Here is a 55548-nt window from a genome sequence, read left to right as displayed (position 1 = left end):
GGTACGACACCGGGTCGCCGGCCTCGATCTCGTAGCCGTCGCGCCGCCATTCGAAGCCGGTGGCGAAGAACACGCCCTTGGCGACCGGGCCTTTCAGGTCGGCGTTGAACGTGGTCTGGTTGAATTTCAGCGTGCCGGTATCCGCTTCCAGCGGCGACTCCGCGTAGATGCCGCCGTTATCGGGGCGCGGTTCATACCAGTAGCTGACGTTGATCGTGTTCTTTTCGTGGAACGCCAGCTCGCTGCGGCCATGGTTGACGGAGACGTCCGCCTTCCACTCGTTCGGCAGGTCGAGCCGGTAGCCCACGGCCAGCGACGCATCCTTGACGGTGGTACGGATGTTCGGCAGGTAGCCGTCCGGATAAACGGCCGACACCGTGCGGTCGTCGCCCGCGGCGCGGAAGAAGCCGGACGAATCGCCCTTGCGTTTCGACGCGCCGCCGAAGGCGTAGAACTCGCCGCCGGGGCCGGCCGGCAGGGCCGCATTGACCCACAGGTAGGCATCCTTCGCGTCGCTGTCGCCGATGCGCTGCGTGACGCGCGGCGGATCCGTGCGCGCGGTATCGAGGCCGGCGCGGTTGGTCTCGTTGCGGCGGCGGCCTTCGACGGAAACGTTGATGTAGCCGCCGTCACTGCCCAGTGCCCAGCCGCGGTTCACGCTGCCGGAAACCATGTCGCCGTCGCCCTCGGAAGTGGTGCCGAACTGGCCGGAAACCTGGGTTTCGTCCACGTTCGATTTCAGCACGATGTTGATCACGCCGGCGATCGCGTCGGAGCCGTATTGCGCGGCGGCGCCGTCGCGCAGCACCTCGATGTGGTGGATGGCGGACAGCGGGATCGCATTGATGTCGGTGCCGGCCGAACCGCGCCCCACCGATTGCTGCACGTTCACCAGCGCCTGCTGGTGGCGGCGCTTGCCGTTGACCAGCACCAGCAGCTGGTCGGGGCCGAGCGAACGCAGCGTGGCGGGGCGGATGATGTCGGTACCGTCGCTGATGAACGTCGACGAGAAGTTGAACGACGGATCCAGCGACTGCAGCAGCTTGCCCAGTTCCAGCGGGCCGGCGGTCTGCATGTCCTTCACGTTGATCAGGCCCACCGGCGCGGCGGTGTCGAGAGCCGTGCGGGCGGCGGAGCGCGAGCCCAGCACGACCACGGTTTGCTGTTCGGCTTGTTGTCCGGCTGGTTGTTGGCCAGCGGTGTCGCTCTGCGCGGCGGCATGTGCGGCCAGCAGCAGTGCAGCGGTAGCAAGCACGGTGCGGCGGAAAGTATTCTGCGTCATGTGTCGTCGATCGTCTCTTGGTTGGATGGGTGCCATGCGTGGGGGTAGCCCGCACTGAGTCTAACCGCGCTCGTAACAAAGTAGTAACGGGCTGTTGCGCCGAATGGACGTACAGAAAATATTGCTCGATTTGTATTGGAGTTTGCCGTACTCTGATGCCCCCTCGCCGGGGAAGCAGGCCATTTCGCGAGCGGCGCGAGGCATTTTTACGACAGGCGTGTCCAGCGGGCGCATTGCACGCCCGCTTCGCGGCGGGTCATTGCTGATCCAGCATCCATTCCTTGAGGCCGTCGACCCATTTCTTTGCCGGCAAGTTGCAGGTTTTCCGGATCATCGCGGCGCGCTCGTACAGCACCGAGAAGTCCAGCACCGGGGCGTTCTTGAAGGCGATCGCGACGATGTTCGCATCGTGCACTTCCGGCAGCCACACGACCGCGTCGAACGCCAGTTCCATGTGCTGCAGGTTCCGGTCATAGTTGTCGAAATCGCCGAACACATTGACCGTCATGATGCCGTGTTCGGTCAGGCAGTCGCTGCATGCCTGGTAGAACGCCGGCGAGTCCAGCACGGGGCCCCGCGCTTCTTCGTCATACAGGTCCACCTGCAGCACGTCGATGGCGCCGCGGTTGGCCGGGTCGTTGACGAAGTCGAGCGCATCCATCCGCCGCACATCCAGCCGGGTATCGTTGGGCGGCAGGCCGAACATCGCCTCGCATATCGCGATCACGTTGGGGTTGAGTTCCGCCGCTGAAACACGCGCGCCTGGAAAGCGCTGGTAACAAAACTTCGTCAGGGCAGCGCTGCCGAGGCCAAGTTGAGCGATATGGCGGGGATTGTGCAGGAACAGCATCCATATCATCATCATCTGCACGTATTCGAGCTCGATGGCATCTGGCTTGGACAGGCGCATCGCGCCCTGCACCCATGAGGTGCCGAGGTGGAGCGAACGTACGCCTTCGAATTCGGTGATGGTGGCGGGAGGGTGGCCGGGCTGGTCGAAACGGGTTTTTTGCATCCTGGAAGTTTACCAGTGCACCTGTCTTCGTGCGGGACGAATGCGGAATGTACAACCGTTGCACCATGAGAAAAGGCGCCGAAGCGCCTTTTCCCGTGGTGCAGTACTGCTAGACCAGATTACTGCTTGCGGCGACGTGCAGCGAAGGCCAGAACGGCCAGGCCGCCAGCCAGCATGCCGTAGGTTGCAGGTTCCGGAACAGCCGTCACGCTGAAGTTGCCGCCGTAGCTGGCAACCTGGCCGTCCACGGTGCCGCTGACAACCAGGGTCAGCGGGCCGTCAACGGCTTGACCCAGGATTGCAGCGATCGACAGGGGACCAACGTCGCCGTAGGCCGGAACGGTCACGCCGTTCAGCGTTACTTCGGTGAACGTCAGGTCGCTCCAGGCGCTGGCGTTGTTGATCAGGCCAGCGAAGACCGTACCAGCACCGTCGAAACCGCTGAAGGTGAAGGTGTCGGTGAAGTCACCAGCGGTGTGCGTTGCGCCGATGTGCGAAGAATACACATTCGGGCCGCCGATCAGGTTAACGTTGAAGTCGTCAGCAAATGCGGAGCCGAAGGCTGGCAGCAGCGCGGCTGCTACGGCGATGGATTTCAATTTCATGCTTACCTCGTCGAAGAGTTATTAACTATAGGAGACGACAAGTTAAGCCAGCTTTAAGTTGTTGTCAATATTTTATTGTGTGCGTTACAATTGGCTACAAAAAAAGGCGCCAAGGCGCCTTTTTTCGCTACTCATCAGTACATATACGTTCTTTTAGGCACTTTTAAGTGCAAATAGGAACTTTCTTCGACTCGTCCACGCGAGCATGCCCAAACCGCCCAGCAACATTCCATAAGTCTCCGGCTCCGGGATCGGGCTGATGTTGATCGTACCCGCGAAACTGGCCGATGCGCCGCTTCCCATGCCCGCCACAGTACCATGAACCGTCAGCACGAGCGGACCCAGAATGGGCTCGTTGATCATCCAGCCATATTCGAACATGCCATTCGGCGACAGTGCCATGGCATGGCCGTTGATTTCGGCCGAATGGAAATCGATGTCGGAACTCGGCTGGAAACCGATCTGTACGAGGCTCGAGTCGACGAACCATGAACCGCTGGTGGGCGAAAAATTGAAGGTATCGACAAAGTGACCCGTTTCGAGATGCGTGACGCCGAAGGACGCGGACAGGGTGCCGTTGCCGTTGCCGCCCAGGTTGACGTTGGTGACCGTGTCGTCGGCCTGGGCGGCCCCTGCGACGGCCAACACCGCGGCTAGCGCGGCAGTGGGCAGGAATGATGAAAATTTCATGATGGAATCCCCGAAAGATGCGGCCCCGCGGGCCGCGCAAGGATTACATTAGAACTGTCGGGCTGGGTTGCAAAAGCGATATGGTTGACTTGTGATGTGTTTCAACTCGTTAAAAATACCGACACTACGCGTCAGTCATCGCGACCGGCGGCATCGGCGGGAAGGCTGGCCGGCAACAGCAGCGTGACGGCCAGGCCGCCGCCATCACGGTTTGCCAGCGTGATGCGGCCGCCGTGGGCTTCGGCGATTTCACGCGCCAGCGCCAGGCCCAGGCCGGTGCCGCTGCGTTTGGTGGAATAAAAGGGCACCAGCGCGTTTGCCAGGACCGTGTCGCTCATGCCAGGGCCGCGGTCGCGCACTTCGATGCGCACGGTGTCGTGCAGGCGGCGGATGTCCAGCGTGACCTCATGCGGCGGCGAACCCGACTCATGCGCGTTCTTCAGCAGGTTCAGCAGCGCCTGCTCCAGTTGTGCGGCGTCGAACGCCGCCGTCTCTGCAGGCAGCGCATCGGCCACTTCGAACGACACCTGTCCGGCAAGGCGGGTCACGAAGGCGGGCCACGCGTGCGGCTGCCTGCGCGGTGCCGGCAGCTTGGCGAAACGCGCATATCCCAGGATGAAACCTTCCAGGTGGCGGGTGCGTTCCTCGATCGTGGCCAGGATCTGCGGCAACCGTTCGGTCTGGCCGCGCCGCACCAGCTCGGCACCTGAATGGGCGAGCGATGCCAGCGGCGCGAGCGAATTGTTCAGTTCATGGCTGATCACGCGGATGACCTTTTTCCACGTCTGCACTTCCTGGCGCCGCAGTTCCAGCGTGAGCTGGCGCAGCAGCAGCAGTTCGTGACGCCGGCCGTTCAGGCTGAAGCGGCGGCGCGCCAGGTGGAATACTTCCTCGTCTTCGCCTTCGCCGATCGTGAACAGGCCATCGCCGCCGCGGATGACCGCTTCGCGCAGCGGCGCCTTCGATCGCCCGAGCAGTTCGTCCAGCCGGTGGCCTTCGAGCTTGCGGCCCCCATTGAGCAGGTGCCGGGCCGCCACGTTGGCATACACGATGGGCCCGGCGTCGGCGACCAGCAGCATGGCCACGGGCGTGTTCTGCACCATCGTATCGAGCAGCAGTTCGCGCTGCACGAGATCGAGCCGCTGCTCGCGCAGCACTTCGCCCAGCGCATTGTGGGCAGCCACGAGTTCGCGCAGCTCGTCATCCTGGGGCCAGTGCAGGCTGAACGAAAAATCCCCGTCGCGGTAGCTGGTCACGGTGCCGGCCAGCGCGCGGTACAGCGACAGCATCGGCTTCAATTGCGCGCGGATCGTGATGACCGACAGCGGCACCACGCACAGCAGGCAAACTCCCAGCACGACGAGCGGCCGGTCGGGAAAATAATGGTCGAGCGCCAGCGCGATCATGATGCCGACGGCCAGCAGCGTGCCGACCAGCGCCGACCAGCGGGTCAGCAGGGAAAGACGGAAGGGCGGCCGTCCGGCTGGCGGCCGCGAGCGGACATTCCCGGCTTCGCCGTCCCCGCTGGCCATCAGGGCCGCGCGATGCCGAGCCGCTCCATGCGGCGGTACAGCGCCTGGCGCGACAGGCCCAGGTCCGCGGCGGCCTGCGCCACGATGCCGTTGGTACGGGCCAGCGCCGCGCCGATCGCATCGCGGTCCGGTTCCAGGTCCGGCGCCATGCCGGGAGTGGACGCGGGCGGGGTAGCGGGCAGGCCCAGGTCGGTGGCGCCGATGTCCGGCCCGAAGGACAGCAGCCGGGCACGCGCCATCACGTTCTTCAGTTCGCGCACATTGCCCGGCCACGGGTGGGCCAGCAGTGCCGCTTCCGCATCCGCTCGCAGCGACTTGCCTGCGCCGAGGAAATGACGCGCCAGCGGCAGGATGTCGCCCGGGCGGGCGGCCAGTGCCGGCAGCTTCAGTTCGATCACGTTGAGGCGGTAGTACAGGTCTTCGCGGAATGTGCCGGCACGGATCATCGCCGGCAGGTCGGCATTCGTGGCGCTGACGATGCGCACCTGTACTTGCCGCTCGCGATTCGAGCCGAGGCGTTCGAAGCGGCCGGTTTCCAGCACCCGCAGCAATTTCATCTGGCCGGCCAGCGGCAGGTTGCCGATCTCGTCGAGGAACAGCGTGCCGCCGTCGGCTGCCTCGAACTTGCCCTCGCGCGCCTTCGAGGCGCCGGTATAGGCGCCGGCATCGGCGCCGAACAGTTCAGCCTCGATCAGTTCCGCCGGGAGTGCACCGCAATTGAGCACGACGAACGGACCGTCGGCCACGTGCGAGTTGGCCTGGATGATCTCGGCGATGCGTTCCTTGCCCGTGCCGTTCGGACCGCTGACCAGCACGGGCACGTCGGCACGCGCCACCTGGCAGGCCAGGTGAAGCACGCGCTCGGTGGCCGGATCCTGCCACACGATGCCGCGCAGGTCGTGCCGTTCCAGCTCGCGCCGCTGGCGCAGCTCGCCCTGCAGCCGCTGGCGCAGCGCACGATTGGCCTGGCCCAGCTCCAGCAGGTTCTTGACGGTGGCGACCAGTCGCCCGTCGTTCCATGGCTTGGCGAGATAATCTGCGGCGCCGGCCTTGATCAGGTCCACGGCCGCATCGAGGTGCGTCCACGCGGTGAGCAGGATCACGGGCAAGTCGGGATGGCGCCGGCGGATCGCACGGAACAGCGCCACGCCTTCCTCGCCGGAGGTGGTGTCGGCGGTGAAATTCATGTCCTGGATGACCAGGTCGATCGAGGCGGCGTTCCGCTCCAGTACGGCCAGCCCCTCCTCGGGCGAAGCCGCGCGCAGGGCGGCAATGTCGTGCAGCGAAAACAGCACTTCCAGCGCCATCGTGATGGCGGCGTTGTCGTCGATGATCAGTACGGTCGGCATGGTGGTGTCAGCATAACCTATACGACACCGCGGGTGGCCGTGGCCGGGGAAATGCCGGCCGCGCGCCATGCCGGGCCGTACACCGCGGCGATGCCCAGGCCAAGGAAGATGGCGGCACCGGCCACCAGGTAAGTACCCGGCAGCCGCGCCAGTTCCAGGTTCGACACGAGCAGGTGGTTCAGGCCCAGCGCGCCGAGCAGGCCGGCGGCCACGCCGGCACTGGTGATCATCACGTTCTCGGTGATGAAGTAGCGCAGGATGTCGACCCGGCGCGCGCCCAGTGCGCGCCGCACGCCGATCTGCTTGCGGCGCTGCGTGACCCACAGGCTGGCCATGCCGACGATGCCGCTGGCGGTGACCAGCATCAGCAGCACGCTGACGGTAATGAGCATCCACGCCAGCCCGCGGTCGGCACGGTAGCGGTCAGCGCGGTCGCCTTCCAGTGTTTTCGCCCGCACGATGAGCTGGTTGCCGGCCGCCTTGCGCAGTGCCTCCTCGGTTTCCTTCATCAAGCGGTCGCGCTGGCCCGGCTCGGCGCGCAGCGTGAACATCGCCCGGGGGACGCTGATGCGGCGGATCGGCTGGATGATCGACATCTCGCCCCGTTCACCCACTTCGGCACCGGTCGACTGCAGCCGCTCGACGACGCCGACGACGCGCGCAGCCGTCGCATCCTTGCCGGTGCCGAAGTATGCGTTCTTGCCCACGTAGCTGGTGGCATCCGGCCACAACTTCTTCGCCAGCGCCTGGGTCAGGATGACGACATTCGTCTCGTAGACATCCTTGTTCGTGTCATAGTTGACGATCTCGGTCGGCAGGAAGTCGCGGCCCTCGACGAGTTCCAGGCCCCATGTCCTGACCAGTGAATCGGGCGAGATGTAGAACGCGGTACTGCTGCTGACCTTCAGTTGCGTGGGGCTGGCCGCCATGCCCGTGTTGTTGCCGGAACGGGACAGCGGCACCTGGTTCGTCTGTGCGACGGACAGCACGCCGGGCACGGCGCGCAGCACGTCGCGCTGTCGCTGCTGCGTGGCCAGCATCTCGTTGAACGTGCTTTCCGACTTCAGTTCGCTCACCTGCAGGTGGAAGATGTCCTGCTCCTGCACGACTCCGGAAAGGCGGCTCGAAACGGCTTGCCGCTGGCTGACGATGTGCAGCGCATTGGCCAGGATCGCGAGGCTCAGCGCGACCTGCACGGCGACGAGGATCGGGCCGGTCTTGTTGCGCATCAGCGCGGACAGGATGGGGCGGAATTCCATGGCTGGCCTCTCATTGGGATTTCAGTTGAAGGGCGGGCGTGACCTGGCAGGCACGCCACGTCGGCAGCAGGCCCGCCAGCAGTGCGGCGGCGACGGCCATGGCGAACGTCGCCAGCAGCATCGCCCAGTCCATTCTGGCGACGATGGCCAGTTCCTTCGATTGCAGCGAGATCAGGAACAGCGCGCCGACCGCCAGGAGCAGTCCCAGGACACCCCCGGCCAGGCCGATGACGCCTGTTTCGACCAGGAACTGGCGGAAGATGTCGCCGCGCGAAGCGCCCAGCGCGCGGCGCACGCCGACTTCCGGCGCCCGCACGGAGAACTTCGCCAGCAGCAGCCCGATCGTGTTCACGAGGCACAGGACCAGGAAGCCGAACGCCAGCCAGGCGGACAGCTTGTTGTCATTGCCGACGACCTTCAGGTGCTCCAGCCACTCGGTCAGGTTGTACAGCGCGTTCGGCGCCTTGCGCTGCATGCGGCCCAGCTTGCGCTGCTCGGCCGCATAGCCGTCGATCCAGTCCTGCAACGCCTCCCGGTCGGAGGCGGAGCGCAGCTCGAACCAGAATTGCAGCCAGGTGCATTCCGAATCGAGGAAAGACTGGTAGCCGGCCGGTACGGTGCTGGTGCAGTTCGTGCTGCCCCAGTTGGTCCATTCATGGCGGACGGCCAGGGACAGCGGAATGAAGAACTCGTCGTTCTGGTCGAAGGGTCCCATGCCGACGATGCGGTGGAAGCGGGGCACCGGGTCCCATGTGTCGATGACGCCCGTCACGAGAAGGTCGAAGCCGTTGTAGCGCAGCCGCTTGCCGACCGGGTTCGCGCTCCCGTACAGCTTTTCGGACAGAGCGCGGGTCAGCACGATGACGTCGGCACCGGCCTTGTCGTCCGCCTCGCTCCACGCCTGGCCATACACGAACGGGATGTCGAACATCGCAAAGAAATCCCGCGTCGGGCCGCCTCCCGTGACATTGAAGGGCGCCAGGTCTTTCCGGTCGGGCTGCAGCGCGCCGCCCACGCCCATCATCGCCGTGCGGCGATCGCCCTGGCCGCCGGCCAGCAGGTTCATCGCGTCGCGGTAGCTGACCTGCTCGTCGTTCGGTTCGTCGCCAGGCGAAAAGCCTTCAAGCGGACCGTTGTTGAACACGACCGAGACCAGCCGCTCGCTCTTGTGCGGCATCGGGTTGCCGGACATGACATGCAGGATCGTCAGCGTCGACACGCTGGCCGCCACGCCGATGGCCAGCGTGAGCACCATCAGCGCCGTCAGGGCCGGATTGCGGCGCAGGTTGCGCAGGCCCAGTTTCAGGTAATAGCCGAACATGGTTCCTCCTCAGGCGGCCAGCGTGGGCGACTTGCGCACCAGGTCCGACACCTGGCCGTCGATGATGTGCACGTTGCGCTGCGAGCGCGTGGCCAGTTCAGGGTCGTGCGTGACCATCAGGATCGTGGTGCCCTGGGTATTGATCTCTTCCAGCAGTTCCATCACGCCGCGCGCCATCTGCGTATCCAGGTTGCCGGTCGGCTCGTCCGCCAGCAGCAGCTTCGGCGTGCCGGCCAGCGCGCGCGCGATGGCCACGCGCTGCTGCTGGCCGCCCGAGAGTTCGGCCGGATAATGCTGCATCCGCGATGCCAGGCCCACCTTGGCCAGCGCATCCTCGATGCGCTCCTTGCGTTCGGCCGCATTGAAGCCGCGGTAGCGCAGCGGCACGTCCACGTTGTCGAACAGCGACAGGTCGGGGATCAAATTGAACCCCTGGAAGATGAAGCCCAGCTTCTCGTTGCGCAGCCTGGAGCGGGCATTGTCGTCCAGCCCCTTCACGTTGACGCCATCGAGGATGTATTCGCCGGCCGTGAATTCCTCCAGCAGGCCGGCGATGTTCAGGAAGCTCGTCTTGCCCGAGCCGGAGGGGCCTGTGACGGTAACGAATTCGCCCTGTTTCACATGGATCTCGAAGCCGCGCAGCGCGTGCGTTTCGATCATGTGGGTGCGATAGACTTTGCTCAGGTTTTGCATGCGCAGCATGGCGGCCTCGTTTTTCAATGGGGTTAGCGGTTGATGGCGACGCGCTTGGCGTTCCCGAAGGTGTCGGTACCGGCGACAACGACCTGGTCGCCCTGTTTCAGGCCGGAGAGGATCTCCACGGCATTGATGCTGGTGGCGCCCAGGCGGATCGGCGTGCGCACGGCCACGCCATCTCGCACCAGGTAGGCATGGCGGCCGCCTTCCGATTCCACGAAGGGCCCGCGCGGCAGCAGCAGCGCATCCGGCTTCTCATCGATCAGCAGGCGTGCCTGCACGCGCTGGCTCTGGCGCAGGCCTTGCGGCTGCGTGCCCTCGAAGCGCACGCGCGCCAGCACCTGGTTCTTCACCACTTCGGGAGACAGGGCCGACAGCTTGCCGGTGGCGGTGGCGCCGTTGACGGTGATCTCGGCGCGCATGCCCAGGCCCAGGTCGTTGACATAGGTCTCCGGCACTTCGAGTTCCACTTCCAGCGCGGACAGGTCCACCAGCGTCATCAGCGGCGTGTTCGCCTGCACCACGCTGCGGTTGGCCACGCTCAGCGTGCCGATGAAGCCGGCGACGGGCGCACGCACGGTCAGCTCGTCCACGCGGCGCCGGGCATTGGCCAGCACGAGCTCCTGCCGTTCCAGTTGCGCGGTCTTGGTGCGCAGGGCCAGGTCGACGTCGTCCTTTTCCAGCGCCGAGGCCTGGGTCGCGTGCCTGGCGCGGATCTCGGCGGCACGCAGCGCATCCTTGGCTTTCTGGTAGTCGATCTTCGCGACGACACCTTCGTTGGCCACGCTGTCGTAGCGCTCCAGCGTCCGCTGCGCGGACAGGCGGTCGATCTCGGCGGTATCGGCATCGCGCTGCGCCAGCAGCTTCTGCTTGCGCGCCAGGATCTGCTGGCGCGCCACCTCGGCCGCCAGTTCCTGGTAGCTCGACTGTTCCTTTTTCAGTTCATCGGTCAGGTCGGGCGATTCCAGCACGGCCAGCACGTCGCCCTGCTTCACGGTATCGCCGGCACGCACCTTCAGCGTGACGGTGGAAGAGGGTGCCGTCGAATACAGCGTGGGGCTGACGGCGGCCACGATGCGGCCATTGACGGCCGCGTCGCGGACCAGCGTGCCGCGCGTGACCTCGGCGATGCGCAGCCGCGCCGCGCTGACCGAATGTTCGCTGGCCGACCAGTTGCCGAAGGCCACGGCGAACGCGGCAACGATCGCCGCGCCGCCGGCGGCAAGCAGCGCGCGGCGTTTCCACGGCCGGCCGGGCGGCGTGGCGATGACGGTGTCCTGGTCGGAAGTGTCGCGGATCATGGCATTGGCGGTCGGTGGTTGTCGCGCATTGCCACGCAGGAAACGTGCCAATCGCTAAGTGCTTGAATTTGCGGGTGGAGGCCGGTGTTGTCCGGTGTCCGCGGCTGTCCGCGGGCGTCCGTGCGGGCGCCATGTGTATCGCCGTGTATCCGCCCGCGTACACGATACGCGGTCTTACGCCTGGCCGGGATGTGGACATATCCGCCATACATGGGCGCGGTCTAATGACTCCATCGCAACCAACCACGAGGAGTTCATGATGAAAACGACGAACACGACGAACACGACGAACACGACGAACATGCTTGCCGCAGTGCTGCTGGCCGTTGCCGGCATCGCTTCCGGCGCCGCCGCCGCCGAAGGCCTGACCCGCGACCAGGTGCGCGCCGAGGTGCTGGCGGCACGCGCCGCCGGCACGCTGTCCAGCGGCGGCGAAGGCTACCAGGCTATCGACCATGCCATCCTTTCCACGCGCAGCCGGGCCGACGTGAAGGCCGACCTCGTCGCCGCCCATGCCGCCGGCACGCTGTACGCGGGCGAGGCCTATCCGGGGCCGTTCCCCGAAGCGAAGCCGGTTGCCCGTGCGGCGGTGCGCGCGGAACTGGCGGCGGCACGCGCAGCCGGCACGCTGGTCGACGGCGATACGTATCCGGCGCCGGCGATGTATTGATGGGCGCCCTGGCGATGGAGCCGCCGCGGCAGGGCGATGCGCGGGCGGCCGGCGGCGAAGCGCCGCTGGCCGCTAATGATTCGCCGGCTTTTTCGGTTTCTTCGCGATGACTTCACGGCAATCGCCCCTCAGCGTGGCATTGTCGTAGTCCGTCCAGCCATAGCTGTCGACCCAGCGCGTGTGGCGCTGGAAGGCGGGGGACAGGAAGCTCCATTCGAGGCGGTCGCCGGGGTAGCGGATGTCGGCCATGTCCAGCAGCGTGTGGAACATGTTTTCGGTGGCCAGTTTCGCCTTGCGGTGGCGGTGCAGTTCGCGCACCTTGGCCGGGTAGCGGTCGCCGTATTGATCGGAATACCACATGAAGGCGGGCACGCGGAACTCGTGTTGCGTGTTGTGGCCGTGGAAGGCCAGGCGGCAGGTGCCGTCGTACAGCGTCTGGCCATGGTCGGCCACGTACAGCAGCGCGCTGGGATGCGCCGCCCCTTTCAGGCGGCCGAGCACCTGCGCGAGGAACCAGTCCGTGTACAGGATCGTATTGTCATAACTGTTGTTCAGCCGTTCCTTGATCGCGATATCGGTATAGACGGGCTTGTCGATGCCGAACAGCGACGGCTGCCAGCGGTCGAACGGCTGCGGGTGGCGCTGGCTGTAGTTCCAGTGGCTGCCCAGCGTGTGCAGCACGATCAGCTTCTTCGGCGCGGGATCGGCCATGGCCACGCGCAGCGGCTCGAACAGCACTTCGTCGAGGTTCGACTTGTCGGAAAAGCCGCCCAGGTTGGTGAACTGCACCACGTCCGCCTCGCGGGCGAACACCGAAACGGGCGTGTCGAACTTGCCGAACGAGATCTGGTTCGACAGCCACCACGTGCGGAAACCCGCTTCCTTGTAGGCGGTGATGAACGATTTTTCGTTGAAGCCATCTTTCAGGCTCTGCCTTGCCGGCTTCCTGGAAATGATGACCGGCACGGACAGCCGCGTGGCCGAGACCGCCGTGATCACATCCGGCAGTGCGACCAGGTTGGCTTCCTGCGCCAGCAGCGGATTGGTATCGCGCCCGTAGCCGAACAGGCGCCAGCGGTCCTGGCGCGACGATTCGCCGATCACGAGCACGATCGTTTCCGGCACGTCGTCCGGCGCGGGCTGGTCGGCGCCGAACTTGAAATGGCGGCTCGTTTCGTTCAGCTGGGCCAGGTAGCGCCGCTCGCGGTAGAAATCGATGCCGCGCGCGGCCAGCCCGAATGGCCAGGAATCGATGAACGCGCCGAAATGCACGGGCGGGCTGGCCCACGCCGGCAGCGGTGCCAGCGGCCAGCCGGTGACCTGGGCGCCACGGGCGGCACCATTCGACGAGGACGATGACGAGGATGCGGAGGCGGACGCGGCCTGTGGCTTGCCCGCGCCGAATTCCCATGCATACGCAGCCACCAGCACGAAGCTGCCCAGCAGACCCAGCGCTACCCAGCGCGACGGCCCCTGCCAGTCCAGGCCGCGCGTCAGCCGGGCCGCGCGGAACGTCATCACCCACCAGGCCGCCACGAACACCATCACGGCCAGCATCGTCCAGACCTTGTTGCCCAAGAACTCGAGCGCCTCGACGGGGCTGGTCTCGGCCAGGATGCCCAGGTGATGTGTCGAGATTCCCTGGCCATAGAAAACCAGCAGGTAGATTTCGGTCGGCAGCGCCATGAAGGCGGGGATCAGCAGCCAGTGAAAATAGGCAGGGCGCTTGAATACCGCCCATACGGCCGTCCATGCCGCAATCTCGATGCCCAGGATCTGCCAGCCGCCGGCCACGGGATTGTCGAGCAGTACGCGAATCCATGGCACCAGCGACAGCGCCAGGTAACTGAACAGGATGAACAGGTGGGCCGGGCGCGGGGAGCGGAAATTCAGTGACGGCGGAAGCATGCGGCGATATCGGAGGAGCGGGCGCCTGGCGGGCAGGCGCGTAAGGGAGCAGGTCCATTCAGGATGGGCGCGCTATTATGCGGGCTTTTCCCGCCGCCGGGCAGGTATTGCCCTGCTTAATTCGTTTGCAAAGTGGTTGACTGGACTTTGCGCTCCGTCTATACTCGCGAGTTCTCGATTTAGTCTGCACCTCGTATACGCTTTTTTCAGGCCGCCTTCGCAGAGGGTGGCTGTTTGCGTCTTTTGCGAGCGCGGCTCTGGAGACTGGTTTTAGCCCCCGGGAACATGTTCAGCTGCCCGGGTTGTCAATAGCAGTAATTTTGTTGGATTTAGAACGATGCCAACCATCAATCAATTGATTCGCAACCCACGTACCGCACTGGTCGTGAAGAGCAAATCGCCGGCACTTGAAAACTGCCCGCAAAAGCGTGGCGTGTGCACCCGCGTGTACACCACCACTCCGAAGAAGCCTAACTCGGCACTGCGTAAAGTTGCCAAGGTACGCCTGACCAACGGTTTCGAAGTCATTTCGTACATCGGCGGTGAAGGCCACAACCTGCAGGAACACAGTGTCGTGCTGCTGCGCGGCGGCCGTGTGAAAGACTTGCCGGGTGTGCGTTACCACATGGTTCGCGGCTCGCTGGATACCCAGGGCGTCAAGGATCGTAAGCAGGCTCGCTCGAAGTACGGTACGAAGCGTGCCAAGGCTGCCAAGAAGTAATTTTCTTGCACTAAGTTAATCCTTAGTTGCATACACAATGAGTTGAGGCGGTCGCGAGACCGAGTAAGTGTGAGGCCATGATGGTCCACGCGAGTGCCAGCGAGGCACTCAACTGAAGACAGGAAGGAATAGACATGCCACGTCGTCGTGAAGTACCCAAGCGCGAAATTCTGCCGGATCCAAAGTTCGGCAACACCGAAGTCGCCAAATTCGTTAACGTTCTGATGCTGTCCGGCAAGAAGTCGGTTGCAGAAAACATCATTTACGGTGCATTCGACCATATCCAGCAAAAATCCGGCAAGGATCCGCTGGAAGTGTTCACCGCAGCGATCAACAACGCCAAGCCGATGGTTGAAGTGAAGTCCCGCCGTGTCGGCGGCGCCAACTACCAGGTGCCGGTTGAAGTGCGCCCAGTGCGCCGCCTGGCCCTGTCCATGCGCTGGCTGCGTGAAGCTGCAAACAAGCGCAGCGAAAAATCCATGCCGCAACGCCTCGGTGGCGAGCTGCTGGAAGCTGCGGAAGGCCGCGGCGGCGCGATGAAGCGTCGTGACGAGGTGCACCGTATGGCTGAAGCGAACAAGGCGTTCTCGCACTTCCGCTTCTAAACACTCCGGCCGGCACGACCGGCCTTTGTTCAAGCCGGGCGCATTTTTGATTCAAGAATGCTGCTCGGTTTTGTCCATTCAAAGATTTAGGATCTCATTATGGCCCGCAAGACCCCCATCGAGCGCTACCGCAACATCGGTATTTCCGCTCACATCGACGCCGGCAAGACGACCACGACCGAGCGCGTGCTGTTCTACACTGGCGTGAACCACAAGATTGGTGAAGTGCACGACGGCGCAGCAACCATGGACTGGATGGAGCAGGAACAAGAGCGCGGCATCACGATCACGTCCGCGGCCACGACCTGCTTCTGGAAAGGCATGGCCGGCAACTTCCAGCCGCACCACATCAACATCATCGATACCCCGGGCCACGTCGACTTCACGATCGAAGTGGAACGTTCGATGCGCGTGCTGGACGGCGCCTGCATGGTCTACTGTGCAGTGGGCGGCGTGCAGCCGCAGTCGGAAACCGTGTGGCGCCAGGCTAACAAGTACAAAGTGCCGCGCCTGGCCTTCGTCAACAAGATGGACCGTACCGGTGCCAACTTCTTCAAGGTCTACGAGCAGATGCGCGCTCGCCTGAAGGCCAACCCGGTGCCGATCCAGATCCCTATCGGCGCGGAAGATTCGTTCGCCGGCGTGGTCGACCTGGTCAAGATGAAGGCGATCATCTGGGATGAAGCATCCCAGGGCATGAAGTTCGACTACAAGGACATCCCTGCAGAACTGCAGGCGCAGGCAGCCGAGTGGCGCGAGAAGATGGTGGAAGCCGCCGCCGAGTCCAGCGAAGAGCTGATGAACAAGTACCTGGAAGAAGGCGACCTGACCGAAGCCGAGATCAAGCAGGCGCTGCGCACCCGCACGATCGCTTCGGAAATCGTGCCGATGATGTGCGGCACCGCGTTCAAGAACAAGGGCGTGCAGGCCATGCTGGACGCCGTCATCGAATACCTGCCGTCGCCAGTGGACATTCCGCCGGTCGGAGGCACCGACGACGACGAGCAGCCTGTCACCCGTGCCGCTTCGGACGACGAGAAGTTCTCGGCCCTGGCATTCAAGATCATGACCGACCCGTTCGTCGGCCAGCTGGCGTTCTTCCGCGTGTACTCCGGTGCCGTGAACTCCGGCGACACCGTGCTGAACTCGGTGAAGAACCGCAAGGAACGCCTGGGCCGCATCCTGCAGATGCACGCCAACCAGCGTGAAGAAATCAAGGAAGTGCGCGCCGGCGACATCGCCGCCGCCGTGGGCCTGAAAGACGTGACGACCGGCGAAACGCTGTGCGATCCGACCGCGATGATCGTGCTGGAACGCATGGTCTTCCCTGAGCCGGTGATCCAGCAGGCCGTCGAGCCGAAGACCAAGACCGACCAGGAAAAAATGGGCCTGGCGCTGAACCGCCTGGCACAGGAAGATCCGTCGTTCCGCGTGAAGACCGACGAAGAGTCCGGCCAGACCATCATCGGCGGCATGGGCGAGCTGCACCTGGAAATTATCGTCGACCGCATGAAGCGTGAATTCGGCGTGGAAGCCACCGTCGGCAAACCGCAGGTTGCATACCGCGAAACGATCCGCAAGGCCGTTACCGACGTGGAAGGCAAGTTCGTCAAGCAGTCCGGTGGTCGCGGCCAGTACGGCCACGCCGTGCTGACGATCGAACCGCAAGAGCCGGGCAAGGGCTTCGAGTTCGTCGACGCCATCAAGGGCGGTGTGATTCCTCGCGAATACATCCCTGCGGTGGAAAAGGGCGTGCGCGAAACGCTGAACAGCGGCGTGCTGGCCGGCTACCCGGTCGTCGACGTGAAAGTAACCGTGACCTTCGGTTCCTACCACGACGTGGACTCGAACGAAAACGCGTTCCGCATGGCCGGTTCGATGGCGTTCAAGGACGGCTGCCGCAAGGCATCGCCGGTCATCCTCGAGCCGATGATGGCCGTGGAAGTGGAAACGCCGGAAGACTACGCCGGTAACGTGATGGGCGATCTGTCGTCCCGTCGCGGCATGGTGCAGGGCATGGACGAAATCCCGGGCGGCGGCGGCAAGATCATCAAGGCCGAAGTTCCGCTGTCCGAAATGTTCGGTTACTCGACCTCGCTGCGTTCCGCAACGCAAGGCCGTGCAACGTACACGATGGAATTCAAGCACTACTCCGAAGCGCCGAAGCACGTTATCGACGCAATCGTGACCGCGAAAGCGAAATAAATCAGAATAGCGTTTATCGGCCGGGGCAAAACCCCGGTCGGACAACCTTAAATCATAGTTCTAAGGAAGAAATAAAATGGCAAAAGGTAAGTTTGAGCGGACTAAACCGCACGTCAACGTCGGCACCATCGGTCACGTCGACCACGGCAAGACCACGCTGACGGCTGCAATCGCAACGGTGCTGTCGAAGAAATTCGGCGGCGAAGCCAAAGCCTACGACCAGATCGACGCTGCTCCGGAAGAAAAAGCACGCGGCATCACGATCAACACCGCGCACGTCGAGTACGAAACCGCTGCCCGTCACTACGCGCACGTTGACTGCCCAGGCCACGCCGACTACATCAAGAACATGATCACCGGCGCAGCGCAGATGGACGGCGCGATCCTGGTGTGCTCCGCAGCCGACGGCCCGATGCCGCAGACCCGCGAACACATCCTGCTGGCCCGTCAGGTTGGCGTGCCTTACATCATCGTGTTCCTGAACAAGTGCGACCTGGTCGACGACGCGGAGCTGCTGGAACTGGTGGAAATGGAAGTGCGCGAGCTGCTGTCCAAGTACGAGTTCCCTGGCGACGACCTGCCGATCATCAAAGGTTCGGCACGTATGGCCCTGGAAGGTGCAGCTGGCGAGATGGGCGAAGAGTGCATCATCCGCCTGGCCGACGCACTGGACACCTACATCCCGACGCCTGAGCGCGCTGTGGACGGCGCCTTCCTGATGCCTGTGGAAGACGTGTTCTCGATCTCCGGCCGCGGTACCGTGGTGACCGGCCGTGTCGAACGCGGCATCATCAAGGTCGGCGAAGAAATCGAAATCGTCGGCATCATCGACACCGTGAAGACGACCTGCACCGGCGTGGAAATGTTCCGCAAGCTGCTGGACCAGGGTCAAGCTGGCGACAACGTCGGCCTGCTGCTGCGCGGCACCAAGCGTGAAGACGTGCAGCGTGGCCAGGTTCTGGCCAAGCCGGGCTCGATCAAGCCGCACAACCACTTCACCGGCGAGATCTACGTGCTGTCGAAGGATGAGGGCGGCCGTCACACCCCGTTCTTCAACAACTACCGCCCTCAGTTCTACTTCCGTACGACGGACGTGACCGGCTCGATCGAGCTGCCAGCGGACAAAGAGATGGTCATGCCGGGCGACAACGTGTCGATCACCGTCAAGCTGATCTCCCCGATCGCCATGGAAGAAGGCCTGCGCTTTGCAATCCGTGAAGGCGGTCGTACCGTCGGCGCGGGTGTTGTAGCCAAGATCCTGGGCTAAGCTTTGCGTTGAGTAGCGGGACCCGGCGTGATATCATGCCGGTCCCGCTGCTTTCATGTTTGAGCAGTCGTTGTAGTGTTGTAAAGAGTTGCATATTTCCATATTGCCGGAGAAGTGTTTGTACACTGCGCCGGTTCGTTCTTTTTAAGGAATCAGCATGTCCACCCCGAATCAAAAGATCCGCATCCGCCTGAAGGCTTTCGACTACAAACTGATCGACCAGTCCGCACTGGAAATCGTTGACACCGCCAAGCGAACCGGCGCCGTGGTCAAAGGTCCGGTTCCCCTGCCGACCCGCATCCAGCGTTTCGACGTGCTGCGTTCCCCGCACGTGAACAAGACCTCGCGCGACCAGTTCGAAATCCGTACCCACCAGCGCCTGATGGACATCGTGGATCCGACCGACAAGACCGTTGACGCCCTGATGAAGCTGGACCTGCCAGCTGGCGTGGACGTCGAGATCAAGCTGCAGTAATCGACTTATCCAGATTCGTTGCATCGGGTGGCGTCACTGACGTGACGGCCGCCGGATGAGAAAACGGGCACTTCGCATTGGCGAAGTGCCCGTTTTGTTTTTTGCCCTGCTTCAGCCGCGTCTGGACATTTGGACCGCCAGCATGGCTGGTTCAGCTATCTTTCAGTGAGGCAGGGCACGGATCGTCAAGTTTTCGAAATAGTCGATATTCTGGGCTCTTGGGTGCCCGGCGCTGTCGGTTCGTCCCTCGTCGACAACATCATTTCCCTTGAATACCCGGTAAGCGAAATTAGCGGCTGGTTTTCCGCTATGCGGGTCGATCAATCGTGCACGGTACACGGTCATGCTTTCTTCCGTTGCGGGCTGCGCAATAAGCTGCTGACCAGCAGCCGATGGCGCAGGCTGGATCTGAAAGATCGATGGACGAGGCTTGGGGCCTCTGCCAAATACCTCATCAAGAACACCTTCTCCTTGCGCCGTGTCGGCCCATACGTGCAGCACGATTGCGAGATTGGATGGGTCATCCGCAGCCGCCGGACGATGCCATTCCACGATTTTTCGCGTTCTCGCGCTCGATCGAAGCCGTATAACGCTTGCTGTGCCGGTCGTCGCTCCGAGCGTGGCCGAGTAATCCTCCAGGAATGTCGTCGATACTTCGTTCTCATCCGACTTGCCAACTATCTCGGGCAGGAAAGACTGCGCCTCCGCCAATGCCGGAGCGTTTTTTTCCGTCGATTTCAAACGCATGGCTTTCAGGCGGAACCGCAACGGCACCCCTTTCCAGTCGAAGCTTCCCTCGACCAACGAGCTCTCAAACCAGTTCGAATCCGGAACTCCGGGGATCGATCCAAATGGCAGGCAAAAGCCACCTGCGCCCGTGGCGCCGAGGGCTGAGCCACCACCGCGGACGCCGCTGAGTATTGCAGTCATCCGTTGCTGTGCAAGTTCGGAAAGCCTTTGCACGGAGCGCTTCCTGAACTCGAACGATGTTCCATTCTCGTAGGCATAACCCAGTATCACCACGGCACTCGGATCAATCGGCGGCCTTTCCTCTTCATTGAGGACCAGCATAACGCCGTGATTGCGCGGCAATGAGATACGGCTGCGTACATACCTCTGCCCGGCAGCACTGGAAGGCTTCATCGCTTGCTGCACCCTGGCCTGGTACGCGGATTGACCTTCGCGGTAAGTTTGTACGTCTGCCCAATAGAACGTGCTCGTGTTGGTGAAGACCTGAAGCTTCCCAGGTACCGAAAATATCACTCGGCCCGCGCAATACGGATTGGAAACCACTGCGCGCCCGTAAGTCGATGAGCGTATGGCTGCACTGGACGAAGGTTCGCACCCTTGCAATGCCAGAACAATGAGTAAAGCCAGGAGCCGATACCGGCCTTTTTTCAACAAGTTATGCATGGTCGCTTCCACTAATGCCGACAGTTCAACCAGGGTGACGCTCGACGCCCAGGCGCTTTGCTTTGGCAAGGCTTCCCGGGCGGGCTTCGTCGACGCGCACGTTGGCCGCCGCGACTGAGCAGGGCGCAAGTGCGATGGCAATCGCTGTGTAATGGCTGATCGAAATGATGATGTTCAAGGAACCTCCCTGTGTAATCGGGAGGGCCATGCTAAAGGCGGACTGCAGGGGGGCGTTTGATCCAATCGGGCGGAGCGACGGAAAGCGGCGCCAGCTTTAGCACGCATCATGCCGGTTTGCTCAGCATCGGCCAGAAATAGACGGCCAGGACACTGAAGGCAGAGCCCGGGCATAAAGGCGAGCGTGCCGCTACAAATAAAATTCGAACTTAGACTAGAAGTACGATATGTTCCACGTAGCATTAGCGCGCATACAACACAATGGCGACTTGCAACCCGAGATTCGCAGAATATTTTTGTAGTTTGTCATCACGTGTGAGAAATTGCTAAGAATCGTTACGAGATGTAACGAGGATTTCATACATAAGATTCGGGAGCGATACGCATGCAGTTAATTTTGAAACGGAGTGTGGTGGCAGTGGCAGCAACCCTGGTTGTCCCGGCGGTGCTGGCACAACAGGCGCCGACCCCTCAACCTAGCCAGACTGTCTATATCACCGGTTCCAACCTCAAGCGCGCCGACAAGGAAGGCACTTCCCCGGTCCAGGTCGTTACTGCCCAGGACATCAAGGACACGGGCGCCCAGACCGTGCAGGAATTGATGCGCTTCGTGCCGGCGATCGGTTCGGACAGCAACTACGACAGTACCGATGGCGGATTCTCCCGTGGCGTCGCGACGGCGTCGCTGCGCGGCCTGTCGTCCACTTCCACGCTGATCCTGCTGAACGGCCGGCGCATGTCACCGTCCGCCTACGCCGACCCGAACGATGGCAACTCGACGCTGTATGACCTGAACAGCATTCCCGTCAGCGCGCTCGACCGCGTGGAAATCCTGAAGGATGGCGCATCCGCCGTGTACGGTTCCGACGCCATCGGCGGGGTCATCAACTTCATCACGAAGAGCAATTACCAGGGCCTCGAATTTGGCGCCCGCGCCAGCGCCAACGACGATGGCGAATTTGCCCGCCGCGGCTTCACCGCCGCCTGGGGCAAGGGCGACCTGGACACCGATGGCTACAACGTGTTCTTCACGGCCGACGTGTCGAAGCGCGACCGCACCGCGTTGCGCGATGCCACCGATATCGCGTTCGCACAGTACCAGCAGCTGAACGGCCGCTTCGCCACCCCGTACGGCAGCCAGGTCTCCCAGCACCCCACGTTCTATCGCGAAAGCTCGCCGGGTTCGCGCAATTTCGGCGTCACGCGCGCCACCGCCGCCGACCGGCTGCGCACCACGATCGGCTGCGATCCTTCCGAGCAGCTGGTGGGCAGCACGCAGATGGGCTTCCCGGCGACCAGCGTGTGGGTCGGCCGCACGTTCTGCAACTTCGATGCGACCCGCTTCCTGGAAGCACAGAGCGAAGGCAAGGACGCCGTCGTGATGAGCCGCGGCGTGCTGAAGATCGGCAACAACGCCCGTGCCTTCGCCGAGGTGGCGTATGCCCGCTCCGAGCGCACGTACACGAGCACGCCGATCACGATCGGCCAGTCCTCGGTCAACAATTTCACGGCGACGGGCGTCGCCGATCCGTTCCAGGCCATCCTGGAAATTGGCCATCCGGACAATCCGTTCCCGAACGCGCGTGCGTCGGTCGGCTACCGTTTCGCCAACCTGAAGGGCGGCAACGATGTCATCAACGAAAGCACCCGCGTGCTGGTGGGCGCGGAGGGCGAATTCCGTGGCTGGACCTGGGATACCGGCCTGCTGTGGAACCGCTCCGAAAAAGACGACACCTACTACGATCGCCTGTACCTGCCGACGCTGCGCAAGCTGAACACGGGCACTTCGCTGGCCGAGCTGGCCGCCGACCCGACCATCGCGCAGGACGTGGCCAACCTGGGCCGTGCATCCATCCTGCAATGGGATGCCAAGGCCAGCACGCAGTTCGGCCAGCTGCCGGGCGGCGCCATGGGCCTGGCGCTGGGTGTCGAGGTGCGCCGCGAGAAAATCGAGCTCGATCCGACGCCGGCACTGGCCTCCGGCCAGATCTACGGGCTGGTCAACTCGATCATCGACGGCGAGCGCGACGTCAAGTCGGCGTTCGTGGAGCTGCGCACCCCGATCCTGAAGAACCTGGAACTGGACTTTGCCGGTCGCGCGGACAAGTACCCGGGCATCAAGACGAACTACGTGCCGAAAGTGGGCGCCAAGTGGACGGCGGCCGACGGCCTGGCCTTCCGCGGTACCTATGCCAAGGGCTTCCGTGCGCCGGCACTGGTGCAGGTGACGCCGGGCGGCTCGCAGGTCTTCCTGCGCGACATCTTCGACCGCCGCCGCTGCGAGGCCGACGAACGCACGCCGAAGCCGGGTGCGACCGAGGTCGATTGCGCGAAGTCCGCCGCCGGTACCGGCGGCGCCAACCCGGACCTGGTGCCGGAAAAATCGCGCAGCTACTCGCTGGGCCTGATCTATTCGCCCACCAGCAGCCTGGACTTCGTGGTCGACTACTTCCGTATCCGCAAGGAAGGCGAAGTGGTGCAGGGCTCCGCGTTCGAAGCGATCAAGAACGAAGACCGCTTCCCGCAGAACGTGGTGCGCGACACGAATCCCGCCAACTTCGTCACCGACGCCAATGGCAATCCGATCCAGAATACGGGGCCGCTGCTGATGGTCAAGCTGCCATGGGAAAACCAGGGCGCGACCGAAGTGCGGGGCATCGACTTCGAAGTGCGCCACCGAGCGCGGCTGGGCGACTGGGGCGGCCTCAGCACCAAGCTGAACGGTAGTTACATGACGCACTATTCGCTGTCGCAGCATGCCGGCGACATCGAGCACAACCTGGTGGGCGGCAATGCCGGCATCTACGACTGGAACCTGTCCAGCGGCATGAACCTGCCGCGGCTGAAGTTCAACGTGGCCAGCACGTGGACGCGCGGCGACCACGCGGTGAACGCTTCGGTCAACTACGTGGGCACGGTGTCGATGAAGCGCTACGTCAACGCCGACACGGTCTACGACCAGCCGTTCTGCCACTACGGCACGGCGAAGCCGGACGATGCCGAGCCGAACCGCGACGGCACGGTGCCGCTGTACGAGGATTACTATCCGGACTGCAAGATCGCCCGCTGGGTCACCGTCGGCCTGGGCTACACGTACACGGGCTTCAAGAACCTGACGCTGAACGTGAACGTGCAGAACCTGTTCGACAAGCGCGCGCCGTACTATCCGTCCCAGGGCATTTCGACGAGCTTCCTGCCGCTGGCCGGCTACAGCCAGGGCCTGCACAACAACTACGGGCGTTATTTCACCGTCAGCGCACGCTACACGTTCTGATCACCCGTCCAGTCGAGACAAATAAAAACCGGTCCGCAAGGACCGGTTTTTTTATCGGGAAGCGCCTTGCGATGCGGCCTGTTCAAGCCACCGGCTTGACGGCCGGCGGCGGCGGCGCGCCGACCTTCTTGCGGCAGCCGGCGCGGGTGTTCCATTCATCTTTGGCGAGCTGTTCATTGCTTGGCGGTGCGGCGCCGTTCATCGCCGCCACGGCCCGGTCGGTCCAGGGAATCGCCACGCAATCGCAGTACGGCGCCAGTTTCGCGTGCCCCTTCAGGTCGCTCTCGCCGCCAAATTGCGCGGGAATCGCCACTGCTTGCTTGCACATGTCCGCATAGCCCTTGCGCATCTGTGCCAGTTCGGCAGCCTGCCCATGGGCTGCGCCGGCGGCGCCGAGCCAGGCGGCGATCAGGGTCATGAAGGAAGAGGCGAGGGCGGTACGGCGGTGGCGCATGGAAGCTCCTGACGGTCGAAAAGCAACCATCATGCCTCATTTCGATATCGAAAATGCATCGCCTCGAACGCCGGTGAATATGTGTGCAAACCTTGCGCAACAGACATCGACATACCTCGTACTTACTTGTTGCGTCAAGAGGCAAATCAAAGTACACTAGCCGGCTTCGGTATGGAAATGTCCTTTTTCGTCCTTACCATTTTTAGTAGTTCAACATAGCCCTGCCCAATCGTAGGTGGGAATGGAGAAAAAATGAGCCTTGGCCTCCTCGGTCGCAAGGTTGGCATGATGCGCATCTTCACGGACGAAGGGGATTCGATCCCTGTGACCGTGCTGGACGTGTCGAACAACCGCATTGCGCAAATCAAAACTCCTGAAACGGATGGTTACTCCGCTGTTCAGGTCGTATTCGGTCAACGTCGCGCTTCCCGCGTGACCAAAGCCGCTGCGGGTCACTACGCCAAAGCTGGCGTCGAAGCCGGTACCCTGCTGAAGGAATTCCGTGTCGACGCCGCCAAAGCTGCCGAACTGAAAGCTGGCGAAGTCGTCGCCGCTTCGCTGTTCGAAGTCGGTCAGAAGATCGACGTGCAGGGCACCTCGATCGGTAAAGGCTACGCCGGTACCATCAAGCGTCACAACTTCGCATCGGGTCGTCAGACTCACGGTAACTCGCGTTCGCACAACGTACCAGGCTCCATCGGTATGGCGCAGGACCCGGGCCGCGTGTTCCCTGGCAAGCGCATGACCGGTCACATGGGCGACGTCACCGTCACGACCCAGAACCTGGAAATCGCTCGTATCGACGCTGAACGCCAGCTGCTGCTGGTCAAGGGCGCGGTACCAGGCGCGAAAAACGGCCAGGTGGTTGTTTCGCCAGCCGTTAAAGTCAAAGCTAAGAAGGGAGCTTAATTCATGGAACTCAAGCTCTTGAACGCTGAAGGTCAAGCCGCGTCCAACGTTGCTGCCGCTGACACCGTCTTCGGTCGTGATTACAACGAAGCCCTGATCCACCAGATCGTGGTTGCTTATGCAGCGAACGCCCGTAGCGGCAACCGCGCGCAGAAGGACCGTGAACAGGTTCACCACACGACCAAGAAGCCTTGGCGCCAGAAAGGCACCGGCCGCGCCCGTGCTGGTATGTCGTCGTCGCCGCTGTGGCGTGGCGGTGGTCGCATCTTCCCGAACTCGCCTGACGAGAACTTCACCCACAAAGTGAACAAGAAGATGTACCGCGCAGGTCTGTGCTCGATCCTCTCCCAGCTGGCTCGTGAAGAGCGCCTGGTCGTGATCGAAGAACTGTCGATCGAAGCCCCGAAAACCAAGCTGCTGTCGCAAAAGCTGACCGGCCTGGGTCTGGACTCGGTCCTGATCATCACCGACAACATCGAAGAAAACCTGCTGCTGGCTTCCCGCAACCTGCCGAACGTGCTGGTCGTGGAACCGCGTCATGCAGATCCAATGTCGCTGGTCTTCTACAAGAAGATCCTGGTTACCAAAGCGGCACTGGCCAAGATTGAGGAGTTGCTGGCATGAGCGCCGTCAAATTTAGCGAAGAGCGCCTGTTGAAGGTGCTGGTGGCGCCGGTCATTTCCGAAAAGGCCACCATGGTCGCGGAAAAGAACGAGCAGATCGTGTTCCGTGTTGCTCCGGACGCGACCAAGCCAGAAATCAAGGCCGCCGTTGAACTGCTGTTCAAGGTCGAAGTGGAATCGGTGCAGACCGTTAACCGCGAAGGTAAAGTCAAGCGTTCGGGTCGTTTCATCGGCCGTCGCAATGCTACCAAGCGTGCTTTCGTGTGCCTGAAGCCTGGCCAGGAAATCAATTTCACCGAGGAGGCTAACTAATGGCACTCGTTAAGATGAAGCCAACCTCCCCAGGCCGTCGCGGCATGGTGAAGGTGGTGAACGCCGACCTGTACAAAGGCCGTCCGCTCGCCGCCCTGGTTGAGAAAAAATCGAAGACCGCCGGCCGTAACAACAACGGCCACATCACCACCCGTCACATCGGTGGTGGTCACAAGCAGCATTACCGTATCGTTGACTTCAAGCGCAACAAGGACGGTATTCCTGCGAAAGTGGAACGCATCGAATACGATCCGAACCGCACGGCGCACATCGCCCTGCTGTGCTACGCCGATGGCGAGCGCAAGTACGTGATCGCTTCGAAAGGCCTGTCCGTCGGCGATACGCTGATGAACGGTTCGGAAGCGCCGATCAAGGCCGGCAATACCCTGCCGATCCGCAACATCCCGGTTGGTACCGTGATCCACTGCGTCGAAATGCTGCCAGGTAAAGGTGCCCAGATGGCACGTACCGCCGGTGCCGCAGTCGTGCTGATGGCCCGCGAAGGTACTTACGCCCAGGTGCGTCTGCGCTCCGGCGAAGTGCGCCGCGTGCACATCGAGTGCCGCGCAACCGTGGGTGAAGTCGGCAATTCCGAACACAGCCTGCGCAAGATCGGTAAGGCCGGTGCGATGCGTTGGCGCGGTGTCCGCCCGACCGTCCGTGGTGTCGTCATGAATCCGGTCGACCACCCGCACGGTGGTGGTGAGGGCAAGACGGCAGCTGGTCGTCACCCAGTGTCGCCATGGGGCCAGCAGACCAAGGGCAAGAAGACGCGTTCGAACAAGCGCACTTCTTCGATGATCGTCTCGCGCCGCGGCAAGAAATAAGGATAAATCATGACCCGTTCATTGAAAAAAGGGCCGTTTTGCGACGCCCACCTGGTGAAGAAAGTCGAAGCCGCGCAAGCGACGAAAGACAAGAAGCCAATCAAAACCTGGTCCCGCCGTTCGACGATCATGCCTGACTTCATCGGCCTGACGATTGCCGTGCACAACGGCAAGGTCCACGTGCCTGTGTACGTGTCCGAGAACATGGTTGGTCACAAGCTCGGCGAGTTCGCGCTGACCCGTACGTTCAAGGGCCACGCTGCTGACAAAAAGGCGAAGAAATAATGGAAACCAAAGCAATCCTCAAAGGCGTGCGCCTGTCGGATCAAAAGGGTCGCCTGGTGGCTGACCTGATCCGCGGCAAGAAGGTTGACGCCGCGCTGAACATCCTGCAGTTCAGCCCGAAAAAAGGCGCGACCATCATCAAGAAGGTGCTGGAGTCCGCCATTGCGAACGCCGAGCACAACGATGGTGCCGACATCGACGAACTGTACGTGAAAACGATCTACGTCGAAAAGGGCCCGATCCTGAAGCGCTTCACCGCGCGTGCAAAGGGCCGTGGCGACCGTATCTCGAAGCAGTCCTGCCACGTCTACCTGACGGTCGGAAACTAAGGAGCCAAGATGGGACAGAAAATTCATCCAACCGGCTTCCGTCTGGCCGTTACCCGTAACTGGGCTTCCCGCTGGTACGCGACCAACGGTAACTTCGCTTCGATGCTGAACGAAGACCTGAAGGCGCGCGCTTACCTGAAGAAGAAGCTGAAGAACGCCTCCGTCGGCCGCATCGTCATCGAGCGCCCGGCGAAGAACGCCCGTTTCACCGTGTACAGCTCCCGTCCGGGCGTTGTGATCGGTAAAAAAGGCGAAGACATCGAAGTGCTGAAGTCGGAACTGACCAAGATCATGGGCGTGCCGGTGCACGTCAATATCGAGGAAATCCGCAAGCCGGAAATCGACTCGCAGCTGATCGCCGATTCGATCGCCCAGCAGCTGGAAAAGCGGATCATGTTCCGCCGTGCCATGAAGCGCGCAATGCAGAATGCAATGCGCCTGGGTGCCGTCGGCATCAAGATCATGTCGTCCGGCCGTCTGAACGGCATCGAGATCGCCCGTACCGAATGGTATCGCGAAGGCCGCGTGCCTCTGCATACCCTGAAGGCGGACATCGACTACGGCACGTCCGAAGCATCGACCACCTACGGCATCATCGGTGTCAAGGTGTGGGTGTACAAGGGTGACCGCTCCGCCACCGGCGAAGCACCAGTCATCGACACTCCGGCTGACGAGAAGAAGCCACGCGGCCCGCGCCGCGATGATGGCAAGCCGGGTGGTCGCCCACGTCCAGGTCCGGGCGCTAAACCAGGCGCCCCAGCCGCTCGCCGCGCTGCGAAGCCGGCTGCAGCTGAATAAGCAGGAGAATAAGCATGCTGCAACCATCTCGCAGGAAGTATCGTAAAGAGCAGAAGGGCCGTAACACCGGTATTTCGCATACGCGCGGCACCGCTGTGTCGTTCGGCGAATTCGGTCTGAAAGCCGTCGCGCGTGGCCGTATCACGGCACGCCAGATCGAAGCTGCCCGTCGTGCCATGACCCGTCACATCAAGCGTGGCGGCCGTATCTGGATCCGTATCTTCCCGGACAAGCCGATTTCGAACAAGCCGGCTGAAGTCCGTATGGGTAACGGTAAGGGTAACCCGGAGTACTACGTGGCTGAAATCCAGCCAGGTAAAGTGCTGTACGAAATGGACGGCGTTGGCGAAGAGCTGGCACGCGAAGCGTTCCGCCTGGCTGCTGCCAAACTGCCGCTGGCTACCACCTTCGTGGTGCGCCAGGTTGGCCAATAATTGGAGTGAAATATGAAAGCATCTGAACTCCGCGGCAAAGACCAGGCTGCTCTGCAGAAAGAACTGAACGACCTGCTGAAGGCACAGTTCGGCCTGCGTATGCAAAGCGCCACGCAACAGCTGAGCAACAACTCGCAGCTGAAGAAGGTCCGCCGCGACATCGCACGCGTCAAAACGGTAATGAACACGAAGGAAGCCAAATGAACGAACCAGTGAAACAGTCGCTCAAGCGCACGCTGATCGGTAAAGTGGTGTCCGACAAGATGGACAAGACCGTTACCGTGCTGATCGAGCGTCACGTCAAGCACCCTCTGTACGGCAAGATCATCGTGCGTTCGGCGAAATACCACGCACATGACGAAACCAACCAGGTCAAGGCCGGTGACACGGTCGAGATCGCGGAAGGTCGTCCGATCTCCAAGACGAAGGCGTGGACGGTGACGCGTGTAGTGCAAGCTGCACAAATCGTCTAAAAAGAAAGCTGGACCGGCGCGTTGCGCTCCGGTCCGTTTTCCAATTAGTTCTTGCAGGCCCGCAGGTTGTATGTAATACTTGCGGGCTTCGTTCATGTATCGCCGCTAAGTGTCTATCCACAGACGCGGTTTCGCGGTCAGTACTGTATGAAGGTCAAGCACCCAAACAGCCATGCAGCAGCACGGTTGGCGGGACCAAGACTGACCGAGAGGTCCGCATTGTGTGGATTCTTCGGCTTAAGTTGGGAAAGAGAATACTATGATTCAAACTGAAAGCCGGCTCGAGGTAGCCGACAACACCGGTGCGAAAGAAGTTATGTGCATCAAGGTGTTGGGCGGTTCCAAGCGCCGTTACGCTGGCATCGGCGACGTGATCAAGGTCACGGTTAAACAGGCACAGCCTCGCGGCCGTGTCAAAAAAGGTGAAATTTATAACGCCGTGGTTGTGCGCACCGCTAAGGGTGTGCGTCGCCAGGACGGTTCCCTGGTCAAGTTCGATGGCAACGCCGCCGTCCTGCTGAACTCCAAGCTGGAACCGATCGGTACCCGTATCTTTGGCCCGGTGACGCGCGAACTGCGCACCGAGAAGTTCATGAAGATCGTGTCCCTGGCACCGGAAGTCCTGTAAGGAGTCGCAATGGATAAGATTCGCAAAAACGACGAAGTCGTCGTCCTGACCGGTAAGGACAAGGGCAAGCGCGGTGTCGTGACCCAGCGTGTAGACGCTGAGCATGTCGTGGTGGATGGCGTGAACGTGGCCAAGAAGGCCGTCAAGCCGAACCCGATGACGGGCGTAACTGGTGGCATCGTCGACAAGACCATGCCGATTCACGTGTCCAACGTTGCTCTGTTCAACGCTGCGACCGGCAAGGCCGATCGCGTGGGCTTCAAGGAAGTGGATGGTAAAAAAGTCCGCGTCTTCAAGTCCTCCGGCGAAGTAGTGAAGGGGTAATTGAAAATGGCCCGTCTGCAACAAGTATACAAAGAGAAGGTCGTTTCCGAGCTGACCGAGAAATTCGGCTACAAATCGGTAATGGAAGTGCCGCGCCTGACGAAAATCACCCTGAACATGGGTGTGGGCGAAGCGATCGCTGACAAGAAGGTCCTGGAACACGCCGTTGGCGACCTGACCAAGATCGCCGGCCAGAAGCCGGTGACCACCAAGTCGCGTAAAGCTATCGCCGGTTTCAAGATCCGCGAAGGCTACCCGATCGGTACCATGGTGACCCTGCGTGGCGCCCGTATGTACGAATTCCTGGATCGCTTCATCACCGTGGCCCTGCCGCGCGTGCGTGACTTCCGTGGTGTGTCCGGCCGCTCGTTCGATGGCCGTGGTAACTACAACATCGGTGTCAAAGAGCAGATCATCTTCCCGGAAATCGAGTACGACAAGATCGACGCGCTGCGTGGCATGAACATCTCGATCACCACGACCGCCAAGACCGACGACGAAGCGAAAGCTCTGCTCGCCGCATTCAAATTCCCGTTCAGGAACTAACCGATCATGGCAAAACTCGCACTGATTAACCGTGAACAGAAGCGTGCCGACCTGGTGGAGAAATTCGCCGCCAAGCGCGCCGCCCTGAAAGCCATCATCGACGACCAGTCGAAGTCGGAAGAAGAGCGTTACGAAGCCCGCCTGAAACTGCAGGCCCTGCCGCGTAACTCCGCACCGACCCGCCAGCGTAACCGCTGCGCCATCACTGGCCGTCCACGTGGCACCTTCCGTAAATTCGGTCTGGCCCGCACCAAGCTCCGTGAATTCGCCATGCGTGGTGAAATCCCGGGTATGACCAAAGCCAGCTGGTAATAGGAGAATAAGCAATGAGTATGAGCGATCCTATCGCCGATATGCTGACCCGTATCCGCAATGCACAGGGTGTGAAGAAGACCACCGTTGCAATGCCGTCGTCGAAAGTCAAAGTGGCGATCGCCTCCGTCCTGAAGGACGAAGGTTACATCGAAGATTTCGCAGTGTCCTCCAACGAAGGCAAAGCGGAACTGCAAATTGGCCTGAAGTATTACACTGGCCGTCCTGTCATCGAGCGCCTCGAGCGCGTGTCCCGTCCGGGCCTGCGCGTGTACAAGGGCAAGGATGAGATTCCAACCGTCATGAACGGTCTGGGCGTGGCAATCGTGTCGACCCCGCAAGGCGTCATGACCGATCGCAAAGCGCGCGCTACCGGCGTCGGTGGCGAAGTCATCTGCTTCGTGGCTTAAGGAGTAACACATGTCTCGAGTAGCTAAAATGCCGATCGCCGTGCCGGCTGGCGCCGAAGTCGCCATCTCCGCACAAGCGATCACCGTCAAGGGCCCGCTGGGCACCCTGACCCAGAGCCTGAATGGCCTGGTCAACGTTGAAAACAACAACGGCACGCTGTCGTTCACTGTTGCCAACGACAGCCGTGAAGCGAACGCCATGTCCGGCACGCTGCGCGCACTGGTCAACAACATGGTCACCGGCGTCACCAAGGGCTTCGAGAAGAAGCTGTCCCTGGTTGGCGTGGGTTACAAGGCGCAAGCCCAGGGCGACAAGCTGAACCTGTCGCTGGGCTTCTCCCACCCTGTCGTGCATGCAATGCCGACTGGCGTGACCGTGGCTACCCCGACCCCGACCGAAGTCGTGATCAAGGGTGTCGACCGTCAACAGGTCGGCCAGGTTGCCGCAGAAGTTCGTGCTTACCGCTCCCCTGAGCCTTATAAAGGCAAGGGCGTCCGCTATGTGGACGAAGTGGTTAAGATCAAAGAAACCAAGAAGAAGTAATTAGGGGCTGACGATGGATAAAAAGCAATCTCGTCTGCGCCGCGGACGTCAAACCCGCATCAAGATCGCGCAACTGAAAGTGAACCGCCTGTCGGTCCACCGCACTAACCTGCACATTTACGCGAACCTGATCAGCCCGGACGCTAAAGTTCTGGTTTCGGCGTCTACCGTGGAAGCAGAAGTTCGCGCCGAACTGGCCGGCAAGTCGGGCAAGGGTGGTAACGCCGCCGCTGCCGCACTGGTGGGCAAGCGCGTCGCCGAAAAGGCAATCAAGGCAGGTATCACCGAAGTAGCGTTCGACCGCTCCGGTTTCCGTTACCACGGCCGTGTGAAGGCGCTGGCTGATGCCGCGCGTGAAGCCGGTCTGAAGTTCTAAGGGTACGATCATGGCAAAAATGCAAGCAAAAATGCAAAGCGACAAGCCGGATGACGGCATGCGCGAAAAAATGATCGCGATCAACCGCGTGACCAAAGTGGTCAAGGGTGGTCGTATCATGGGCTTCGCGGCGCTGACCGTGGTTGGTGACGGCGATGGCCGCATCGGCATGGGCAAAGGCAAGTCGAAGGAAGTTCCGGTCGGTGTGCAGAAGGCAATGGAAGAAGCCCGTCGCAACCTGATCAAGGTGCCTCTGAAGAACGGTACGCTGCAGCACTCGGTAACCGGCCGTCACGGCGCCTCGCGCGTCATGATGAGCCCGGCCAAGCCTGGTACCGGCGTCATCGCTGGTGGCGCAATGCGCGCTATCTTCGACGTGATGGGCGTGACGGACGTGGTGGCGAAATCCACCGGTTCGAACAACCCGTACAACCTGGTGCGCGCCACCCTGGACGGCCTGTCGAAAATGAGCACTCCTGCCGATATCGCTGCGAAACGCGGCAAGTCGGTGGAAGACATTCTGGCTTAAGGGGATGACCATGAGCACTATCAAAGTCAAACTGGTGAAGGGCCTGATCGGCACTCGCGAAGACCACCGCGCTACCGTGCGCGGCCTGGGCCTGCGCCGTGTCAACTCGGTTTCCGAGCTGCAGGACACGCCATCGGTACGCGGCATGATCAACAAGGTCGCTTACCTCGTTAAGGTTGTATCGTAAGCCCCGGCTTACGATCTGGAGAACACAATGGAATTGAATACCATTCAACCAGCCGAAGGCGCGAAACACGCCAAGCGCCGTGTTGGTCGCGGTATCGGCTCCGGCCTGGGCAAGACCGCCGGCCGTGGTCACAAAGGTCAGAAATCGCGTTCGGGCGGCTTCCATAAAGTCGGCTTCGAAGGCGGTCAGATGCCTCTGCAGCGTCGTCTGCCGAAGCGTGGCTTCAAGTCGCTGAACGCGACCTTCAAGGCTGAAGTGCGCCTGTCCGACCTGAACAACCTGGCAGTCGGCGAAGTCGACCTGCTGGTGTTGAAGCAGGCTGGCGTGCTGTCCGTGCTGGCCCGCGACGTGCGCGTGATCGCATCTGGTGAAATCACTAAGGCAGTGTCCATCAAGGGCCTGAAAGTGACCGCCGGCGCGAAAGCAGCCATCGAAGCGGCTGGCGGCTCGGTAGCCTGAGACGCTTGAGCTTGAACGGAGCGAAAATTGGCGACTAATCCGCAGCTTGCTAAAAGTGCCGCAGCAGGGTTCCCCTGGAACCGTCTGTGGTTTTTGCTGGGCGCTCTGGTAGTCTACCGCATCGGGGCACACGTCCCGGTGCCGGGGATCGACCCGGTACAGCTGGCCGCACTGTTCAAGTCGCAAGAGGGCGGCCTCCTGGGCATGTTCAACATGTTCTCGGGCGGCGCCCTGTCGCGCTTCACGGTGTTTGCGCTGGGCATCATGCCCTACATCTCGGCCTCGATCATCATGCAGTTGCTGTCGATCGTGTCCCCGCAGATGGAAGCGCTGAAGAAGGAAGGGGAGGCTGGCCGTCGCAAGATCACCCAGTACACCCGTTACGCCACCGTGGGCCTGGCTTTGTTCCAGGCATTCGGCATCTCCGTCGCGCTGGAAGCCCAGCCTGGCCTGGTGCTCGACCCGGGCATGGCATTCCGCTTCACCACCGTGGTAACGCTGCTGACCGGCACCATGTTCCTGATGTGGCTGGGGGAGCAGATTACCGAGCGCGGTCTCGGTAACGGCATCTCCATCATCATCTTTGCAGGTATCGCTGCCGGTCTGCCGAGCGCAATGGGTAGCTTGTTCACCCAGGTGTCGACCGGTGCGATCAGTGCGATCTCCGCCATCATCATCGTGATCCTGGTTGCAGCCGTAACCTATGTCGTGGTGTTCGTGGAACGTGGCCAACGCAAGATCCTGGTGAACTACGCCAAACGTCAGGTCGGCAACAAGATCTACGGTGGGCAAACCAGCCACCTGCCGCTGAAGCTGAACATGGCAGGCGTGATCCCGCCGATCTTCGCATCGTCGATCATCTTGTTCCCGGCCACCATCGTGGACTGGTTCGCACGTGGCGCGGACAACGCTAACCCCGTTGTACGCTTCCTGAAAGATCTGGCTGCGTCGTTGAGCCCAGGCGAGCCCATCCATGCACTGCTGTATGCTGTCGCAATCGTGTTCTTCTGCTTCTTCTACACCGCACTGGTGTTCAACAGCAAGGAAACGGCGGACAACTTGAAGAAGAGCGGGGCCTTTGTGCCAGGGATTCGTCCCGGTGAGCAGACTGCCCGCTACATCGACAAGATCCTCACGCGATTGACCCTGGCAGGCGCCGTCTACATTACCCTGGTGTGCCTGTTGCCGGAGTTTATGCAAGCCCAGTGGAAAGTGTCCTTTGTATTTGGCGGCACCTCCCTGTTGATCATTGTGGTCGTGACCATGGACTTCATGGCCCAGGTCCAGAACTACGTGATGTCGCAGCAATATGATTCACTGCTGCGCAAGGCAAACTTCAAGGGCGGCATTCCGACCCGCTAATTGGCAATGGCACGATAAGGTCACCATGGCAAAAGACGACGTCATACAGATGCAGGGCGAGGTTCTGGAGAATCTCCCGAATGCAACGTTTCGAGTAAAGCTGGAAAACGGCCACGTGGTGCTCGGCCACATTTCGGGTAAAATGCGGATGAACTATATCCGCATTCTCCCCGGTGACAAGGTGACGGTGGAGTTGACGCCGTACGACCTCTCCCGGGCCCGTATTGTGTTCCGGACCAAGTAATTTTAAGTATCGAATCCAAGAAGAGAGTGCAAAATGAAAGTTAACGCTTCAGTCAAGCGGATCTGCCGCAACTGCAAGATCATCAAGCGCAAAGGCGTCGTTCGTGTTATCTGCGTCGAACCGCGTCACAAGCAGCGTCAAGGTTAATCGAGGAAGAACGAATGGCACGTATTGCAGGGGTTAACATCCCAAATCATCAGCACACCGTGATCGGCCTGACGGCAATTTACGGTATCGGCCGCCCGCGCGCGCAGTTCATCTGCGCCCAGACGGGTGTTGCGACCAACAAGAAGATCAAGGACCTGGACGACAGCGAGCTGGAAAAGCTGCGTGATGAGATCGGCAAGTTCGTTGTTGAAGGCGACCTGCGCCGCGAACTGTCGATGAACATCAAGCGTCTGATGGACCTGGGTTGCTACCGCGGCATGCGTCACCGTAAGGGCCTGCCGGTCCGCGGTCAGCGCACCCGCACCAATGCACGTACCCGCAAAGGTCCGCGCAAAGCCGCTCAATCGCTGAAGAAATAATCTAGGAAACCACTATGGCTAAGCAACAAAGCAGCGCTGCAGCAGCACGCGTTCGCAAGAAGGTCAAGAAGAACGTCGCTGAAGGCATCGCGCACGTCCACGCTTCCTTCAACAACACGATCATCACGATCACCGATCGCCAGGGCAATGCCCTGTCGTGGGCAACTTCCGGTGGCGCCGGCTTCAAGGGCTCCCGTAAGTCGACCCCGTTCGCAGCGCAGGTTGCTGCCGAAGCGGCTGGCAAAGTGGCGCAGGAATGCGGCGTGAAGAACCTGGAAGTGCGTATCAAGGGCCCGGGTCCTGGTCGCGAATCCGCTGTTCGCGCGCTGAACAACCTGGGTATCAAGATCACCGAGATCCAGGACGTGACGCCAGTGCCGCACAACGGTTGCCGTCCTCCGAAGCGTCGTCGTATCTAATACGACCGCCATTCGGTAAGACCATGGCCGGGCCTTCGGGACCGGCCACCGTCACACTGAAGTAAAAATTGCTGGAACAGTTGATCGGAAACGGTTACACTGTCCGGCTATTTTTGCCTGTCCATTTTTAGCGGACGGGCTTGTTGAGCCACCGTCTGACGGATTAGAGGGTCAGACTAGCGCCTGTTTTCATCCGATGCTGCATCCGATGGAATCCGGGGCGTCATTTAATATTCAAGGAAAATACCGTGGCACGTTATATCGGACCAAAAGCAAAACTCTCCCGCCGTGAAGGCACTGACCTGTTCCTGAAGAGCGCCCGCCGCTCGCTGGATTCGAAGTGCAAACTGGACGTCAAGCCAGGCCAGCACGGCGTGAAGTCGGGTGCCCGCACCTCCGACTACGGCAACCAGCTGCGCGAAAAGCAGAAGGTCAAGCGTATGTACGGCATCCTGGAACGCCAGTTCCGCCGTTACTTCGCCGAAGCCGACCGCCGCAAGGGCAACACCGGCGAAACGCTGCTGACGCTGCTGGAGACCCGCCTGGACAACGTTGCTTACCGCATGGGCTTCGGCTCCACGCGCGCTGAAGCACGCCAGCTGGTGTCGCACAAAGCGTTCACCGTGAACGGCAATGTCGTGAACATCGCTTCCTACGTCGTCAAGACCGGCGACGTGATCGCCGTGCGCGAAAAGGCCAAGAAGCAGACCCGTATCGTTGAAGCGCTGTCGCTGGCGGAACAAGTCGGCATGCCGGCATGGGTGTCGGTCGATTCCAAGAAAATGGAAGGCACCTTCAAGTCGTTCCCGGAACGTAGCGAAATCGCTGCCGACGTCAACGAATCGCTGATCGTCGAACTGTATTCGCGTTAATCGCAGTCGCTGACGTAGCACTACGCTGCAATCAGTAGCAATAATGCCCACTCCTAAGCAGAGTGGGCTTTTTCACTAATGCCATCAGCCTTATCGGTGTAACGAGCCGAGGGTAATGAAAAGGACATTTCAATGCAAAACAGTTTGTTGAAGCCACGTATTATCGACGTCGAAGCGCTGGGCGCCGGTCACGCAAAAGTCGTGATGGAACCGTTCGAGCGCGGCTACGGCCACACGCTGGGCAATGCCCTGCGTCGCGTGCTGCTGTCGTCGATGATCGGCTACGCGCCGACCGAAGTCACCATCGCCGGCGTTGTGCACGAGTACTCGTCGCTGGATGGCGTGCAGGAAGACGTGGTCGACCTGCTGCTGAACCTGAAGGGCGTGGTCTTCAAGGTCCACAACCGCGATTCCGTCACCCTCACGCTGAAGAAAGAGGGCGAAGGCGCCGTGCTGGCATCGGATATCGATCTGCCGCACGATGTGGAGCTGATCAACCCGGATCACGTGATCGCTCACCTGACCGCCGGTGGCAAGCTGGACATGCAGATCAAGGTCGAAAAAGGCCGTGGCTATGTGCCGGGTAACGTGCGCCGCCTGTCCGAAGACACGAACAAGACGATCGGCCGCATCATCCTGGACGCATCGTTCTCGCCCGTGCGCCGTGTCTCGTATGCCGTGGAATCGGCCCGCGTGGAACAGCGTACCGACCTGGACAAGCTGATCATCAACATCGAAACGAACGGCGTGATCACGCCGGAAGAAGCGATCCGCCAGTCGGCACGCGTGCTGGTCGACCAGCTGAACGTGTTCGCCGCGCTGGAAGGCACGGAAGCCACCGCCGAAGCGCCGTCGCGTGCTCCGCTGGTCGATCCGATCCTGCTGCGCCCGGTCGACGACCTGGAACTGACCGTCCGTTCGGCAAACTGCCTGAAGGCCGAGAACATCTACTACATCGGCGACCTGATCCAGCGTTCGGAAAACGAACTGCTGAAGACGCCGAACCTGGGCCGCAAGTCGCTGAACGAGATCAAGGAAGTGCTGGCATCCCGCGGCCTGACCTTGGGCATGAAGCTGGAAAACTGGCCGCCGGCAGGCCTGGAAAAGTAATTTGCACCACCGCCCGGCGCATGTCGCGCCGGGCGTTAATCACTCTAATAACCGACCCGCGCCTCCATCAAACCTGGCGATCGAAGAGTCCGGAATTAAACACCTAGAAAGGAAGTACCATGCGTCACCGTCACGGCCTCCGTAAACTGAACCGTACCTCGTCCCACCGTCTGGCAATGCTGCGCAACATGACCGTTTCGCTGCTGCGTCACGAAGCGATCAAGACCACCGTGCCGAAAGCCAAGGAACTGCGTCGCGTCGTCGAGCCGATCCTGACCCTGGGCAAAACCGACACGCTGGCCAACAAGCGCCTGGCATTCGCCCGCCTGCGCGACCGCGAAATCGTCCAGAAGCTGTTCGCTGAACTGGGCCCGCGCTACGCCACCCGTAACGGCGGCTACCTGCGTATCCTGAAGATGGGCTTCCGCGTCGGCGACAACGCACCGATGGCCTACGTCGAACTGCTGGACCGTCCGGAACCAAGCGACATCGAAGCAGCACCGACCGCTGAAGAGTAATCTTCTCGTCGTCCAGAAAAAGCCGGGCTTGCCCGGCTTTTTCTTTTGCACATCACATCGTTCGGGCATTTAGGGATACCATCTCGGGGTTCACCCCGCCGAGTAGCCGCATGCCTTTCCTGTCCCGCATCCTGATCCTGTTGGCGATGTTCCTTTCGCCGCTGCCGTCGGCGCACGCCGACGAAGAATTCCTTCCCCCTGAAGTCGCCTTCCAGTTTTCGGCACGCATGGCCGATGCACACACGGTCGAAGCCACGTGGACGATCGCGCAGGGCTACTACATGTACCGCGAGCAGTTCAAATTCCGGGCAACAGGCGCCCGGCTCGGCACGCCGGAGATTCCGCCTGGCAAGGTCAAGTTCGATGAAACGTTCAACAAGGAAGTGGAAACCTACCGCCACCGCGTGACGATCCGCGTGCCGGCGGAGGCCGCCGGCACGTTCTCGCTCATTGCCACCGGCCAGGGCTGTTCCGACAAGGGCCTGTGCTATTCCCCACAGGATGCGACGGCGCGGCTATCCCCCACAGGCGGTCCCGCCGCGTCAGCGGGTGCCTTTGGCCTGCCGACGATGAGCCGCCCGGGGGACCCGCTGATGGACGTGCCCGCCGAAGCGCTGCCGGCGCCTGCCTCCATCGCGCCTCAAAGCGAGCTGGGCCGCATTGAAGGCGCGCTGCAGGGCGGCCGGATGGCGGTCATCGTGCCCCTGTTCCTGCTGCTCGGGCTCGGCCTGGCGTTCACGCCATGCGTGCTGCCGATGGTGCCGATCCTGTCGTCGATCGTCGTCGGGGAGGGACGTCAGGCGGGCCGTGGCCGCGGTCTCGTGCTGTCGCTGAGTTATTCGCTGGGCATGGCAATCGTCTACACGGGCCTGGGCGTCGCGGCAGGCCTGGCCGGCGAGGGCCTTGCCGCCGCGCTGCAGAAGCCCTGGGTGCTCGGCGCTTTCGGCGCCTTGATGGCATTGCTCGCATTGTCCATGTTTGGCGTATATGAATTGCAGGTGCCCGCCGCGATCCAGACCCGGCTTGCCGCCGCATCCGGACGCCGTTCCGGCGGCAAGCTGGCCGGCGTGTTCGCCATGGGCGCCATCTCGGCGCTCATCGTCGGGCCCTGCGTTGCCGCGCCGCTGGCCGGGGCGCTCGTCTATATCAGCCAGACCCGCGACGTGGTCATCGGCGGCACCGCGCTGTTTTCAATGGCTGCCGGCATGAGCCTGCCGCTGATACTCGTCGGTGTATCGGCCGGTGCACTGTTGCCGAAAGCCGGCGCATGGATGGATACGGTCAAGCGCTTCTTCGGCGTATTGTTGCTGGCAATGGCCTGGTGGCTGGTATCGCCCGTATTGTCGGGCGTGGTGCAAATGGCCGGATGGACGCTGTTGAGCATTGCCTATGGCAGCTATCTGCTGCGGCACCATAAACGTTTGCCGGCGCAACTGGTCGCGGCATTATTCATTGCCTTCGGCATCGTTCAAATGGTTGGGGTTGCGACAGGCGCGCGTGATCCCCTGGCTCCGCTGGCGCATTTGCGCGGTGGGGCCGCAAACGAACTCCATTTCAAGCGGATCGCAAGCGTGGCGGCATTGGACCGGATACTGGCCGATACGGGTGGGAAAACCGTCATGCTCGATTTTTATGCCGACTGGTGTGTCGCCTGCAAGGAAATGGAAAAGCTGACGTTTGTCGAGCCTGCCATCCGGCAGCGCCTGGAAAATACGATCCTGCTCCAGGTCGACGTCACGGCCAATAACGAAGCCGATAAAGCACTCCTGAAGCGATTCAATCTCTTCGGGCCGCCCGGAATCATTTTCTTCGATCGCAATGGCCGGGAAATCGCCGACAGCCGCGTCATCGGTTTTCAGGATGCCGATCAATTCCTTGAATCGTTGAGCAAGCTGGATTGATCCGGCCGCATGACGAGCAAAGCGCCTGCGGGCGCTTTTTTTTCGTGCCGGCTGTCGAAGTCTGCACCACAGCAGGCGCAGTACGCTGCTCCAAGCTAATATTGAGCGCAATCAGGCCAGAATCTGGCATGATTGCGCGAATAATAGGCCGGCGAACCGTCCTCGGATTACGCTACCGGATCAACCGCGGCGATGCGCATGGCCTTTATGCCTGCCTTGACCTGGATGCGTGTCGAATACTTTTTGCTGCTCCGGGGTCAGCGTCGCATAAAAAGTTTTCAGCGCTTCCAGCCGGGTTTCCTGGTGCGCGATGCGTGCTTTCAACAGCTCCAGCTGTTTCTCGGCGCGCTGTGGGGCATTCAACTCCTTGAACGAAACACGGTCTGCCCGGCCAATCGGCTGTCGCGGTTCGATAGCCGCGATATAGGTTTTCCACGCTGCTTCCTGATTGGGTGCCAGTTTCAATGCATCATGCAGTTTTTGCTGACGCAGTTGAATGCGTTCCGCGCGTTTCGCCGGATCGAATTTCGTTTCGGCATAAGCGCGATGTTGCGGCGTTTCCTGGGCTGGTGCCGCCATCGCGGTGGAACCAACGGAAAGTACGGTCAGGCCAACGATAATGCTTTTGAGAAGGATGTTCATTTTTAAATCCTTTGGTGAGTAAATCGAATGTGCTTGCAGCACTGCACGGAAAACAGTCTCTCAATGCGGTGTTTCCGCGAAGTGTCGCGATCGCCTGTTTTTGTATCCGTTTGTTTCCCTTTGCTACCACTTGAAAAAGCCGCAATGCATATACAAGACGATACAAACCGCCGTTGGTCTTCCTCTGCCGAACTGGCGATAATTGGAGGATGGAACCCATATCTAGCATTCTGATCGTCGACGACGATCGCGATATCCGCACGCTGCTGGCGGACTACCTGGAGTCCAACGGCTACCGCACGTTCGGCGCGGCGGACGGCACGGCCATGTGGAAGCTGCTGGACGAAACCAAGCCCGACCTCATCGTGCTCGACCTGAACATGCCCGGCGAAGACGGCCTCACGCTGTGCCGCAAGCTGCGTGCGCACTCGAACCTGCCGGTGATCATGCTGACCGCCCGCAGCGAACCGCTGGACCGCATCCTCGGCCTCGAGATGGGCGCCGACGATTACCTGCCGAAGCCATTCGAGCCACGCGAGCTGCTGGCCCGCATCCGCAGCGTACTGCGGCGCAGTAACTCGATGCCGTCCGGCGGCATGGACAAAGCCTCGCAAATCCGCTTTTCGAACTGGACGCTCGACCTGACCGCGCGCCACCTGCTGAATCCCGATGGCGTGGTGATCATGTTGTCGGGTGCCGAATTCCGTCTGCTGAAAGTATTCCTCGAGCACCCGAACCGCGTGCTGAACCGCGACCAGCTGCTGAACCTGACCCAGGGCCGCGATGCCGACCCGTTCGACCGCTCGATCGACATCCAGATCAGCCGCCTGCGGCAAAAGCTCGGCGAAGATGCACGGGTGCCGCAGATCATCAAGACGGTGCGCAATGGCGGCTATGTGCTGGCCGGCGCCGTCGCCGTCGAGCCACGCGCGTAGAACAGGAGCGAGCGGCCGGTGAGCACGCTGAAAAATTTCGTCAACTCCATGACCGGGCGCGTGTTCCTGGCGCTCATGGTCGGCATCGTCGCGTCCGCCGCGCTCACGCAATGGCTGGCCGTCAACGAACGCCAGCGCACGCTGGAACGTTATCGCACCTACCATGCGCTGGAGCGGGCCGAGCAGATCATCGAAACCACCGACGTGGTGCGCCCCGAATCGCGCGCGCAATACCTGGCCGTCTCCAGCAAGAGCAGCATGCGGCTGGAGATCGCCACCGACGCCGACCTCACGCTGCACCCGGGCACGGAATTCTCCATCGCCCTGGCACAGCGGCTGCCGCGCGATTTCCAGGTGATTCCCATGGCCGAGCGGCCGCCGCAATGCGAACAGCGCACCAGCACGATGACGCTGTTCGGCCCCGGCCCCTGGCGCGGCACGTGCGAATCCGTCAAGGTCGTGATGACGGACGGGCAAGTGCTGAAGCTGTCGGTACTGCCGCCGCGCGGTTCGATCCCCACCGGCCACAACGAATATGCCGTCTTCGTGCCCTTCCTGCTGTGCATCGCCATCCTGGCCTATTTCGTCACGCGGATGGCGGTGCGTCCGGTCAAGCAACTGGCCCAGGCCGCGAAAGACCTGGGCAACGACATCAACAAGCCGCCGCTGGAACTGGCTGGTGCCGCCGAGATCCGCCAGGCGAGCGCCGCGTTCAATGCCATGCAGGGGCGCATCCGCCAGCACATTATCCAGCGCACCGAAATGCTGGCCGCGATCACGCACGACCTGCAAACGCCGCTGACGCGCATGCGCCTGCGACTGGAAAAGGTCAACGACGCCGACCTGCAGCAGAAGCTGATCGGCGACCTGTCGGCCATGCAGCAGATGATCCGCGAAGGCCTCGACCTGGCGCGCAGCATGGATACGACCGGCACGATGCAGAAGCTGGACCTCGATTCGCTGCTGGACAGCGTGTGCGCCGATGCGATCGACGCGGGCCAGCAGGTCGAGCTGAAGGGCCGGGCCGGCATGGCGCTGCTGGGGCGGCCGCTGGACGTGCAGCGCTGCCTCGTGAACCTGATCGACAACGCCGTCAAATATGGCCAGAAAGCCCATGTGACGGTCGAACGGCTGGCCGGCGCGGCCCGCATCCGCATCCGCGACGAAGGGCCGGGCATTCCGCAAGACCAGCTGGCGCGCGTGTTCGAACCGTTCTACCGCGTCGAAACGTCGCGTTCGCGGGAATCCGGCGGCACCGGCCTCGGGCTGACGATCGCCCGCAATATCGCCGAGCAGCATGGTGCCACGCTGAGCCTGGCCAACGGCGATGCCGGCGGCCTGGAAGCGGTACTGACATTGCCCGAGCTGTACGCGGGCAAATGACCATGCGGGCAAGTGAACGTGCAGACGATCACGCCCTTGCGGTCACCATGTCGTAGCAGTTCGATGCGACAATGTCCGACTGATTCCGCAAAGAAACATTGCAGAAGCATTGCGGGGAAGCTTATTCCGATACCACCACCAGCAGTCAAAAAAACACAATGAAAAAGTCCACCTTGGGAGTACTGGTCGCTGCCGCCGTCGCCGTGGGAGCCGGCGCCTGGCATTTCACGCACACGCCACCGGAAGCGCAGCATGCCGGCGCGGGCAAAGGCGAGGAAAAGGGGCAAGGTCCCACCACCGTCAATGTCGTGTCGCCAAAACGTCAGGACGTGCCCGTGATCCTGCAGGCCAACGGCACCGTGAGCCCGATCAGCACCGTGGACCTGCACCCGCAGACCACGAGCACGATCGTCAAGGTGCACGTGAAGGAAGGCGATTTCGTCAAGGAAGGCCAGCTGATGTTCTCGCTGGACAGCCGCAGCGAATCGGCCAACCTGCAAAAGGCGCAAGCCGAGGTGGCGCGTGACCGCGCCACGCTGGCCGACCTGGAGCGGCAATACAAGCGCAGCATGGAACTGCTGGGCCAGAAGTTCATCGCCCAGGGCGCCGTCGACACGCTGAAAAGCCAGGTCGATGCCGCCCGCGCCGAGCTCGAAGCGAACGTCGCGGCGGCCCGCGCGATCCAGGTCGGCCAGAGCTACACGGCGATCCGCGCGCCGATGTCGGGCCGGGTGGGCGGCATCGACGTCTACCCGGGCAGCCTGGTGCAACTGTCCACGTCGCTGACGACCATCACCCAGCTCGATCCGATCAATGTCGCCTTCACGATCCCGGAAACGAACCTGGCCGCGCTGCTCGATGCCCAGCGCGCGGGCAAGGTGCCGGTGCACGTGTTCCACCGCGATTCCAAGACGCCGATCGAGGGCCGGCTGTCGTTCATCGACAATACGGTCGACCCGCAGGCCGGCGTGATCCGCGTGAAAGCGCAGTTCGCCAACAGCGACACGCGGCTGTGGCCCGGCCAGTACGTGAACACGGAAGTCACCGTGCAGACGCTGCGCGATGCCCTCGTGGTGCCGCAGAATGCGATCATCACGAACACCCGCGGTACCTTCGTCTACACGGTGGCGACGGACGGCACGGCCAGGGTGGCCAACGTCGAACGCCTGCATGCGTTCGGCGGCAACGCGGCCGTGCGCGGGCTGGCAGGCAATGAAAAGGTGATCGTCGAAGGCAAGCAGAACCTGCGCCCCGGCGGCAAGGTACGCGTCGCCGAGGCGCGGCCATCCGATGCGCGGCTGGCCGAGCAGGGCAAAGCCGCGGGCGGTGTCGAATGAACCTCTCCGAGCTCTCGATCCGGCGCCCCGTGATGGTGGTGCTGCTGTCGCTGTCGCTGATCCTGGCGGGCGTGCTGGCCTACCTGTACATCCCGGTCGCCGCGCTGCCCAGCTATAACACCCCGATCATCAACGTGTCGGCCGACCTGGCCGGCGCCAGCCCGGACACGATGGCGTCATCCGTCGCGCTGCCGCTGGAAAAGCAGTTTTCCACGATTCCGGGCCTCACGCTGATCACCTCGACAAGCACGCAGGGCAATACGTCGCTCACGCTGGAGTTCGATTCCAGCATCGACGTCAACGAAGCGGCCGTCGACGTGCAGGCCGCGCTGCTGCGCGCACAGCGGCAGCTGCCGCAGGAAATGACGGACCTGCCGTCGTACCGCAAGATCAACCCGGCCGATGCGCCGGTGCTGTTCATGGCGATGAATTCGCCGTCGCTGTCGCTGTCGGAGCTGAACGACTATGCGGAAAACCTGATCGCGCCGAGCCTGTCCACCTTGCCCGGCGTGGCGCAGGTGCGCGTCAACGGCCAGAAGCGCTTTGCCGTGCGCGTGCGCGCGAAATCGGACCTGCTCAACGCCCGCGACCTTACGCTGGCCGAGGTGCAGGCAGCGATCCGCAGCGCCAACGCCAACACGCCGCTGGGCGTGCTCGACGGCCCCGACCAGACCCTGACGATCCAGGGCAACGCCCAGCTGATGAAGGCGGCCGATTACCGCGACCTGATTATCGCCACCCGCAACGGCGAGCCGGTGCGGCTGAAGGACGTGGCGACCGTCGAGGACAGCTTCCAGTCCATCAAGTCGGTCGGCAGCTACAACGGCGAACGGTCCATCGTGCTGCTGGTGCAGCGCCAGCCCGATGCCAACACGGTGCAGGTGGTCGACAGCGTGAAGGCGCTGCTGCCGCGCTTCCGCGCGCAGCTGCCGGAGTCGATCAACATCAGCCTCGTCAACGACCGCTCCATATCGATCCGCGAAGCGATCCACGACGTCAATCTCACACTGGCGCTGACCATCGTGCTGGTGGTGCTGGTGATCTTCCTGTTCCTGCGCCGCGCGGTGGCCACCGTGATCCCCGCCATCACGATGCCGATTTCGCTGCTGGGTGCGCTGGCGCTGCTGTATGCGCTGGGCTACAGCCTGGACAATATCTCGCTGCTCGGCATCACGCTGGCCGTCGGGCTCGTCGTCGACGATGCCATCGTGGTGCTGGAAAATATCGTGCGGCACATCGAGCATGGCAAGAAGCCGCTGCAGGCGGCGCTGATCGGTTCGCGCGAGATGGGGTTCACCATCGTGTCGATCTCGATCTCGCTGGTGGCCGTGTTCATCCCGATCTTCTTCATGCCCGGCGTGATGGGGCTGATGTTCCGCGAATTCGCCGTCATCGTGGCGCTGGCCGTGCTGGTCTCGGCTCTGATCTCGCTCACGCTGGTGCCCATGATGGCGGCGCGTTTCCTGCCCGCAGATTCGCATGAAGCAGCGGGCGACGATACGTTCCTCGGCCGCCATTTCGAGCGGGGCTTCAACGCCGTGCTGAAGGGCTATGGCCGCACGCTGGACGCGGCGCTGCGCCACCGCTACCTCGTGCTGGCCGTGGCCGTGGGCACGTTCGTGCTGACCGTGATCATGTATGCCACGATGCCGAAGGGTTTCTTCCCCGAAGAGGACATCGGCCAGTTCCGCGTGAACACGGAAGCCTCCGAAGACATCTCGAGCACGGCGATGGTGGCCTTGCAGGATCGGGTGGCCGCCATCATCAAGGCCGATCCGGCCGTGAACAGCGTGGTGTCGTTCACCGATGGCGGCAACTCGGGCCGCATGTTCGTGGTGCTGGTGCCGCGCGGCGACCGCAAGGCGATGCCCGAGGTGCTGGAAGGCTTGCGCAAGCAGATGCGCGACGTGGCCGGCATCCAGGTCTACATGTCGCCCGTGCAGAACCTGCAGCTGGGCGGCCGTCCCAGCAAGAGCCGCTACCAGTACACACTGCAATCGGTGAGCCCCGATTCGCTGAACGACTGGTCCGAGCGCTACCTGGAACGCATGCGCGCCGACCCCGACTTCCGCGACGTGACCAGCGATTCGCAGAACAAGGGCCTGCAGGCCACGCTGAACATCGACCGCGACAAGGCCAGCACGCTGGGCGTGGCGATCGGCGACCTGCGCACCGCGCTGTACCTGGCATTCGGCGAGCGGCAGGTGTCCACGATCTACTCGTCCGCCGCCAGCTACTACGTGATCCTGGAAGCGGCCGACGAAGACCGCCGCTACGAGGATGCGCTGAACAAGGTCTCGGTGCGCAACGCGGCCGGGCAACTGATCAAGCTGTCCAGCTTTGCCACCGTGCAGCGCACGATCGGCCCCACGGCCGTCAACCACCAGGGCCAATTGCAGGCCGTGACGGTGGCGTTCAACCTGGCGCCCGGCGTGCCGCTGGGCCGCGCCACCGCGAAGATCGATGCGATGGGCCAGGAATTCGGCCTGCCGCCATCGATCATCACCAACTATGGCGGCGATGCGGCCGTGTTCGAGAAATCGCAGGGCAGCCAGGTGATCCTGATCGTGGCCGCGCTGGCCGTCATCTACGTGCTGCTGGGCGTGCTGTACGAAAGCTTCATCCACCCGCTGACGATCCTTGCCGGCCTGCCGTCCGCCGCGGTGGGCGCGCTGTTCACGCTGTGGCTGTTCGACATGGACCTGACGATGATCGCCATCATCGGCATCCTCATGCTGATCGGCATCGTGAAGAAGAACGCCATCATGATGATCGACTTCGCGTTGCAGGCGCAGCGCGAGCACGGCATGGCCCCGGCCGCCGCGATCCGCGAGGCGTGCATCCTGCGCTTCCGCCCGATCATGATGACGACGCTGGCCGCCTTCATGGGCGCGCTGCCGATCGCGCTGGGCCTCGGCGCCGGCGCCGAACTGCGCCAGCCGCTGGGCCTGGCCGTGTGCGGCGGGCTGATCTTCTCGCAGGTGATTACGCTGTATGTCACCCCGGTCATCTACCTGTTCCTCGACAAGTACAGCGGCAACGGCCCGATGGGCGACGCGGAACTGGCCGAGCTGCCGCCGGAACCGCCAAAGGTCGGGCTGAAGGCCGTGTCGTAGAGAAAAACAGGGGTCAGACCCCTGTTTCTCGGAAAAATTGCCTGGAAACAGGGGTCTGACCCCTGTTTGGCGGCAACTTTACCCAGCATGGCGCCCATTAGGGGAGGCTGAAGACCGGGTTTCTTGGTCTCAACTGTCGCCCATGAGTCAGATACATACGGTAACATCCGTTAACTGCAAGCTCGCGTAAGCTTGCCCGACTTGGCCCGGCACCGCCGGTTTCGCGCACAGAAAACGGTTTATCTTGCTCCAGCACAGCCATACCCACGGTTCCGACGAAGTCTGCCCCACCTGCGGCCAGGTCATCCCGGCCGTTGGCCTGCCGCTCCGGTATGGTGACAACAAGCCGAACCGTACTGGCCTGGCCATCGCGATCGGCCTGCATGTCCTGCTCGCCGCGTTGATTCTCATGAATCCGCAAATGCAGATCAAGCTCAACCCGCCATCGAAGGCCGGCGAAATGGTGTACATCACGCCGCCATCGCCAACGCCTACGCCGCCCAAGCCGCAGCCGGCACCGCAAAAACCGTCGCCGCAGAAACAACCGAAAGTGGCCCAGGCCAAGCCGCGTCCGGCGCCGCCACCGCCGATCAAGCGCACGAACAACGATGCGATCACCGATCCGCGCAGGCAGGAAACGCCGCCGCCGCCGGTCAAGGCCGACATGACCCCGCCGCCGCCGGACGTGACCGACATGTCGCAGATGGTGGAAGCGGCACGCCGCCGCCGCGGCGCCGTCGAAACCCCGACCACGGAAAGCGCCGAGAGCGCCGATGCGAAAGCCAAGGCCCGCGCGGTCGCCAACATCATGGGCGCCCAGGGGCGCAATGCCGCCGGCGAGCGGGAAGATTCGGGCGGCATCTTCGATGTGCAGAACCAGACCTTCAACAGCGCCGACCTGAAGTTCCGCGGCTGGAACACGAACTTCAAGCGCCGCTGGCTGTCGCAGGTGAAGGTCGAGCTGGGCAGCGAGATCGACATCGAGAACGCCGTCGTCACGAAGATGATCGAACTGATCCGCAAGGAAAAGCCGGGCGACTTCGAATGGGAGTCGCACCGGCTGGGCCGCGTCGTGAAGATGAGCGCCCGGAAGGAAGACGAAGCCGAGCTGCGCGCCTTCCTGCTGAAGGAAATGTACCCGCGCTATATCCGCCCGGCGGGTCGCTGACGACCGATCAGGCCCGCTGCGGCGGGCGTTCGGTTGCCTCGCCGATCCAGTAAAGCAACGCCGCCGCCGGCATCGCCATGCCGGCCAGCAGCGCGGCATGCCAGCCATGGCGGGCATACATCCAGCCGCCCAAGGCGGAGCCCGCGGCACCGCCGGCAAAGAACACCGCGAAATACAGGCCGTTCAGGCGGCTGCGCACTTCCGCGCCCAGCGTGAAGATCGCGCGCTGGCCCAGCACCAGGTTCGCGGCCACGCCCATGTCCAGCACGATCGAGGCGAGTACCAGGATGGCCAGCGCCACGTGGTGCGAATCCGGCGCCAGCAGCGGGAGTGCAAAGCCCAGGATGCCCAGCCCCAGCGCGGCGGCCGTTGCCGCAACGCTGTGGCCCGCGTCGGCCAGCTTGCCGGCGACCGGCGATGCGACCGCGCCAGCCATGCCGACGAGCGCGAAGATCGCGATGCCCGTCTGCGACAGGTTGAATGACGGGCCAGCCAGCGCCAGCGGCACCACGGTCCAGAACAGGCTGAACGAACCGAACAGGCCAGCGTGGTAGGCCGCACGGCGGCGCAGCACCGGCGTCGTTCGGAACAGCATCCACAGCGAACCGATCAGCCTGGCATACGAGGTACGCTCGTGGGGCACCCGCTGCGGCAGCTTCACCCGCAGTACGGCGGCAAGCAGCGCAATGAGCACCGCCGCGCCGGCAAAGACCACGTGCCAGCTCGCATGGTCGGCGATGAGGCTGGCCGCCGGCCGCGCCAGCATGATGCCCAGCAGCAGGCCGCTGACGACCTTGCCCACCGTGTGCCCCCGCTTCGATTCGTGCGACAGGTGGGCGGCGAACGGCACAAGGATCTGCGCGGCCACGGAGCCGAGGCCGATCGCCAGCGCCGCGGCCAGGAAGACCGGGGCGCTGGTGGCGAATGCGGCGACGGCGAGGGCGATGGCCGTGGCGACGAGCGCCGTCACGACCAGGCGGCGGTTTTCCAGCAGGTCGCCCAGCGGCACGATGAACAGCAGGCCCAGCGTATAGCCGACCTGCGTCAGCGTGACGACAAGCCCGGCGGCATCGGCCGACAGCCCCGTAGCGGCCGCGATCGGCCCCACCAGCGTTTGGGCGTAGTACAGGTTGGCGACGATCAGCCCGGCCGCGGCCGCCAGCAGCAGCACCATCGAGGGGGCAATGTGTTCGGGATGCGGTTTTTCGTGCGAAGTCATGGTCTTCCCCATGTAATGAATCGAGTGGAGCCAGTCTACGGAGCAGCGATCGGCCAGGAATCAGCCATCGGGGCCGCCGCCTGCCGGCAAGAATGGATGGGGGAAGTGTACGTAGCGAAAGAGAGAAGATAATCCACTAATAATCGCCCTATACTTTTCACATCATGTGAACAATGGGCGCCACCATGGACAAACTTCGCGCAATGCAGGTCTTCGTGCGCATCGTCGAAGCCAACAGCTTTACCCGTGCGGCCGAAACGCTGGGCCTGCCGCGGGCGGCGCTGACAGCCACGATCAAGAACCTGGAGGCCTATCTGGGCACCACGCTGCTGCAGCGGACCACGCGCCGGCTGGCGCTGACACCGGATGGTGCCGAGTACCATGCGCAATGCGTGCAGATCCTCGATGCGGTGGCCGCTTCGGAGCGGGCCTTCCGGGCCGGTGCCGGGCCGCGCGGGACGCTGCGGGTCGACTTGCCGGACGCCGTCGGCCGCCACGTGGTCCTGCCGCATATCGCCGGCTTTGCCGATGCGTGGCCGGCGCTGGCGCTGACCCTCAGCTTTTCCGACCGCCTCGTCGACCTCACGCAGGAAGGCATCGATTGCGCGCTGCGCGTGGGCGCCTTGCAGGATTCGGCGCTGGTGGGACGCGAAATCGGCAGCATGCGTTTCGTCACGTGCGCGGCGCCGGCCTACCTCGACCGGCACGGCATGCCTGGGTCGATCGACGACTTGCGGCACCACCACGGCATCGTGCATTTTTCCGGCCGCACGGGCCGGCCGTTCGACTGGGATTTCGTGGCCGACGGCCAGGTGGTGAAGGCGCAGGTGCCGGGGCGTATCGCCGTCGACAACGCCGATGCCAACGTGGCCTGCGCGCTGCAGGGGCTGGGCATCACCCAGGCAGCGCGCTACCAGGTGCGCGATCACCTCGAGCGGGGAGGGCTGGTGGAACTGCTGGCCGCGACGCCGCCGGCACCCATGCCCGTCTCGCTGCTGTATCCGCGCGGGCGGACGGCCGCGCCGAAGTTGCGCGTGTTCGTGGACTGGATCGCGGCAAGGCTGGCGGCAGAGCCGGATCTGTGCCTGTCTGCCAGTAATGTTTCCTAAAACCGGGGACTGTCCCCGCTTTTTGGAAACATCCCGGATAAGCGACTTTTCGTTATCTCTCGTCGACGCATTGCCTGCTTATTCCTGCAAAAAAGTTGCCAAAATAAAGGGACTGTCCCCGGTGTGGCAGTGTTGTTCTGCAACCAGCCGAGCAATAAAAAAGCGGGCCATTGGCCCGCTTGATCGACGAGAAGACGCCCCTTTACAGGGTTTTCAGCTTGCGTGCGATATCGAGCGCGAAGTAAGTCAGCACGCCATCCGCGCCGGCCCGCTTGAAGGCCAGCATCGATTCCATCATCACCTTGTCGTGATCGAGCCAGCCATTCTGCGCGGCGGCCTTGATCATCGCGTACTCGCCGCTGACCTGGTAGGCGAAGGTGGGCACCTTGAATTCGTCCTTCACACGGCGCACGATGTCGAGATACGGCATGCCGGGCTTGACCATCACCATGTCCGCGCCTTCCTGCAGATCGCCGGCCACTTCGCGCAGCGCCTCGTCGCTGTTGGCGGGATCCATCTGGTACTGGTTCTTGTCGCCCTTGCCCAGGTTTTTCGCGGAGCCCACGGCGTCGCGGAACGGGCCGTAGAACGCCGACGCGTACTTGGCCGAGTAAGCCATGATGCGCGTGTGGATGTGGTCCTTGCCTTCCAGCGCCAGGCGGATCGCGCCGATGCGGCCGTCCATCATGTCCGAGGGCGCGACGACATCCACGCCCGCCTCGGCCTGCGCCAGCGCCTGGCGTACCAGCATGTCGGTGGTGATGTCGTTGATGACATAGCCGGCGTCGTCGATCAGGCCATCCTGGCCATGGCTCGTGTAGGGGTCGAGCGCCACGTCGGTGAGGATGCCGAGTTCCGGGAAATGCTTCTTCAGTTCGCGCACGGCGCGCGGCACCAGGCCTTCCGGGTTCGTCGCTTCGATGCCGTCCGGCGTCTTCAGCGCTGCGTCGATGACGGGGAACAGCGCCAGCACCGGAATGCCCAGTGCCACGCACTCCTCGGCCACCTTCAGGAGCAGGTCGACCGACACGCGCTCCACGCCCGGCATCGACAGCACCGGCTCGCGCACGTTCGTGCCTTCGAGGATGAACACCGGGTAGATCAGGTCCGCCGCGGTGACGGTGTTTTCGCGCATCAGCGCGCGGGAGAACGGATCGCGGCGCATGCGGCGCATGCGCATCGCGGGGAACTGGGCGGAGAAGTGTGGGCTGTGCATCGTGTGATTCCGAGTCAGGTGGAGGAAGGCGGATCGGTGTCGGCAGGCGCGCCGTCCCCGGTCTCGTCACCGGCGCCTTGTTCCTGTGCCGCTGCGTCCCCTGCATTGTCCAGGTCATCGTTCAGGCCGACCAGCTCCTCGATCTTCGCCGTGGCTTCCTCGATACCCACGCGCTTGAGCGCGGAGAACAGCTGCACGGTGAACGGGAAGCCTTCGCCGTCTTCGTCGACATAGCTGTCCAGCTTGGCCTGCGTCTGCCGCAGCACGTTGACGGCTTCGTTGCGGGTCAGCTTGTCGGCCTTGGTCAGGATGCAGTGGATCGGCTTGCCCGTGGGCGCGAACCATTCCAGCATCTGGATATCGAGGTCGGTGAACGGGCGGCGCGCATCCATCATCAGCACCAGCGCGGCCAGCTGTTCGCGCTGCTGTACATAGTCGCCCAGCAGGCGCTGCCAGTGCAGCTTGGCGTTGCCCGAGACTTCGGCATAGCCGTAGCCGGGAAGGTCGGCGACCAGGCAGCGCAGTTCATCCATGTTGATCGGGTCATGGCGGTGCATCGCCACATGCGCACCCCCGATCGAGAAGAAGTTGATGTGCTGCGTGCGGCCTGGCGTCTTCGATGCGAATGCCAGCCCCTTCTGGTTGCACAGGATATTGATGGCGGTCGATTTGCCTGCGTTGGAACGGCCGGCGAAGGCGATTTCCGGCACCGTGGTACGGGGCAGGTCGCGCAGGTGGTTGACGGTCGTGAAGAAGCGGGCTTGCCAGAGCTTGGACATTGAAGAATTGCTACGAGAACAGGCAGTTATGCCGGGAAGCTATTGTACAATAAGGAGTTACGACCCGCTTCCATGCGGGCCGGCGCGCCCGAACATTGCGACATTTTATTGACTCGTTTCCGTAAGTTTCCCTACGTTGTCTGAATGAGGTGCTGAATGTATCGTAAGTATTCACCAGTGGTACGCTCGATGTTCATTGCAATGATGGTCTTTGCGGGAACGGCCAGCGCCGCCACCCCGCAGGCGCCCAAGGTGGATCCGGCCAAGGGCGCCACGCTCTATGCCGATGGCGATCCCGCCCGCGGCCTGCCTTCCTGTCTTTCCTGCCACGGCGCCGCCGGCAATTCCACGATCGTCGCCAATCCCAAGCTCGCGGGCCAGCCCGAGGGTTACCTGTACAAGCAGCTGGTGGACTTCACGAAACCGGATCGCGCGCAGCCCATCATGACCATGTACGCGAAGATGCTGACGGACGAGGAAAAGAAAAACATTTCCGCCTACCTGGCCGCGCAGTCGCAAAAGCCGGGTGCCGCGAAGGTTCGCGACTCCATCGAGCTGGGCAAGAAGATCTACCGCGGCGGCCTGGCCGAGAAAGCCGTGCCGGCCTGCGCCAGCTGCCACGGGCCGGCGGGTGCCGGCAACCCGTCGAAATACCCGCGCATCGGCGGCCAGCACCAGGATTACACGATCGCCCAGCTGGGCGCGTTCAAGGGCCATGGCCGCAAGAACAGCGCCGAGATGACAACGATCGCGCAGCGCATGTCCGACGATGAAATCAAGGCCGTGGCCGATTATGTGGCGGGGCTGAAGTGACCCGGTGCCTGGCTTGAAGCACAGGCACGCGCGGTTCATTCGGCAAAAGAATTGGCAATATGCATGAAAAAAAGGCGGCTACCACGACGGGGCCGCCATTTTTTTTGTTACTATGCCTGGCGAAATTGTATACAAAAAGCCGGGTTTCACATGAGCACCACAGAATGAGCACCACTGAATGAGCACCGCTGAATGAGTACTACAACGACGGGCATCCGTCTCAATACCCGCCGCCCGGCGCTGAACGAAGCGTTCGAACTGCTGTCCTCGATGCGATTCGCGATCGCGCTGCTGGTGATGATCGCCATTTCCGCCATCATCGGCACGATCATGCAGCAGAACCAGCCGATGTCGAACTATGTGAACCAGTTCGGCCCGTTCTGGTTCGACGTGTTCGGCAAGCTGGGGCTGTATGCGGTCTACTCCGCCTGGTGGTTCCTGCTGATGATGGGCGTCCTCGTCGTCTCCACGTCCTTGTGCATCCTGCGTAACGCGCCGAAGATGGTGAAGGACATGCGCAGCTGGCGCGAGAACGTGCGCGAACAGTCGCTGCGCAATTTCCACCACAAGGCCGAGTGGCAGGCGGCGCTGGCGCCCGATGCGCTGGCCGGCCAGGTGGCGCAGCGCCTCGTGCATGCGGGCTACCAGGCCAAGGTGGTGGCCAAGGATGGCGGGCTGCTGGTGGCGGCCAAGCGCGGCGCGGCCAACAAGTTCGGCTACATCTTCGCGCACAGCGCGATCGTGATCATCTGCGTGGGCGGGCTGCTCGACTCGGACATCCCGATCCGCGTGCAGGAATGGGCGCTGGACAAGACACCCTTCAAGGGCAACGGCCTGATCGCGGAGATTCCGGAAAAACACCGGCTGGGCGTATCGAACCCCACCTTCCGCGGCAATACCGTGATCCCGGAGGGGCAGGCCAGTGCGTCCGCCGTGCTGTCGCGGCCGGACGGAGTGCTGATCCAGGATCTGCCATTCGTCATCGAGCTGAAAAAATTCACGATCGATTTCTACAGCACCGGCATGCCGAAGCTGTTCGCCAGCGATGTCGTCGTGCGCGACCGCGTCACCGGCGAAACGCAAAGCGCCACCATCGAGGTGAACAAGCCGCTGATCTGGAAAGGGCTGGCCGTGTACCAGGCCAGCTTCGAGGATGGCGGCAGCAAGCTGAAACTGACGGGCTTCCCGATGACCGGCACGAAGAGCGGCCAGTTCGCGCTCGACGGCATCGTGGGCGAAGCCACGAAGCTGGACGATGCCCACACGATCGAGTGGGCGGACTTCCGGCCGTTCAACGTGGAAAACACGGCCAACCAGGATGTGCGCGCCGTGAAGCAGGGCGAGAAACTGGGCA

Annotated in this window: 62 protein-coding genes (2 of these 62 cut by a window edge); 44 read left to right on the top strand and 18 right to left on the bottom strand. The window is 62.4% G+C overall.

Going from position 1 to position 55548, the window contains the following annotated elements; translation table 11 throughout:
• From ACY65G_RS18090 to ACY65G_RS18045, 10 genes are all read right to left on the bottom strand, one after another.
• A protein-coding gene (locus ACY65G_RS18090; protein ID WP_464998683.1) for a TonB-dependent receptor plug domain-containing protein crosses the window boundary here: on the bottom strand, positions 1 to 1282 show its 5' portion. Its footprint begins 1166 nt before the window's first position; only the first 1282 of its 2448 coding nucleotides appear in the window; its start codon is at positions 1280 to 1282; the stop codon falls past the left edge of the window.
• A gap of 256 nt (positions 1283 to 1538) precedes the next feature.
• Positions 1539 to 2297 (bottom strand): spermine/spermidine synthase domain-containing protein, encoded by a 759-nt coding sequence (locus tag ACY65G_RS18085; protein ID WP_464998682.1) that lies wholly within the window; start codon positions 2295 to 2297, stop codon positions 1539 to 1541.
• A 119-nt stretch (positions 2298 to 2416) separates the two neighbouring features.
• Complete coding sequence (locus ACY65G_RS18080) at positions 2417 to 2902, bottom strand: FxDxF family PEP-CTERM protein (RefSeq protein WP_464998681.1); 486 nt, start codon at positions 2900 to 2902, stop codon at positions 2417 to 2419.
• A gap of 153 nt (positions 2903 to 3055) precedes the next feature.
• Complete coding sequence (locus tag ACY65G_RS18075) at positions 3056 to 3592, bottom strand: FxDxF family PEP-CTERM protein (RefSeq protein WP_464998680.1); 537 nt, start codon at positions 3590 to 3592, stop codon at positions 3056 to 3058.
• Between the two features lie 131 nt (positions 3593 to 3723).
• Positions 3724 to 5124, bottom strand: a complete 1401-nt coding sequence (locus ACY65G_RS18070; RefSeq protein WP_464998679.1) for a sensor histidine kinase — start codon at positions 5122 to 5124, stop codon at positions 3724 to 3726.
• Positions 5124 to 6473: a sigma-54-dependent transcriptional regulator gene (locus tag ACY65G_RS18065; protein ID WP_464998678.1), complete on the bottom strand. Its 1350-nt coding sequence runs from the start codon at positions 6471 to 6473 to the stop codon at positions 5124 to 5126. The genes ACY65G_RS18070 and ACY65G_RS18065 overlap by 1 nt, the downstream gene beginning before the upstream one ends.
• Positions 6474 to 6490: 17 nt before the next feature.
• The gene (locus ACY65G_RS18060; protein WP_464998677.1) at positions 6491 to 7732 is read right to left on the bottom strand and encodes an ABC transporter permease; all 1242 of its coding nucleotides are present in this window, start codon (positions 7730 to 7732) and stop codon (positions 6491 to 6493) included.
• A gap of 10 nt (positions 7733 to 7742) precedes the next feature.
• Positions 7743 to 9053: an ABC transporter permease gene (locus ACY65G_RS18055; RefSeq protein WP_464998676.1), complete on the bottom strand. Its 1311-nt coding sequence runs from the start codon at positions 9051 to 9053 to the stop codon at positions 7743 to 7745.
• Between the two features lie 9 nt (positions 9054 to 9062).
• Positions 9063 to 9755 (bottom strand): ABC transporter ATP-binding protein, encoded by a 693-nt coding sequence (locus ACY65G_RS18050; protein WP_464998675.1) that lies wholly within the window; start codon positions 9753 to 9755, stop codon positions 9063 to 9065.
• A gap of 23 nt (positions 9756 to 9778) precedes the next feature.
• Entirely contained in the window at positions 9779 to 11050 is a 1272-nt protein-coding gene (locus ACY65G_RS18045) for an efflux RND transporter periplasmic adaptor subunit (protein WP_464998674.1), read from the bottom strand.
• A gap of 256 nt (positions 11051 to 11306) precedes the next feature.
• On the opposite strand from ACY65G_RS18045, the gene ACY65G_RS18040 reads away from it, so the two are divergent.
• The gene (locus ACY65G_RS18040) at positions 11307 to 11720 is read left to right on the top strand and encodes a DUF4148 domain-containing protein (RefSeq protein ID WP_464998673.1); all 414 of its coding nucleotides are present in this window, start codon (positions 11307 to 11309) and stop codon (positions 11718 to 11720) included.
• 72 nt (positions 11721 to 11792) lie between these two features.
• On the opposite strand, the gene ACY65G_RS18035 is transcribed toward ACY65G_RS18040, so the two are convergent.
• On the bottom strand, positions 11793 to 13628 hold the full coding sequence (locus ACY65G_RS18035) for a phosphoethanolamine transferase (protein ID WP_464998672.1): 1836 nt from the start codon (positions 13626 to 13628) through the stop codon (positions 11793 to 11795).
• A gap of 337 nt (positions 13629 to 13965) precedes the next feature.
• On the opposite strand from ACY65G_RS18035, the gene rpsL reads away from it, so the two are divergent.
• From rpsL to rpsJ, 5 genes are all read left to right on the top strand, one after another.
• Positions 13966 to 14349, top strand: coding sequence for a 30S ribosomal protein S12 (gene rpsL / locus ACY65G_RS18030; protein ID WP_464998671.1), 384 nt, complete (start codon positions 13966 to 13968; stop codon positions 14347 to 14349).
• Between the two features lie 134 nt (positions 14350 to 14483).
• Positions 14484 to 14954 (top strand): 30S ribosomal protein S7, encoded by a 471-nt coding sequence (rpsG, locus tag ACY65G_RS18025; RefSeq protein WP_130186566.1) that lies wholly within the window; start codon positions 14484 to 14486, stop codon positions 14952 to 14954.
• Between the two features lie 99 nt (positions 14955 to 15053).
• A complete protein-coding gene (fusA, locus tag ACY65G_RS18020; protein ID WP_464998670.1) occupies positions 15054 to 17159 on the top strand; it encodes an elongation factor G in 2106 nt (701 codons plus the stop codon).
• A 76-nt stretch (positions 17160 to 17235) separates the two neighbouring features.
• Positions 17236 to 18426, top strand: a complete 1191-nt coding sequence (tuf, locus tag ACY65G_RS18015) for an elongation factor Tu (protein ID WP_464980306.1) — start codon at positions 17236 to 17238, stop codon at positions 18424 to 18426.
• A gap of 157 nt (positions 18427 to 18583) precedes the next feature.
• Positions 18584 to 18901: a 30S ribosomal protein S10 gene (gene rpsJ, locus ACY65G_RS18010; RefSeq protein WP_130186563.1), complete on the top strand. Its 318-nt coding sequence runs from the start codon at positions 18584 to 18586 to the stop codon at positions 18899 to 18901.
• 162 nt (positions 18902 to 19063) lie between these two features.
• Here rpsJ and ACY65G_RS18005 read toward each other — a convergent pair whose 3' ends face one another.
• Positions 19064 to 20314, bottom strand: a complete 1251-nt coding sequence (locus ACY65G_RS18005) for a hypothetical protein (RefSeq protein WP_464998669.1) — start codon at positions 20312 to 20314, stop codon at positions 19064 to 19066.
• A gap of 25 nt (positions 20315 to 20339) precedes the next feature.
• Positions 20340 to 20492, bottom strand: a complete 153-nt coding sequence (locus ACY65G_RS18000; protein WP_464998668.1) for a hypothetical protein — start codon at positions 20490 to 20492, stop codon at positions 20340 to 20342.
• Positions 20493 to 20909: 417 nt separating this feature from the next.
• On the opposite strand from ACY65G_RS18000, the gene ACY65G_RS17995 reads away from it, so the two are divergent.
• Positions 20910 to 23765, top strand: a complete 2856-nt coding sequence (locus tag ACY65G_RS17995) for a TonB-dependent receptor plug domain-containing protein (protein WP_464998667.1) — start codon at positions 20910 to 20912, stop codon at positions 23763 to 23765.
• 82 nt (positions 23766 to 23847) lie between these two features.
• Here the strand turns inward: ACY65G_RS17995 and ACY65G_RS17990 are convergent, their stop codons facing one another.
• Positions 23848 to 24219 carry a hypothetical protein gene (locus ACY65G_RS17990; RefSeq protein ID WP_464998666.1) on the bottom strand — a complete coding sequence of 124 codons (372 nt, stop codon included), beginning with the start codon at positions 24217 to 24219 and terminating at the stop codon, positions 23848 to 23850.
• Between the two features lie 252 nt (positions 24220 to 24471).
• Here ACY65G_RS17990 and rplC point away from each other — a divergent pair, with 252 nt between their 5' ends.
• The 29 genes from rplC (at position 24472) to dsbD (ending at position 40477) form a co-directional block, all read left to right on the top strand.
• Positions 24472 to 25128, top strand: a complete 657-nt coding sequence (gene rplC, locus ACY65G_RS17985; protein WP_464998665.1) for a 50S ribosomal protein L3 — start codon at positions 24472 to 24474, stop codon at positions 25126 to 25128.
• A gap of 3 nt (positions 25129 to 25131) precedes the next feature.
• Positions 25132 to 25752 (top strand): 50S ribosomal protein L4, encoded by a 621-nt coding sequence (rplD, locus tag ACY65G_RS17980; protein ID WP_131148100.1) that lies wholly within the window; start codon positions 25132 to 25134, stop codon positions 25750 to 25752.
• A complete protein-coding gene (rplW, locus tag ACY65G_RS17975) occupies positions 25749 to 26063 on the top strand; it encodes a 50S ribosomal protein L23 (protein WP_130186555.1) in 315 nt (104 codons plus the stop codon). The genes rplD and rplW overlap by 4 nt, the downstream gene beginning before the upstream one ends.
• Entirely contained in the window at positions 26063 to 26890 is an 828-nt protein-coding gene (gene rplB, locus ACY65G_RS17970; RefSeq protein ID WP_464998664.1) for a 50S ribosomal protein L2, read from the top strand. The genes rplW and rplB overlap by 1 nt, the downstream gene beginning before the upstream one ends.
• A gap of 9 nt (positions 26891 to 26899) precedes the next feature.
• Positions 26900 to 27175 (top strand): 30S ribosomal protein S19, encoded by a 276-nt coding sequence (rpsS, locus tag ACY65G_RS17965; RefSeq protein ID WP_093556914.1) that lies wholly within the window; start codon positions 26900 to 26902, stop codon positions 27173 to 27175.
• Positions 27172 to 27504: a 50S ribosomal protein L22 gene (gene rplV / locus ACY65G_RS17960; RefSeq protein ID WP_174800461.1), complete on the top strand. Its 333-nt coding sequence runs from the start codon at positions 27172 to 27174 to the stop codon at positions 27502 to 27504. The genes rpsS and rplV overlap by 4 nt, the downstream gene beginning before the upstream one ends.
• Positions 27505 to 27513: 9 nt before the next feature.
• On the top strand, positions 27514 to 28302 hold the full coding sequence (rpsC, locus tag ACY65G_RS17955; protein ID WP_137315741.1) for a 30S ribosomal protein S3: 789 nt from the start codon (positions 27514 to 27516) through the stop codon (positions 28300 to 28302).
• Between the two features lie 14 nt (positions 28303 to 28316).
• Positions 28317 to 28736 (top strand): 50S ribosomal protein L16, encoded by a 420-nt coding sequence (gene rplP / locus ACY65G_RS17950; protein WP_056337588.1) that lies wholly within the window; start codon positions 28317 to 28319, stop codon positions 28734 to 28736.
• Between the two features lie 12 nt (positions 28737 to 28748).
• Positions 28749 to 28940 (top strand): 50S ribosomal protein L29, encoded by a 192-nt coding sequence (gene rpmC / locus ACY65G_RS17945; protein WP_130186550.1) that lies wholly within the window; start codon positions 28749 to 28751, stop codon positions 28938 to 28940.
• On the top strand, positions 28937 to 29209 hold the full coding sequence (gene rpsQ, locus ACY65G_RS17940; RefSeq protein ID WP_130186549.1) for a 30S ribosomal protein S17: 273 nt from the start codon (positions 28937 to 28939) through the stop codon (positions 29207 to 29209). Before rpmC ends, rpsQ begins: the two co-directional genes overlap by 4 nt.
• A gap of 259 nt (positions 29210 to 29468) precedes the next feature.
• Positions 29469 to 29837 carry a 50S ribosomal protein L14 gene (gene rplN, locus ACY65G_RS17935; protein ID WP_130186548.1) on the top strand — a complete coding sequence of 123 codons (369 nt, stop codon included), beginning with the start codon at positions 29469 to 29471 and terminating at the stop codon, positions 29835 to 29837.
• Between the two features lie 9 nt (positions 29838 to 29846).
• Positions 29847 to 30161: a 50S ribosomal protein L24 gene (gene rplX / locus ACY65G_RS17930; RefSeq protein WP_130186547.1), complete on the top strand. Its 315-nt coding sequence runs from the start codon at positions 29847 to 29849 to the stop codon at positions 30159 to 30161.
• 6 nt (positions 30162 to 30167) lie between these two features.
• The gene (rplE, locus tag ACY65G_RS17925; RefSeq protein WP_130186546.1) at positions 30168 to 30707 is read left to right on the top strand and encodes a 50S ribosomal protein L5; all 540 of its coding nucleotides are present in this window, start codon (positions 30168 to 30170) and stop codon (positions 30705 to 30707) included.
• 6 nt (positions 30708 to 30713) lie between these two features.
• Positions 30714 to 31019, top strand: coding sequence for a 30S ribosomal protein S14 (gene rpsN, locus ACY65G_RS17920; protein ID WP_130186545.1), 306 nt, complete (start codon positions 30714 to 30716; stop codon positions 31017 to 31019).
• Between the two features lie 14 nt (positions 31020 to 31033).
• The gene (rpsH, locus tag ACY65G_RS17915; protein WP_131148093.1) at positions 31034 to 31429 is read left to right on the top strand and encodes a 30S ribosomal protein S8; all 396 of its coding nucleotides are present in this window, start codon (positions 31034 to 31036) and stop codon (positions 31427 to 31429) included.
• Between the two features lie 10 nt (positions 31430 to 31439).
• Positions 31440 to 31973, top strand: coding sequence for a 50S ribosomal protein L6 (rplF, locus tag ACY65G_RS17910; RefSeq protein WP_464998663.1), 534 nt, complete (start codon positions 31440 to 31442; stop codon positions 31971 to 31973).
• 13 nt (positions 31974 to 31986) lie between these two features.
• Positions 31987 to 32349, top strand: a complete 363-nt coding sequence (rplR, locus tag ACY65G_RS17905; protein WP_130186542.1) for a 50S ribosomal protein L18 — start codon at positions 31987 to 31989, stop codon at positions 32347 to 32349.
• 10 nt (positions 32350 to 32359) lie between these two features.
• Positions 32360 to 32878, top strand: coding sequence for a 30S ribosomal protein S5 (rpsE, locus tag ACY65G_RS17900; protein WP_464998662.1), 519 nt, complete (start codon positions 32360 to 32362; stop codon positions 32876 to 32878).
• A gap of 4 nt (positions 32879 to 32882) precedes the next feature.
• Positions 32883 to 33065 (top strand): 50S ribosomal protein L30, encoded by a 183-nt coding sequence (gene rpmD / locus ACY65G_RS17895; RefSeq protein WP_145653074.1) that lies wholly within the window; start codon positions 32883 to 32885, stop codon positions 33063 to 33065.
• 27 nt (positions 33066 to 33092) lie between these two features.
• The gene (rplO, locus tag ACY65G_RS17890) at positions 33093 to 33524 is read left to right on the top strand and encodes a 50S ribosomal protein L15 (protein ID WP_130186540.1); all 432 of its coding nucleotides are present in this window, start codon (positions 33093 to 33095) and stop codon (positions 33522 to 33524) included.
• Between the two features lie 27 nt (positions 33525 to 33551).
• Positions 33552 to 34886, top strand: a complete 1335-nt coding sequence (gene secY, locus ACY65G_RS17885; RefSeq protein WP_464998661.1) for a preprotein translocase subunit SecY — start codon at positions 33552 to 33554, stop codon at positions 34884 to 34886.
• A 25-nt stretch (positions 34887 to 34911) separates the two neighbouring features.
• On the top strand, positions 34912 to 35130 hold the full coding sequence (infA, locus tag ACY65G_RS17880) for a translation initiation factor IF-1 (RefSeq protein WP_010812378.1): 219 nt from the start codon (positions 34912 to 34914) through the stop codon (positions 35128 to 35130).
• A 33-nt stretch (positions 35131 to 35163) separates the two neighbouring features.
• A complete protein-coding gene (gene rpmJ, locus ACY65G_RS17875) occupies positions 35164 to 35277 on the top strand; it encodes a 50S ribosomal protein L36 (RefSeq protein ID WP_005663407.1) in 114 nt (37 codons plus the stop codon).
• A 14-nt stretch (positions 35278 to 35291) separates the two neighbouring features.
• A complete protein-coding gene (rpsM, locus tag ACY65G_RS17870) occupies positions 35292 to 35657 on the top strand; it encodes a 30S ribosomal protein S13 (RefSeq protein ID WP_130186538.1) in 366 nt (121 codons plus the stop codon).
• Positions 35658 to 35671: 14 nt separating this feature from the next.
• Positions 35672 to 36076: a 30S ribosomal protein S11 gene (gene rpsK / locus ACY65G_RS17865; protein ID WP_028101645.1), complete on the top strand. Its 405-nt coding sequence runs from the start codon at positions 35672 to 35674 to the stop codon at positions 36074 to 36076.
• A 248-nt stretch (positions 36077 to 36324) separates the two neighbouring features.
• Entirely contained in the window at positions 36325 to 36948 is a 624-nt protein-coding gene (gene rpsD, locus ACY65G_RS17860) for a 30S ribosomal protein S4 (RefSeq protein ID WP_464998660.1), read from the top strand.
• A 132-nt stretch (positions 36949 to 37080) separates the two neighbouring features.
• Positions 37081 to 38058 carry a DNA-directed RNA polymerase subunit alpha gene (locus ACY65G_RS17855; protein WP_130186536.1) on the top strand — a complete coding sequence of 326 codons (978 nt, stop codon included), beginning with the start codon at positions 37081 to 37083 and terminating at the stop codon, positions 38056 to 38058.
• 119 nt (positions 38059 to 38177) lie between these two features.
• Positions 38178 to 38576, top strand: a complete 399-nt coding sequence (gene rplQ / locus ACY65G_RS17850; RefSeq protein ID WP_130186535.1) for a 50S ribosomal protein L17 — start codon at positions 38178 to 38180, stop codon at positions 38574 to 38576.
• Between the two features lie 110 nt (positions 38577 to 38686).
• On the top strand, positions 38687 to 40477 hold the full coding sequence (gene dsbD / locus ACY65G_RS17845; RefSeq protein WP_464998659.1) for a protein-disulfide reductase DsbD: 1791 nt from the start codon (positions 38687 to 38689) through the stop codon (positions 40475 to 40477).
• Positions 40478 to 40657: 180 nt separating this feature from the next.
• Here the strand turns inward: dsbD and ACY65G_RS17840 are convergent, their stop codons facing one another.
• Positions 40658 to 41119, bottom strand: a complete 462-nt coding sequence (locus ACY65G_RS17840; RefSeq protein WP_464998658.1) for a Spy/CpxP family protein refolding chaperone — start codon at positions 41117 to 41119, stop codon at positions 40658 to 40660.
• Positions 41120 to 41328: 209 nt separating this feature from the next.
• Between ACY65G_RS17840 and ACY65G_RS17835 the strand changes: the two genes are divergently transcribed.
• The 5 genes from ACY65G_RS17835 to ACY65G_RS17815 all read left to right on the top strand — a co-directional run bounded on the left by ACY65G_RS17835 (position 41329) and on the right by ACY65G_RS17815 (position 49058).
• Positions 41329 to 42054: a response regulator gene (locus ACY65G_RS17835; protein WP_464998657.1), complete on the top strand. Its 726-nt coding sequence runs from the start codon at positions 41329 to 41331 to the stop codon at positions 42052 to 42054.
• A 27-nt stretch (positions 42055 to 42081) separates the two neighbouring features.
• Positions 42082 to 43437, top strand: a complete 1356-nt coding sequence (locus ACY65G_RS17830) for an ATP-binding protein (RefSeq protein ID WP_464998715.1) — start codon at positions 42082 to 42084, stop codon at positions 43435 to 43437.
• Between the two features lie 158 nt (positions 43438 to 43595).
• On the top strand, positions 43596 to 44774 hold the full coding sequence (locus ACY65G_RS17825) for an efflux RND transporter periplasmic adaptor subunit (protein ID WP_464998656.1): 1179 nt from the start codon (positions 43596 to 43598) through the stop codon (positions 44772 to 44774).
• Positions 44771 to 47890: an efflux RND transporter permease subunit gene (locus ACY65G_RS17820; RefSeq protein ID WP_464998655.1), complete on the top strand. Its 3120-nt coding sequence runs from the start codon at positions 44771 to 44773 to the stop codon at positions 47888 to 47890. The genes ACY65G_RS17825 and ACY65G_RS17820 overlap by 4 nt, the downstream gene beginning before the upstream one ends.
• Before the next feature lie 244 nt (positions 47891 to 48134).
• Positions 48135 to 49058: a hypothetical protein gene (locus ACY65G_RS17815; RefSeq protein ID WP_464998654.1), complete on the top strand. Its 924-nt coding sequence runs from the start codon at positions 48135 to 48137 to the stop codon at positions 49056 to 49058.
• Between the two features lie 7 nt (positions 49059 to 49065).
• On the opposite strand, the gene ACY65G_RS17810 is transcribed toward ACY65G_RS17815, so the two are convergent.
• The gene (locus ACY65G_RS17810; protein ID WP_464998653.1) at positions 49066 to 50277 is read right to left on the bottom strand and encodes an MFS transporter; all 1212 of its coding nucleotides are present in this window, start codon (positions 50275 to 50277) and stop codon (positions 49066 to 49068) included.
• Positions 50278 to 50462: 185 nt separating this feature from the next.
• On the opposite strand from ACY65G_RS17810, the gene ACY65G_RS17805 reads away from it, so the two are divergent.
• On the top strand, positions 50463 to 51386 hold the full coding sequence (locus ACY65G_RS17805) for a LysR family transcriptional regulator (protein ID WP_464998652.1): 924 nt from the start codon (positions 50463 to 50465) through the stop codon (positions 51384 to 51386).
• Between the two features lie 202 nt (positions 51387 to 51588).
• Here ACY65G_RS17805 and hemB read toward each other — a convergent pair whose 3' ends face one another.
• Together hemB and yihA are read right to left on the bottom strand one after the other, a co-directional pair.
• Complete coding sequence (hemB, locus tag ACY65G_RS17800; protein ID WP_464998651.1) at positions 51589 to 52602, bottom strand: porphobilinogen synthase; 1014 nt, start codon at positions 52600 to 52602, stop codon at positions 51589 to 51591.
• Between the two features lie 14 nt (positions 52603 to 52616).
• Positions 52617 to 53381, bottom strand: a complete 765-nt coding sequence (gene yihA, locus ACY65G_RS17795) for a ribosome biogenesis GTP-binding protein YihA/YsxC (RefSeq protein ID WP_464998650.1) — start codon at positions 53379 to 53381, stop codon at positions 52617 to 52619.
• 189 nt (positions 53382 to 53570) lie between these two features.
• On the opposite strand from yihA, the gene ACY65G_RS17790 reads away from it, so the two are divergent.
• Complete coding sequence (locus tag ACY65G_RS17790) at positions 53571 to 54194, top strand: c-type cytochrome (protein WP_464998649.1); 624 nt, start codon at positions 53571 to 53573, stop codon at positions 54192 to 54194.
• A 192-nt stretch (positions 54195 to 54386) separates the two neighbouring features.
• Positions 54387 to 55548 carry the 5' portion of a cytochrome c biogenesis protein ResB gene (locus tag ACY65G_RS17785; protein ID WP_464998648.1) on the top strand. Its footprint extends 944 nt past the window's final position, so 1162 of the gene's 2106 nt are visible here — the first part of the coding sequence; its start codon is at positions 54387 to 54389; its stop codon lies beyond the right edge, outside the window.

The organism is Pseudoduganella sp. jia 12 (assembly GCF_055502675.1).
This window is presented reverse-complemented; position numbering and strand designations above follow the sequence as displayed.

Bases quoted from the DNA above. Each gene is read 5' to 3' on its own strand.
- ACY65G_RS18085 (WP_464998682.1), bottom strand. From the start codon at position 2,297: ATGCAAAAAACCCGTTTCGACCAGCCCGGCCACCCTCCCGCCACCATC.
- rpsM (WP_130186538.1), top strand. From the start codon at position 35,292: ATGGCACGTATTGCAGGGGTTAACATCCCAAATCATCAGCACACCGTG.
- rplQ (WP_130186535.1), top strand. From the start codon at position 38,178: ATGCGTCACCGTCACGGCCTCCGTAAACTGAACCGTACCTCGTCCCAC.
- yihA (WP_464998650.1), bottom strand. From the start codon at position 53,381: ATGTCCAAGCTCTGGCAAGCCCGCTTCTTCACGACCGTCAACCACCTG.
- ACY65G_RS18065 (WP_464998678.1), bottom strand. From the start codon at position 6,473: ATGCCGACCGTACTGATCATCGACGACAACGCCGCCATCACGATGGCG.
- ACY65G_RS17825 (WP_464998656.1), top strand. From the start codon at position 43,596: ATGAAAAAGTCCACCTTGGGAGTACTGGTCGCTGCCGCCGTCGCCGTG.
- ACY65G_RS17990 (WP_464998666.1), bottom strand. From the start codon at position 24,219: ATGCGCCACCGCCGTACCGCCCTCGCCTCTTCCTTCATGACCCTGATC.
- ACY65G_RS17835 (WP_464998657.1), top strand. From the start codon at position 41,329: ATGGAACCCATATCTAGCATTCTGATCGTCGACGACGATCGCGATATC.
- ACY65G_RS17790 (WP_464998649.1), top strand. From the start codon at position 53,571: ATGTTCATTGCAATGATGGTCTTTGCGGGAACGGCCAGCGCCGCCACC.
- rpmC (WP_130186550.1), top strand. From the start codon at position 28,749: ATGAAAGCATCTGAACTCCGCGGCAAAGACCAGGCTGCTCTGCAGAAA.
- rpsC (WP_137315741.1), top strand. From the start codon at position 27,514: ATGGGACAGAAAATTCATCCAACCGGCTTCCGTCTGGCCGTTACCCGT.
- rpsQ (WP_130186549.1), top strand. From the start codon at position 28,937: ATGAACGAACCAGTGAAACAGTCGCTCAAGCGCACGCTGATCGGTAAA.
- rpsS (WP_093556914.1), top strand. From the start codon at position 26,900: ATGACCCGTTCATTGAAAAAAGGGCCGTTTTGCGACGCCCACCTGGTG.
- ACY65G_RS17855 (WP_130186536.1), top strand. From the start codon at position 37,081: ATGCAAAACAGTTTGTTGAAGCCACGTATTATCGACGTCGAAGCGCTG.
- ACY65G_RS18005 (WP_464998669.1), bottom strand. From the start codon at position 20,314: ATGCATAACTTGTTGAAAAAAGGCCGGTATCGGCTCCTGGCTTTACTC.
- ACY65G_RS18040 (WP_464998673.1), top strand. From the start codon at position 11,307: ATGATGAAAACGACGAACACGACGAACACGACGAACACGACGAACATG.
- rpsG (WP_130186566.1), top strand. From the start codon at position 14,484: ATGCCACGTCGTCGTGAAGTACCCAAGCGCGAAATTCTGCCGGATCCA.
- rplX (WP_130186547.1), top strand. From the start codon at position 29,847: ATGGATAAGATTCGCAAAAACGACGAAGTCGTCGTCCTGACCGGTAAG.
- rplD (WP_131148100.1), top strand. From the start codon at position 25,132: ATGGAACTCAAGCTCTTGAACGCTGAAGGTCAAGCCGCGTCCAACGTT.
- ACY65G_RS18055 (WP_464998676.1), bottom strand. From the start codon at position 9,053: ATGTTCGGCTATTACCTGAAACTGGGCCTGCGCAACCTGCGCCGCAAT.
- rpsE (WP_464998662.1), top strand. From the start codon at position 32,360: ATGGCAAAAATGCAAGCAAAAATGCAAAGCGACAAGCCGGATGACGGC.
- rplR (WP_130186542.1), top strand. From the start codon at position 31,987: ATGGATAAAAAGCAATCTCGTCTGCGCCGCGGACGTCAAACCCGCATC.
- ACY65G_RS17805 (WP_464998652.1), top strand. From the start codon at position 50,463: ATGGACAAACTTCGCGCAATGCAGGTCTTCGTGCGCATCGTCGAAGCC.
- ACY65G_RS18035 (WP_464998672.1), bottom strand. From the start codon at position 13,628: ATGCTTCCGCCGTCACTGAATTTCCGCTCCCCGCGCCCGGCCCACCTG.
- rplO (WP_130186540.1), top strand. From the start codon at position 33,093: ATGGAATTGAATACCATTCAACCAGCCGAAGGCGCGAAACACGCCAAG.
- ACY65G_RS18050 (WP_464998675.1), bottom strand. From the start codon at position 9,755: ATGCTGCGCATGCAAAACCTGAGCAAAGTCTATCGCACCCACATGATC.
- tuf (WP_464980306.1), top strand. From the start codon at position 17,236: ATGGCAAAAGGTAAGTTTGAGCGGACTAAACCGCACGTCAACGTCGGC.
- rplC (WP_464998665.1), top strand. From the start codon at position 24,472: ATGAGCCTTGGCCTCCTCGGTCGCAAGGTTGGCATGATGCGCATCTTC.
- rplW (WP_130186555.1), top strand. From the start codon at position 25,749: ATGAGCGCCGTCAAATTTAGCGAAGAGCGCCTGTTGAAGGTGCTGGTG.
- ACY65G_RS18060 (WP_464998677.1), bottom strand. From the start codon at position 7,732: ATGGAATTCCGCCCCATCCTGTCCGCGCTGATGCGCAACAAGACCGGC.
- ACY65G_RS17820 (WP_464998655.1), top strand. From the start codon at position 44,771: ATGAACCTCTCCGAGCTCTCGATCCGGCGCCCCGTGATGGTGGTGCTG.
- rpsH (WP_131148093.1), top strand. From the start codon at position 31,034: ATGAGTATGAGCGATCCTATCGCCGATATGCTGACCCGTATCCGCAAT.
- rpsK (WP_028101645.1), top strand. From the start codon at position 35,672: ATGGCTAAGCAACAAAGCAGCGCTGCAGCAGCACGCGTTCGCAAGAAG.
- ACY65G_RS18045 (WP_464998674.1), bottom strand. From the start codon at position 11,050: ATGATCCGCGACACTTCCGACCAGGACACCGTCATCGCCACGCCGCCC.
- rplE (WP_130186546.1), top strand. From the start codon at position 30,168: ATGGCCCGTCTGCAACAAGTATACAAAGAGAAGGTCGTTTCCGAGCTG.
- rpsN (WP_130186545.1), top strand. From the start codon at position 30,714: ATGGCAAAACTCGCACTGATTAACCGTGAACAGAAGCGTGCCGACCTG.
- rpmD (WP_145653074.1), top strand. From the start codon at position 32,883: ATGACCATGAGCACTATCAAAGTCAAACTGGTGAAGGGCCTGATCGGC.
- rplP (WP_056337588.1), top strand. From the start codon at position 28,317: ATGCTGCAACCATCTCGCAGGAAGTATCGTAAAGAGCAGAAGGGCCGT.
- infA (WP_010812378.1), top strand. From the start codon at position 34,912: ATGGCAAAAGACGACGTCATACAGATGCAGGGCGAGGTTCTGGAGAAT.
- ACY65G_RS18080 (WP_464998681.1), bottom strand. From the start codon at position 2,902: ATGAAATTGAAATCCATCGCCGTAGCAGCCGCGCTGCTGCCAGCCTTC.
- rpsJ (WP_130186563.1), top strand. From the start codon at position 18,584: ATGTCCACCCCGAATCAAAAGATCCGCATCCGCCTGAAGGCTTTCGAC.
- rplF (WP_464998663.1), top strand. From the start codon at position 31,440: ATGTCTCGAGTAGCTAAAATGCCGATCGCCGTGCCGGCTGGCGCCGAA.
- hemB (WP_464998651.1), bottom strand. From the start codon at position 52,602: ATGCACAGCCCACACTTCTCCGCCCAGTTCCCCGCGATGCGCATGCGC.
- rplN (WP_130186548.1), top strand. From the start codon at position 29,469: ATGATTCAAACTGAAAGCCGGCTCGAGGTAGCCGACAACACCGGTGCG.
- ACY65G_RS17840 (WP_464998658.1), bottom strand. From the start codon at position 41,119: ATGAACATCCTTCTCAAAAGCATTATCGTTGGCCTGACCGTACTTTCC.
- ACY65G_RS18070 (WP_464998679.1), bottom strand. From the start codon at position 5,124: ATGGCCAGCGGGGACGGCGAAGCCGGGAATGTCCGCTCGCGGCCGCCA.
- fusA (WP_464998670.1), top strand. From the start codon at position 15,054: ATGGCCCGCAAGACCCCCATCGAGCGCTACCGCAACATCGGTATTTCC.
- rpmJ (WP_005663407.1), top strand. From the start codon at position 35,164: ATGAAAGTTAACGCTTCAGTCAAGCGGATCTGCCGCAACTGCAAGATC.
- rplB (WP_464998664.1), top strand. From the start codon at position 26,063: ATGGCACTCGTTAAGATGAAGCCAACCTCCCCAGGCCGTCGCGGCATG.
- ACY65G_RS17810 (WP_464998653.1), bottom strand. From the start codon at position 50,277: ATGACTTCGCACGAAAAACCGCATCCCGAACACATTGCCCCCTCGATG.
- dsbD (WP_464998659.1), top strand. From the start codon at position 38,687: ATGCCTTTCCTGTCCCGCATCCTGATCCTGTTGGCGATGTTCCTTTCG.
- rpsL (WP_464998671.1), top strand. From the start codon at position 13,966: ATGCCAACCATCAATCAATTGATTCGCAACCCACGTACCGCACTGGTC.
- ACY65G_RS18075 (WP_464998680.1), bottom strand. From the start codon at position 3,592: ATGAAATTTTCATCATTCCTGCCCACTGCCGCGCTAGCCGCGGTGTTG.